This window comes from Streptomyces sp. NPDC007875 (genome assembly GCF_042868035.1).
Classification (GTDB): Bacteria; Actinomycetota; Actinomycetes; order Streptomycetales; family Streptomycetaceae; genus Streptomyces; species Streptomyces antimycoticus.
Genome location: NZ_JBIADZ010000019.1, coordinates 172,012 through 226,074, shown reverse-complemented (window position 1 = coordinate 226,074; position 54,063 = coordinate 172,012). Strand labels below are relative to the sequence as shown.

The following is a 54,063-nucleotide window of genomic DNA, read 5'->3' as shown; positions in this document are numbered from 1 at the left end:
ACGAGAACTCGGTCGCGCCACCCACCCGCCCAGCCAACGCCGCCGCCTGCCCCCGCAACGCCTCCGCACTCCGGGCCGAGAGCACCCACGGAACCGTGGTCACGTCCGAGCAGGCCGGGTCCATGGGCGCATCGTCCTCGGGCGCCTGCTCCAGGATCAGATGGGCGTTCGTACCGGAGATGCCGAACGAGGAGACCGCCGCACGGCGGGGTCGTTCCAGGTGGGGCCACTCCACCGGTTCGTTCAGCAGCCGCAGCCCGCTGTCCTCCCAGTCCACATGCGGGGTGGGGACGTCGAGGTGCAGGTTCGCGGGCAGTTGTGGGTGCCGGAGCGCCATCACCATCTTGATCACACCTGCCACACCGGCCGCCGCATGTGTATGGCCGATGTTGGACTTCAGCGAGCCCAGCAGCAGTGGCCGGTCGGCGGGGCGGTTCTGGCCGTACGTCGCGGTCAGGGCCTCGGCCTCGATCGGGTCGCCGAGTTTGGTGCCGGTGCCATGTGCCTCGAGGGCATCCACATCGCCCGGCGTCAGCTGGGCGTTGGCCAGCGCCTGGCCGATGACGCGTTCCTGGGCCACGTCGTTGGGCGCGGTGAGGCCGTTGCTGGCGCCGTCCTGGTTGATCGCCGAGCCACGGATCACCGCCAGCACCCGATGCCCGTTGCGCCGCGCCTCCGAGAGCCGCTCCAGCACCACCAGGCCGACGCCTTCGGAGAAGCCGGTGCCGTCCGCGTCGGCGGCGAAGGACTTGCACCGGCCGTCCGGGGCCAGTGCGCGCTGCCGGGAGAACTCGGTGAACATGATGGGGGTGGCGAGCGAGGTGACACCGCCCGCCAGGGCCAGGGTGCACTCCCCCTGCCGTAGCGCCTGTACCGCCAGGTGCATGGCCACCAGCGAGGCCGAGCATGCGGTGTCCACCGTCACCGCCGGCCCCTCCAGGCCAAAGGTGTAGGCCACCCGGCCCGAGATCACGCTGGTGAGTCCGCCCGTGGTGGCGTAGCCCTCGAATCCCTCGGGGATGCGCGGGGCCCGGGACAGATAGTCCTGGCTGGACACACCGGCGTAGACACCGGTGCGGGTCCCCTTGAGCGACACCGGATCGATACCGGCCCGCTCCAGGGATTCCCAGGCCATCTCCAGCACCAGTCGCTGCTGCGGGTCCATGGCGAGCGCTTCCCTGGGGCTGATGCCGAAGAAGGCCGCGTCGAACCGGTCCGCCTCGACGAATCCGCCCTGGCGGACACAGCTGGTGCCGTAGTGCTCTGGATCGGGGTGGTAGAGGTTCTCGAGGTCCCAGCCGCGGTCCGTCGGGAAGTCCCCGATCGCGTCGACACCCGAGACGAGCAGTTCCCACAGCTCCTCCGGGGAGGTGACCCCGCCGGGAAAGCGGCAGGCCATGCCGACCACGGCCACCGGCTCGTGGGAACGCTCCTCCACCTCGCGCAAACGCAGACGCGTATCGTGCAGATCGGCGGAAACGCGCTTGAGATACTCGACCAGCTTCTCTTCGTTCGCCATGAGGGTCACCCGGCCTTCAGCGATCGTCGCGCCCGGCACATTCAGGACACACCAAGCTCGTTGTCAATAAACTCAAGGACCTGATCCGCCGAGGCGGACTCCAGCCTTTGGGCCGCGCTCATTTCATCCGTCGGCTGCCGTGGCACCTGCGTGCTCGGCGGGACGATCGCGGTGGGGGTGGCGGCGGTGCCGTCGGAGGTCAGCCGTCGCACTAGGTGGTGGGCGATGCCTTCCGGGGTCGGATACCGGAAGATCAGGGCCGCGGGCAGCCGTAGACCCGTGGCGGCCGCGAGGCGATCGCGCAGTTCGACAGCGGTCAGCGACTCGAAGCCCAGCTCCTTGAAGCTGGCATCGGCGCGTACCACCTCGGCATCGGTGTGCCCCAGCACGGTGGCGGCGTGGTCGCGCACCAGGCCGAGGAGCGTGCGATACCGGTCGACGGCCGACAGCCGCGCCAGCCGGGCGGCCCAGTCGACGGACGGCACTTCGGCGGCGGCAGCGGTGCGCCGCCGTACGCTTCCGCCACCGACGCTGTCAGTGGCCACCTGGCCGGTGTTCAGGGAGCGCAGCTGATCGGCCTCGGCGGGGCGCAGCAGCAGCGCGTCGATCGTCAGCACCGGGGCGCCCACGGCGTCGGCGACGACGACCCGCAGTTCCCGCTCGCCCTCGGCGGTCTGCGGACGGGCGGTGAGCCTGACCCGTACGGCGGTGGCCTCGGCCGCCCACAGGGACACCCCGCTCGCGGTGAACGGCAGCCACATGCGCCCCTCGTCCGGCTCCGGCCCGGCATCGAGATGGCCGTTCAGCAGCGTCGGATGGAGCACCGCGTCCAGCAGGGCGGGGTGGATACCGAATCCATGGGGCTCTCCCGCGGCCTTGGGCAGTTCCACATCGGCCAGCAGATCGGCGCCGTCCCGCCATACCGCGCGCAGCCCCTGGAACGCGGCTCCGTAGGCGTATCCGGATGCGGCGATCCGTTGGTAGAACCCATCGGTGTCCACCGGCCGCGTTCCGGGCGGAGGCCACGTCCCGGGCAGCTCCCCCGCCCGGCTCTCCGGTACGGCGGGGCCGAGTACGCCCACGGCATGGCACATCCAGTCGGTGTCCCCACCCGTGCGAAGGGCGTCGTCGGGGAGGGAGTAGACCGCGATGTCGCGGCGCCCGTCCTCGGCGGACGGGCCCACCACCACCTGGACACACCGGCCGCCCGTCGCGGGCATCACCAGCGGCAGCCGCAGCGCGAGCTCCTCCACCGCGCCGCAGCCGGCCTCGTCGGCCGCCCGCAGCGCCCACTCCATCAGCACGGTTCCGGGGACCAGGGCCACGCCCGCCACCACATGGTCGGCGAGCCAGCCATGCGTCTGGGGGGAGAGACGTCCGGTCAGCACATGGCCACTGCCGTCGGCGAGCCGCACCGCGGCGCCGAGCAGCGGATGGTCCGCGGCGACCAGGCCGAGGGCGCCGGGGTCCCCGCCGGACCCGCCGGGAGCCTCCAGCCAGTAGCGCCGACGCTGGAAGGCGTACGTGGGCAGATCGACCGCACGAGGCGTGGGGTCGGCCGGGAAGGCAGCCGACCAGTCCACCTCGGCCCCGGCGATGAACGCGTGCGCGACCGACTTCGTGAGCTGGGCCAGGTCTCCGTGGTCCCGGCGCAAGGTGGGCACCGCGGCGGCGCCGCTCTCCGTGCGCTCAAAGCTCTCCCGCATCGCCATGGTGAGGACGGGGTGGGTGCTGGCCTCGATGAACACCCGGTGGCCATCGGCCAGCAACGCCTGAACCGCCTCGGCGAACCGCACCCGCTCCCGCAGATTCCGCACCCAGTAGCCCGTGTCCAACACGGAGGAATCGGCCCGGCCACCGGTCACCGTGGAGTAGAACACCACCCCGGCCCCCGACGCCCCGACCGGCTCAACTCCGTCGAGCAGTTCGGTGAGTTCCTCCGCGATCTCGTCGACCTGGGGACTGTGCGAGGCGTAGTCCACCTCGATCATGCGCGCCCGCTCGCCCGCCTCTTGGCAGGCGGTCACTGCGGCGGCCACCTGCTCCGGCGGCCCTGACACCACAGTGGACTCGGGCCCGTTCACCACCGCCACCACTACCGCGGCGGCCCGATCGCCGAGCCCGGACAGCAGTTCCCCGGCCCGCTCGTGGCCCACGCCGAGGGAGGCCATGGCCCCGCCGCCGGCCAGGCGTCGCAGAGCCCGACTGCGCAGCGCCACGACCCTCGCGCCGTCGTCCAGGGACAGCGCTCCCGCCACCACGGCGGCGGCGATCTCGCCCTGGCTGTGGCCCACCACGGCGGCGGGGCGCACACCGTACTCGGCCCACACGGCGGCCAGGGATACCATCGCCGCCCAGAGCACCGGCTGCACCACGTCCACCCGGCTCAGATCGGCGGCGCCCTCGGCCCCCCGTAGGACATCCGTGAGCGACCAGTCGACGTGGGGTGCGAGCGCTCGTTCGCACTCCGCCACCCGGGCGGCGAACACCGGGGAGGCGTCCAGCAGCCCGCCGCCCATCCCGGCCCACTGCGAGCCCTGCCCGGGGAACACCAGCACCGGACCCGCACCGCCCGTGGTGGCCGCCGTGCCCGTGTGCACCACGCCCGGGTGGGTGCTCTCGGTCGCCAACGCCTGGAGGGCGGCGTTGAGTTCGTCGCGGTCCTCACCGACCACCACCGCGCGGTACTCGAACGCCGTCCGGGTGGTGATCAGTGACCAGCCCACATCCCGGGGTGACGGCGTGTTGTCGGCGGCCATGCGGGCGGCCAGCTCCCGGGCCTGTCCTCGAAGGGCCTCGGCGTTCCGGGCGGAGAGCACCCAGGGCACCGGCCGGTCGTCCTCGTCCGTCCGCGCCCCGGCGGGTGCGGGTTCCGGCTCGGGGGCCTGCTCCACGATCAGGTGTGCGTTGGTGCCGCTGATGCCGAAGGAGGACACGCCCGCGCGGCGGGGGCGTTCGTCGCGCGGCCACTCCACCGGCCCGGTCAGCAGACGCACCGCGCCGCTGTCCCAGTTGACGTGCGGGCTGGGGGCGTCGATGTGCAAGGTGGCGGGCAGCAGTCCGTGCCGCATGGCCATCACCATCTTGATGACGCCCGCCACGCCGGCGGCGGCCTGGGTGTGGCCGATGTTGGACTTCAGCGAGCCCAGCCACAGGGGCCGGTCTCCGGTCCGCTCCTGCCCGTAGGTGGCGAGCAGGGCCTGGGCCTCGATCGGGTCGCCGAGGGTGGTTCCGGTGCCATGGGCCTCGACGGCGTCCACCTCGGACGGCGACAGCCGGGCGTCGGCGAGGGCTTGGCGGATCACCCGCTGCTGGGAGGGGCCGTTCGGCGCGGTCAGGCCGTTGGAGGCGCCGTCCTGGTTGACGGCCGAGCCCCGGATCACGGCCAGCACCCGGTGGCCCTCCCGCCGGGCGTCGGAGAGTCGTTCCAGGAGCAGCAGGCCGACGCCCTCGCCCCATCCGGTGCCGTCGGCCGCCCCCGCGAACGGCTTGCACCGGCCGTCGGGGGCCAGCCCCCGCTGGCGGGAGAAGCCGGTGAACATGCCGGGTGCGGCCATCACCGTCACCCCTCCGGCCAGGGCCAGCGCGCACTCGCCCTGCCGCAGTGCCCGCGCCGCCAGATGGACGGCCACGAGCGACGACGAACACGCCGTGTCCACCGACACCGCGGGCCCCTCCAGGCCGAAGGTGAACGCCACCCGGCCGGACACCACGCTCGGGGTGCCGCCGGTCAGCAGATGGCCGTCGAGCCCCTTGGGCGCCTCGTGCAGCCGGGGGCCGTAGTCCTGGGCCGTCACTCCGACGAACACGCCGGTCGGGCTGGACCGGAGGGAGGTGGAGCGGATGCCCGCCCGTTCGAAGGTCTCCCACGCGGTCTCCAGCAGCAGCCGCTGCTGGGGGTCGGTGGCCAGCGCCTCGCGGGGGCTGATACCGAAGAACTCCGCGTCGAATTCCGGTGCGTCGTAGAGGAAGCCGCCCTCGTGGGCGTAGCTGGTACCGGGGCGGTCCTGGTCGGGGTCGAAGAGTCCGGCCAGGTCCCAGCCGCGGTCCCGGGGGAACTCCCCGATCGCGTCGGCGCCCTCGGCCACCAGCCGCCACAGTGCCTCGGGCGAGTCGACCCCGCCCGGGAAGCGGCAGCCCATGGCGACTACCGCGATCGGTTCGCCGGTGTCGCGCGGTGTGGTGGCCATGGACGCAGTGGAGGAGCCTGTGACGGGTGTGGTGTGGGCGCGCAGATGGTCGGCGACGGCCAGTGGGGTGGGGTGGTCGAAGGTGAGCGTGGCGGTGAGGGGCAGCCCGGTGGCCGCGCCGAGCCGCTCGCTCAGTTCGGTCGCCGCGAGCGAGTCGAAGCCCAGCTCCTTGAAGGTGAGGCCGGCATCGATGGCGCCCGGTTCGGAGTGCCCGAGGACGAGGGCCACATGCGTCCGCACGGTGTCCAGCGGATCGCGGTGCCACGCCGCGTCGGCGGGCTCGGCCGACTCTCCTGTGGGCGGCGCCGGGTCCGGGGCGCGGTCCGTCTCGGTGGCGTGGGCGGCCGTCTCGGTGGCGTGGGCGGCCGTCTCGGTGGTGTGGGTGGCCGGTGCGGTGGCTTCGGGTGGGGCGCCGGGCCAGTAGCGGTCGCGCTGGAAGGCGTACGTCGGCAGGGCGATCCGCTGCCGGGGATGCCCGGCGCAGGCCCGGTCCCAGGCCACTTCGGCGCCGCGGACATACACCTGGGCCATGGCGCTGGCGAAGGTGCGCACCTCGGGACGGTCGCGGCGCAGCGCCGCCACGGCGGCCGGGCGCGCCCGCCCGGGGGCCGGTCCCGGCCGTGCGGTGAGGCATTCGCGGGTCATGGCGGTGAGCGGGGCGTCCGGTCCGAGTTCGAGGAAGGTGGTGACACCGGCGTCCAGGAGGGTGTGCACACCGTCCATGAAGCGCACCGCGTGGCGGGCGTGCCGGGCCCAGTAGTCGGGTGAGGCGAGGTCTGAGGCGGTGACGAACCCTCCCGTCACATTGGAGACGAGGGGGACGGCCGGTGCGGAGAAGGTCAACTCCGAGGCGACGGCGCACAGTTGGTCGAGCACGCCGTCCATATGCGGCGAGTGGAAGGCGTGGCTGACCTTCAGCAGCCGGGCCTTGCGGCCGCGTTCGCGCCAGACGGCGGCGGCCGTGTGGACGGCGTCGTGGTCGCCCGAAATCACCACGGACGAGGGCCCGTTGACGGCGGCGATGTCCAGCCGGTCCTCCCATCCGGCGAGCAGTCCGGCGGTCTCGTCCGCGTCAGCCTGCAGCGCGGCCATGGCCCCCTTCGCCGTGACCGACTGCATCAGCCGGCCACGGGCGGCCACCAGGGAGCAGGCGTCGGGCAGGGTGAGCGCACCGGCCACATGGGCCGCGGCGATCTCGCCGACCGAGTGGCCCATCACATGGCCGGGGGTGAGCCCCCAGGATTCGGCCAGCCGGTACAGGGCCACCTCGATGGCGAACAGCGCGGGCTGGGTGTACGAGGTCCGGTCGAGCAACGCCGTCCGCGGCGAGGGGGCTTGGGCGGACATCACCTCGTACAGCGGCTCTGCCAGCCGTGCGTCCAGACAGTCGCACACCTCGTCGAGCGCCGCGGCGAAGACCGGATAGGCGGCATACAGCTCGCGGCCCATGGCCGCTCGCTGGCTGCCCTGGCCGCTGAAGAGGAAGGCGACGCCGCCGTCCACGGCCCTGCCCCGCACCGCTCCGGCGGTCTCCGCGCCCTCGGCCAGCGCGTCCAGCCCGCTCAGCAGTTCCTCGGTGTCCTCACCGAGGAGCACGGCACGGTGGTCGAAGGCGGTCCGGGTGGTGGCCAGAGAGTGTGCGATGTCGGCTGGGGAGAGGTCGGCGTGGTCCGCGCCGATGTCGGCCGGGGAGAGATCGGCGTGGCCCGCAAGATGATCTCGCAGCCGCCCGGCCTGGGCGCGTAGCGCCGCGGGGGTCTTCGCGGAGATCGGCCAGGCCACCACAGGGGGCGCGGGGACGTCGGCCGGTGCGGACGCGGGTGCGGGCACGGGGGCGGGCGCTTCGCCGAGGACGAGATGGCAGTTGGTGCCGCCCATGCCGAAGGAGCTGACCCCGGCGAGCAGTGGCCGGTCCGGGCGGGGCCAGTCGCCGAGCCGGTCCTGGACCCGCAGTCCGAGCTCGGTCAGCGGGATCCGCGGGTTCGGGGTGCTGAAGTGGAGGCTGGCCGGGAGCAGGCGGTGCTTGATGCCGAGGGCAGTCTTGAGGAGGCCGACGATGCCCGCCGCGCCCTCGAGGTGGCCCACGTTGGTCTTGGCGGAGCCGACGAGCAGGGGTGTGCCGTCCGTCCGGGCGGTGCCGAGCGCGGCGCCGAGCGCCGCCGCTTCGACGGGGTCGCCGACGAGGGTTCCGGTGCCGTGCAGCTCGACGTACTGGACGTCGTCGGGTGCGACTCCGGCCCGCCGGTGGGCGGTGCGCACCACGTCCTCCTGGGCCGCCGGGCCGGGGGCCGTCAGTCCGTCGGTGGCGCCGTCGTTGTTGACGGCTCCCGCGTGGATGACGCAGTACACCGGGTCGCCGTCGCGCACGGCCGCGGCCAGGGGTTTGAGGAGCACCGCCGCGCCGCCCTCACCACGGACGAAGCCGTTGGCGCGGGCGTCGAAGGTGTGGCAGCGCCCGTCCGGGGAGAGCCCGCCGAACTGGGCGGCGGCGGCCGTCATGCTGTCCTCGGTGAGGATGAGGTTCACACCGCCGGCCAGTGCCAGGGTGCACTCCCCGCGCCGCAGGCTCTCGCAGGCCGTGTGGACGGCCACCAGCGAGGACGACTGTGCGGTGTCGACGGTGAGGCTCGGGCCGCGCAGACCGTATCCGTAGGAGACCCGGTTGGCGATGATGCTGCGGTGGACACCGGTCATGGCGTGCCGGGTGGCCGCGGTGGTCTCCCGGCGCAGCAGGGTGGCGTATTCGTCCCAGATGGCGCCGACGAACACACCGGTCGGGGTGTCCTTCAGTGTTCCGGGGCGGATTCCCGCGTCCTCGAACGACTCCCAGGCGAGTTCGAGCATCAGCCGCTGCTGGGGGTCCATGGCCGTCGCCTCACGGGGCGAGATGCCGAAGAAGGAGGCGTCGAAGGCGTCGACGCGGTCCAGGAAGCCGCCGTACCAGGTCGGGGCAGGCCCGTTGGGGCCGTCGGTGGCGACGGTGCCGGTCCGGCGGCGGTCCTCCGGCATGGTGGTGACGGCGTTCCCGCCCTGCCGCAGCAGCCGCCAGAAGGCTGATGGACTGGGTGCGTGCGGCAGGCGGCAGGCCATTCCCACCACGGCGATGGGCTCCGCTTGCTGAGGTGTCCGGGTGGGCGCGGCGCTATCCATCGCACCCCATATGGCGCTGGGAGAACATCTGCGTGTTCTGGGTCATGGGCGGCACTCCCGCTCCGGATTGATGATCGGTGCGAGCACGTGGCCCATCGTGGGGCGCGGCTCTAAAGCAAGACCAAATGGGCCGCGGCCGGTGACTTTAGAGACGCGTTACCGGAACCCATGACCATCGCTGAGCGGGTGAGCCCTTTATGTGCCCTTGGCCGACCCGATCTCCGAGCACACAGGAGGAGTGTCATGACATCTCCATCGGCCGTGCCGCCAGGCGGCACGGTGTCGGACTACTACAGCTCGCTGGGACCGCTTCTGCAGATGGCGTGGGACGACAACTTCCACTTCGGCTACTGGGACGGCCCGTCCGATACCCGTTCGGTCCAGGAGGCCACCGATCGCTTCACGGATCTGCTGATCGAACGGCTGCGGGTGGGGTCGGGAGACCGGGTGCTGGATGTCGGCTGCGGTATCGGGAAACCGGCGATGCGCGTGGCGACCGCCACCGGTGCCCATGTCCTGGGCATCACGATCAGCGAGCTCCAGGTCAAACAGGCGACCGAATCCGCCCGGCTGGCCGACCTGTCCCACCAGGTGGCATTCCAATACGCCGACGCCATGGCCATGCCTTTCGAGGACGCGGCTTTCAACGCCGTACTCGCATTCGAATCGATCAATCACATGGACCGCCCGACGGCGCTGCGGGAGATGGCCCGTGTGCTGGGTTCCGGGGGCCGGTTGGTGCTCACGGATGTCACCCCGCCGAGCGACGGCAGTTACCAGCCGGACGGCGATCCCGATGTGGTCACCTCGCTGACCCGGCTGGAGGACTGGCCCGGTCTGATCGGTGACGCGGGACTGGTGCTCGATGAGCTGACCGATGTCACCGAGAACACGAAGGACACCGCCAACCGGATGATCGACGGCATCCTGCGCTGCCGCCGGGAGTTCGAGGCGCAGCACGGGGTCAGCGTCCAGGAGGTACTGGACGCCGCCAAGTCGGCCCTCCCCACCGTGCCGAGCGCCGGCTGTGCGATCGTGGTGGCCCACAAGCCCTGAATCACCAACAAACCTGACGGTTATTCGACATCCCCTTCATGGGTCCCGCGGAGCCGGAATTCCTCGCTCCTCATCAAAGCGGCGCCAAGGGGCCCATGATCTCGCAAGATTCGCTTGTCCCGGCCGATGCGATCCGCGTATTCTCATTCGCGGACTGCAACACCTCAAGTGCGGGATATCCGGACTCCGATCTTCCGGACGTATTGCGAATACCCGCTCCGCACCGTCGAGGACGCCGCCTCGAGGGCGCGTATATCCGGATTCTAGGTGAGGTGGGTAGTCATAGGACTTGCTTACGATGTGGGGCACCCGCCGAAGGCGTCCGATCTTGTCCGTTCTCTGATTCCTCGGCAGGGCCCGCGATAAAAGAGGGGTGAGTAATGGCAGTCGCGAACGGCGTGCGTCAGTGGATCCGGCGGCACCGCCCGTCCCCGCGCAGAGGAGCGCGACCGGACCACTTTCCACACGCAAGCGGCTCAGCAAGCGCCCACTTCCCATCCCCTCCGGGGTCGCCGGACTCCGGGGACGTGACAATTCCCGCGCGCCACCCGGACGGCCGGGGACGGCGATCCGCGCGGACCACCAGAGCCCATCCCGCACATCCGTTCGCCTCCGGAAGCAGACGGACATCGTCCTCGAAATCGAGGAAACACCCAGAAAACACCACGGGCACTTCCGGCAAAGGCGCCGACTTTCCCATGACCGCACTCGTCGGCGACTCGGATGGGGCACATCGTGCGATATGAGATCATGGGACCTCTCCGGGTGGTAGAAGGAGAGCGGAAATTAACCATCAGGGCGCGGAAGATCGAGGTCCTGTTGACCGTTCTTCTCGTCCGCGCCGATCAGGTGGTCCCGATCGACCAGCTCATCGCGGAGATCTGGGGGGAGTACCCGCCGCGCCGGGCGATCGCCGGGCTCCATGTGTATGTCTCCCAGATCCGTAAGTTCCTGCGCCGGCCAGGCCAGAGCGAAAGCCCCGTTCTCACCCGCCCCCCGGGATATGTCCTGCGGCTGGGCCCCGATCGCCTCGACTTCCACTGCTTCGAACGACTGGTGTGCGAGGGCCGGGATCATCTCAGGGAGCGGCGCTACCAGCAGGCCACGGCCACTTTCGAAAGCGCACTCGATCTCTGGCGCGACCCGTTGCTGGATGATGTATGCCATGGGCCGATCCTCGAAGGCTTTCAGACCTGGCTGAAGGAGGCCCGGCTGGAATGCATCGAGATGCTGACGGATTCCCGGCTCATGCTCGGCCGCCATCGCGAACTGGTGAGTGATCTGTACCAGTTGACCACCGAGCATCCTTTGCGGGAGGCACTCCACCGTCAGTTGATGCTTGCGCTCTACCGCTGTGGCCGCCGGGCGGACGCATTGCATGTGTATCAAGCGGCGCGCAAGACGCTCAATGAGGAACTCGGGCTCGAACCGTGCCGGGCCCTGCAGGACATGCAGCGGGCCATCCTCACCTCGGATGACCGACTGGAACTGCATGTTCCCGCATGAGGAAGACCGCGTAAGGAGGTGGACATATGAGCGATCACGTCAGTTACCTGTCCGACGGCAGCCCGATCGAGGTCGTCCTCGAAGGCGGACCTGAAGATCTGCCCCGGGCATTCCAGACCGGGCGGTCGACCCTCAGCAGCAGGAAGCTCAAAATCCAGCATCGCGATGGATACGAGCACTTCGAACTCGTCAGCGATTCCGCTGACATCACCACAGCGATCTTTCGCTGGACCATGCGTACGAAAATCGCCGAGTAGCCTCCATGGCCCCGGAACCCCGGGATCGCCGACCGGTCGCCGCCGACTCCTGATCCCGGGGCGGGGGCCGTGGCCAGGAGGTCCGTATGCTCACCTCACGATGGCGCGGCGTCATGATCGCCGCGGTCGCGATATCGACAGCCCTTGCCGCGCTGCCCGCCGGGCCCGCGTCGGCCCGGACGTCGGCCCAGCCTTTCGGCCCGCCCGGTGCCCAGGTGGTGAACGGCCGCACGCAGCCGATGTTCTCGTATCCGGATGCCGTGCGCGAGCACCTCATGGGTCCAGACGCCCGTCGACAGTGACGGCGACGGACACAAGGACCGGGTCGCGGTGGACATCATCCGGCCCAAGGAGACCCAGCAGGGTCTCAAGGTGCCGGTCATCATGTCGGCCAGCCCCTACAACGACACTGTGGGCCGCGGGTTCGAGTCGGAGCGGAAGGGCTACGACGCCCAGGGCGCCCCGGCCAAGTTCCCGCTCTTCTACGACAATTACTTCGTGCCGCGCGGCTACGCCGTGGTCGATGTGGATGTGACAGGGACCGGCAGATCCGACGGCTGTCTGACGATCGGCGGCGCCTCCGACGTGGCGGCCGCCAAGGCGACGATCGACTGGCTGGGCGGCCGGGCCACGGCGTACGCGGCCGACGGAAGCGAGGTGAAAGCCTCCTGGTCCACCGGCAAGGTGGGCATGATCGGCCACTCGTACGAGGGCATGCTGGCCAATGCCGTGGCCGGCACCGGTGTGGAGGGGCTGGAGACCATCGTCCCGATCTCCGGGATGAGCTCGTGGTACGACTTCGCCCGCACCAACGGCGCCAAGCACTGGAATGGTTTCGCCTCCTATCTGACGACGGCGCTGGACACCGACCCACCTCAGAAGTGCCAGGCGGTGCGGGACCGGTTGCAGGCCGGCGAGGACGACGCCACCGGTAACTACAACGCCCACTGGCATGAGCGCAATTACATCGCGCAGCCGGCGCCCGAGGTGAGCAAGGTGCGCGCGAGCGTCCTCGCGGCACACGACCTCAGCGACTACAACGTCCGGATCGACCAGTTCGCGAACTGGTGGGCCCCGCTGGCCGAGCGCGATGTGCCGCGCAAGCTGTGGCTGGGCCGCTACGGGCACACCGATCCGTTCGACTGGCCCGGTCGGCGCGCGCAGTGGGTCGACACCGTGCACCGGTGGTTCGACCACTGGCTGTACGGGGTGCAGAACGGAATCATGGACGAGCCCCGGGTCGATCTGCAGACCGGCCCGACCACCTGGACGACCCAGGCCGACTGGCCCGCGCGCACCTCCTCGGTGCCCCTGCGCCCCGGGCCCGACGGCTCGCTGGCGCTGAGCCCCGCGAGCGGCACCGGGACCTTCACCGACACCAAGCTGAGCGAGGCGGATCTCACCACCGACCCATCGGCGAGCCATCCGGGCCGGCTGGCGTTCCTCACCCCTCCGCTGCGCACCGGGGTGCGGCTCTCCGGCACGCCCACCGCGGATCTGCGGGTCACTCTCGACAAACCGACGTCGAACCTCACCGCGTTGCTCGTGGACTACGGCGAGGACGAACGGATCGACTGGAACCGCAACGAGCCGCAGAACAGGATCCATGACGGTCTTCAGGGCCTGGACGAGGACTCGTGCCACGGTGAGAGCACCACTCAGGACGACGCCTGCTACCAGAAGACCGCCAATGTGACGGCGCACAAATCCGCGGAGGTGATCGCCCGCGGCTGGATGGACGCCCAGAACCGCCACTCGGTCACCACCCCCGAGCCGCTGACCCCCGGCCGGTCCTACCGGATCGCCTGGAAGACACTGCCGAACGACTACGAGATCAAGCCGGGCCATCGGCTGGGGCTGGTCCTCGGCGGCACCGACGCCGACTTCCTCTACTTCGAGGATCCGACCGGGGCGAAGGTGACGGTGGACCTGGGCGGCAGCCGTGTCACCGTACCGGTGACCGCCGCTGGCGGATTCACCAAGTTCCTTCGTCCGTAAGGGAGTTGACGGGGTCCGGGCCGCCCACCGGCGGTCCGGGCTCAGCCCTGGATCCAGGTGTGGATCACATGGGCGCCCAGGTCCGCGTACCCGTCGGCCATGCGGTGGCCACTCTCGTACCGGGCCGTGAGGTCGCGGTAGCGGATGTCCTCCCGCGCGGAGAAGCCCAGCCGGCGTAGGTCACCGGCGAGCTCCTCCGAAGTGAAAAAACTGAGGAAGGGCTCACCGGCCTCGGCGGCCCATGCCGCGCGGGCCTCGTGCACGGCGCGGTGCTCCGGTGGCAGCGTGTCCGGCGGCTCACCGTAGTCGAAGACGGCTCCGGAGCCGCCCGGCAGGCCAGCGATGAAGCCGAGTGTGTCCAGCACGGCGGTGTGCGTCAGATAGGGCACCACCCCGAGCCAGCTGAAGAACGCCGGGCCGGCCGGGTCGAAGCCCGCCGCCGTCAGCCCGTCGGCCAGGCTCCGCCGCTCGAAGTCGACCGGTGCGAAGGTCAGCGAGGGCGGTACGGGGATCTCCGCGGCGGCCAGTCGGCCGCGCTTCCACTCCTGGGTCGCGGGATGGTCCACCTCGAACACCCGCAGGCCCTCCGCCTCGTACGGATTGCGGCAGCCGAAGGTGTCCAGCCCCGCCCCCAGCGCCACCGCCTGCCGCACCCCGCGCGCCACCGCGGCCGCGACGGCGTCCTCGGCGAACCGCGCGCGGGCGGCCACGGACAGCCGCACATCCTCGCGCTCGGGCCGGAAGGCCGCCTCGAGGAGGGGATCGTCCGCGTCGGCGGCGAGGATACGGAGCGCCAGCGGATCGTGAAACACCCGGCCGCCCTCCAGCTCCTGGTGGGCCGCGCGGAACGCGGCCGCGCCGCGGGCGGTGATGCTGGGCCGGCCGATCTGCATGAAGCGTCCTCCCCCGAGGTCCCGCCGTATGTCGCGGGCGACACACCCGATGGTGTCAGCTCAGCACTCCGCGCGCATCGCTAACCGCCCATGTTCACGAGGGAGTTACACGACGGACGGCGGCTTGGGGACCGCCCGGGCCGCGGCTCCGCGCGGCCGGCGTGCATTGTCCCATCGATGGGCGCCGAACAAGGGGCAGCCGGGCCCATCGGGTACATCCGGTCGGCCGAACCGGTGAAGCTCCACATCACTCCGCAACCCCTCCGGATGTCGTGCATATAAATACGACAATCCGACAATCGGAACAAAAGGGTCCGGCATGGCCCGGACCAGTGCGGAGTGCACCGTGTCCCATCACCCACGCCATCGGACGGCGCTTCTCGCCGTCGCCCTGCTCGGCGCCGCCACCGCGTGCGGCAGCGGGACACCGGCCACCCCCAAGGCCGAGGAGAAGCCGTCGAGAACCGCCCCGGCCAGGAGCGGGGCCATGAAGGGCTTCACCCTGGTGGCCACCGGCGATCTGCTGGTGCACGCCTCGGTCATCCGGCAGGCGCAGGCGGACGCGGGCGGTGACGGCTATGACTTCCAGCGCATGATCCGGGCGGCGGCGCCCGTCGTCGCCCAGGCCGACCTGGCCATCTGCCATATGGAGACCGTCTACGGGGCCGCCCACGGACCGTTCACCGGCTATCCGACCTTCAAGACGCCTCCGCAGCTCGCCTCTGCCGTGAAGAGCCTCGGCTACGACTCCTGCTCCACCGCCTCCAACCACACCCTCGACGCCGGTCCCGAGGGGGTGGTCCGCACCCTCGACGCCATGGACAAGGCCGGGCTCAAGCACGCCGGCTCGGCCCGTTCCGCCAGGGAGAGCACCCGTCCCACGATGATGGAGGCCGGCGGCGCCAGGGTCGCCCAGCTCGCCTACGCCTACGGCACCAACGGCATCCCGGTCCCCAAGGGCAAGGCGTGGCTGGTCAACCTCATCGACCCGGCGCGGATCATCAAGGACGCCCGGGCCGCGCGACGCGCCGGGGCCGATGTGGTCGTCGTCAGCGTGCACTGGGGCACCGAATGGCAGCAGGCGCCGGACAAGCTGCAGCTCGCGCTCGCCAAGAAGCTGACCGCCTCCAAGGACGGGGGCCGCCGCGACATCGACCTGATCATCGGCACCCACGCCCATGTCCCCCAGGCGTACGAGAAGGTCAACGGCACCTGGGTGGTCTACGGCATGGGGGACCAGATCGCGGGGATCATGCCCGACAAGCGCGGTCAGATGGGCTCGGCGGCCCGCTTCACCTTCGTCCCGCCCACCGCCCGGGGCAGGGCGTGGAAGGTGAAGAAGGCGGAGTACATCCCGCACGCCGTGGACAACGATCCGATCTCCCTGGTGAACCTTCCCCGGGCCCTGGAGAAGAGCCCCGGCAACCCGGGTTACACCAGCGCCCTGAGCACCATCCAGGAGGCGGTGCTCAGCCGGGGCGCCAAGAAGGACGGCCTGACCATGGGCCGTTGACCCGGCCCGCTCCCCGTGGCGCTACCACTCGGGCTGATCCGGCCCGCCCGGCTCGTCCGGCTGCTCCGTTCGCTGCCCTGTTCGACCCAGATCCTCCGCCTGGCCCGGCGGGCCGGGCTGCCCCGTCCGCTCCGCCTCCTGCGTGTGGAAGGCCAGGTTTTCGTTCTCCACATCGACCCGGACATGGCTGTGGGCCGGCAGCGTGCCGCCGAGCAGCATCCGGGAGAGCGGATTGTCGACCTCGCGCTGGATGGTGCGGCGCAGCGGCCGGGCGCCGTATTCCGGCTGGTGTCCGTGCCGGGCCAGCCACTCGACGGCGAGCGGGGTGAACTCCACGCTGACGTCCTGGGCGCGCAACCGGCGCCGGGTCTCCTCCAGCAGCACATCGGCGATCTGCCGCAGCTGGTCGTCGGCGAGCCGGCGGAAAATGACGACCTCGTCGATGCGGTTGAGGAACTCCGGCCGGAAGTGCTCGCGCAGCGGGCGCAGCACCCGCTCCCGGCGCGCGGCCTCGTCGGCCTCGTCGCCACCGCCGCCGAAGCCCAGAGGGCCACCGCGTCCGGTGATGGCCTCCGAGCCGAGGTTGCTGGTCATCACGATGACGGTGTTCTTGAAGTCGATGGTGCGGCCCTGGGCGTCCGTCAGCCTGCCGTCCTCGAGCACCTGGAGCAGGATGTTGAAGACATCGGGGTGCCCCTTCTCCACCTCGTCCAGGAGCAGCAGTGAGTAGGGCTGGCGGCGCACCGCCTCGGTGAGCTGCCCGGCCTCCTCGTGCCCGACGTATCCGGGGGGCGCGCCGACGAGCCGGCTGACGGTGTGCTTCTCCTGGTACTCGCTCATGTCGAGGCGGACCATGCGGTCCTCGCTGCCGAAGAGCGCCTCGGCCAGTGCGCGGGCCAGTTCGGTCTTCCCGACGCCGGTGGGGCCGAGGAAGAGGAAGCTGCCGCTCGGGCGGTTGGGGTCGGCGAGTCCGGCGCGGGCGCGCAGGACCGCGTCGGCCACGGCGGCCACGGCCTCCTCCTGCCCGACGACCCGCCGATGGAGGTGTTCCTCCAGGCCCAGCAGGCGTTGGCGCTCCTCCTGGGTGAGGCTGGCGACGGGGATTCCGGTCTGCCGGGAGACGATTTCGGCGATGTCCTCGACGGTGACCTCGGCGACGCGCCCGCCGTGGTACTGCGTACCGGATGCCTCCGCGATCCGGGTGTTCAGTTCGGCGATGCGGTCCCGCAGGGAGGTGGCGCGTTCGTAGCTCTCGGACGCGACAGCCTGGTCCTTGTCCCGGGTGAGCTGCTCGACCTCCCGCTCCAGGGCGCGCAGATCGGTGCCGCGGCCGCTGGAGCGCAGCCGGACCCGGGCCCCGGCCTGGTCCATGAGGTCGATGGCCTTGTCGGGCAGGAAACGGTCGGTCAGATAGCGGTCGGAGAGCTCGACGGCGGCGAGCAGCGCCTCGTCGGTGTAGCGGACCTGGTGATGGGCCTCGTAGCGGTCCCGGAGACCGTGCAGGATGGCGACGGCGTCCGCGGGGGTGGGCTCGGGGACCATGATGGGCTGGAAGCGGCGGGCGAGCGCGGCGTCCTTCTCGATGTACTGGCGGTACTCCCGGAGCGTGGACGCGCCCATCACATGCAGTTCGCCGCGGGCCAGCGCGGGCTTGAGGAGATTGCTCGCGTCCATCTGGCCGCCCTCGGAGCCACCCCCGCCGGCGCCCACGACCGTGTGCAGCTCATCGATGAAGATGATCAACTCGTCGGAGTTGGCGCGGATCTCATCGACGATGCCGGTGACCCGCTGCTCGAAGTCGCCGCGGAAGCGGGTACCGGCCACGACGCTCGCGATGTCGAGCTGGACGACCCGGCGGCCGAGCAGGATGTCCGGCACATCGGCGTCGGCGATCCGCTGGGCGAGCCCCTCGACGACGGCCGTCTTGCCGACTCCGGCCTCGCCGATGAGGACCGGGTTGTTCTTGCCGCGCCGGGCGAGCACCTCGATGCTCTGCTCGATCTCCTCATCGCGGCCGATCACCGGGTCGATCCGCCCCTCGCGGGCCAGTTCGGTCAGATCGCGGCCGAACCGGTCGAGGTTCGGGGTCTTCCGCTGGTCCACAACGGGCCGCTGGTCGGTCGTGGGGGCGCTCGGCGTGAGGCCGCCGGTCTGGGGCGGACCGGGGGCCCGGGGTTCGAAGCGGGCGGCGTTGAGGATCTGCCCGGCGGTGGACTCGCGGTTGGCGGCGAGCGCGATCAGTACGTGTTCGGGGCCGATGTACGAGGAGCCGCGTGAGCGGGCTATCTCATGGGCGTCGAGCAACGCCCGCTTGACCGCCGGGGTGACGGCGACCGAGTTGCGCGGCGGGCCGCCTCCCGCCTCCCGGTCGATATCCGCGGCGATCCGGTCGGGGTCGGCTCCGGCGCGCGAGACCATGCTCCGGGTGGGCTCGGAGAAGAGCGCGGCCCGCAGCAGATGTTCGGTGTCGAGGTCGGTGCTGCCATGTTCGGCGGCGTAGGACGCGGCGGCCGAGACGAGATGCCGCGCGTTCTCGCTCATCAGCCGGCCGAAGTCGACATGTCGTGAATCGGGCCGCTGCCCGGCAGGCCCGGTCCCGAGGAAGCGTGCGAGGAAGTCGCCGAGTGGATCCGGCCCGAAGTCCTCGGGGCCCTGGTTCGGGCCCTCATTCCCGCTGCCCATGTGACCAGTTTAAGGGCGATTGGCGCTGATGTCCGTTCGTGGGCGGTTTCGCGGGCGGCGGGCATCGGCGACGCAGGGCTCCGGCCCAGCTCCCCGGCCGGGCCGCCTCGGCTCGCCGCCTGGTGTGGTCAGGGCTTCACCCCGTGGCGTTCGAGGACGACCAGGGCGGCGTCATCGCCCTGGTGGCCGCCTGTGTGGCAGATCAGATCGCGGTGCACTCGGTCGACGAGGTGCTGGGGGCCCGCGCCGTTCCATCCGGGGAGCCGTTCGACGAGCGGATAGAAGGTGCCCTCGCTGTTCCGCGCCTCGATGACCCCGTCGGTGTAGAGCAGCAGCTGATCGCCCTCGTCGAAGGGGAAGACCTCGCTGTGGTACCGGTCGGCCACCAGATGGCCGAGGCCCAACGGCAGTGCGGGCGCATGGCCCTCCAGGGTCTTCACGCCCGAGTCGCGCAGCGCGATCGGCGGTGGATGTCCGCAGTTGACGAGGCGGACCACCGGCTGGTCGTCGGGGATCTCCAGCACGGCGGCGGTGACGAACGACTCCCCCGCCCCGGGCGCCTTGTCGGGGGGCTCGGTCCGCTCGGCGGACAGGGCGGTGTCCAAGTGGGCCGCCAGATCGGTCAGGGGTACGGGCCAGTGGGCCATCGCACGGAAGGCACCGAGCACCAGGGAGGCGTCCGCGACGGCGGTCAGCCCGCTGCCCCGGACATCGCCGATGATCAGGCGGGTGGTGTTCGAGGTGCGCGCCGCCGCGTACAGATCGCCGCCGATCTCCGCCCCCGGCTCGGCCGCGAGGTAGACCGAGGCGATCAGCAGCGGGCCGACGCGGACGGGAAGCGGGCGCAACAGGACGCGCTGCGCCACATCGGCCACCGCCCGCACCCGGTTCAGCTCGCGCATATGCCGGTCGAGGACCGCGCGGAACAGCACGATCATCGCCGAGACCAGGGCCAGGGTGATCACCTCGGTCAGGCGGCCGGGGTGGCCGAGGAAGCCCTCATAGGCGTTCGCCACGATCTGGGCGCCGACGGCCAGGAGCCCGACACACGCGGTGAGCAGGGGGCCGGCGAACGAGGCGGTCATGGCGGGGGCCGCGATCAGCAGCGGGCTGAGCCGGACGCTCGCCGGGGCCAGCACATCGCCGAGCGTGATCAGGCCGATGACCAGCAGGGGGATCACGACCAAGACGCGGGTACGCCACCTTGGCCGGCGCAGATCCGAATGACCCTGCCACATGTGCACATCTACTGCTTACGCCTGCCCTTGCCCCCGCGCCAGCCCCGCCCCGCCCGGCAGGGCACAACGCTCCACCGGAAGGGGCCCCGGTCTCCCACGGGGCCGCGGCCTCGCCGGGGAGACCGCCGCCGCACCCGGGAGGCGGCTGTCACACTTCCGGCCGCCGTCTCGTCCTCACTCGCGGGCCGACGAGAGGATCAGGACATGGCAGAGCTGACCGATTTCGAACAACAGCGCGACCGGCTGTGGGCCGTCGCCTATCGCATCACCGGCTCGGTCGCCGACGCCGATGACGCGGTGCAGGAGACCTGGCTGCGCTGGCAGGCGCTGCCCGCGGACGAGGTCGCCGATCCTCGCGCGTATCTGACCACCGTCATCAGCCGGATCTGCTACGACCTGCTGGGTTCGGCGCGGGTGCGGCGCGAGGCGTACGTCGGCCCCTGGCTGCCCGAGCCGGTGGTGGCGGCCGGCGGTCCGGAGGACCGGGTGACGCTCGACGAGTCGGTGGGTCTGGCGCTGCTCACCGTGCTGGAGCGGCTGACCCCGGCGGAGCGGACCGCCTTCATCCTGCACGATGTCTTCTCGGTGCCGTTCCCCGAGATCGCCGAGGTCGTGGGCCGGAGTTCGGATTCCGTACGGCAGCTGGCCTCCCGGGCGCGCAAGCGGGTCCGGGAGGAGGCGCCGCGGCGCTCGGTGGACCGCGGGGAGCACCGGCGGGCCGTGGACGCGTTTCTCCAGGCGGTCCTGGGCGGTGACATGGAGGGGCTGCTGGAGATCCTGGATCCGGAGGTCGTCTGGCGTTCGGACGGTGGCGGCAAGGTGACGGCGGCCCGGGTCCCGGTGGTGGGCAACGAGAAGGTGGCCCGCTTCGCCCAGCGTCTCGCCCGGGGCTTCGACCCGGCCACGATGGTGGTGCACCGTTGCGAGGTCAACGACGCCCCGGGCCTGGTCATCGCCGACCGCACGGGCGACCAGGCCGTGGTCTTCGCCTTCTCCGTGCACCAGGGTCTGATCACCGAGATCGACGTGATCATCAACCCCGACAAGCTCCGCCATCTCGACCTGCCGAACCTGTGACCGGCATCACCGTCACATCTCGGGCCGCCATGTCGTCCTCCTCGTGAACACCACCCGAGAAGGAGGCCGCCGGTATGGAGAAGCAACAGGTCCTGGTGCTCGGCGCGGGCTATGCGGGGCTGATGGCCGCCCTGCGGCTGGCCCCGCACACCCGCGTCACCCTGGTCGATCCGAGCACCGCTTTCACCGAACGCGTCCGGCTGCACGAGCGGGCCGCCGGACGGCCCGACATCACGCACCCGCTCGACGCGCTGGCGCGGCGGGCCGGCATCGTCCACGTGGCCGCCCGCGCCACCCGCATCGACCCGGCCGCCCGGCAGGTCACCACCGACGACGGCCGCCAGATGCCGTACGACCGGCTGGTGTACGCGCTCGGCAGCCGCACCCCCGACCCCGGTGAGCGCGCCTACACCCCGGAGACGGCGGCCGAACTGCACAAGCGGCTGCTGGACGGCCCGGGCGAGTTGACGGTGGTCGGCGGGGGACTCACCGGCATCGAGCTCGCGGCCGAGATCGCCGAGTCCCACCACGCCTGGACGGTCCGGCTGATCACGGGCGACGAGGTCGGCACGGGGCTGTCGGCGAAGGGCCGCGCCCATGTCCGTTCAACGCTCACCGGGCTCGGCGTCCGGATCGAGGAGGGCCGCCGGGTGGCGGGCCCCGAGGACATCGACACCGACGCGGTGGTGTGGGCCACCGCGATGACCGCGAACACCGCCCTGGCCGAGGCCGCCGGGATCACCCTCGATCCCACCGGCGGCATCAGCGTCGACGGCGCCCTGCGCTCGGTGTCCCATCCGGAGATCTACGCGGTGGGCGACGCCGCGGCCATGACCACCCCGGCCGCCGGTGCCCTGCGCATGGCCTGTGCCACCGCACTCCCGGCCGGTTCGCACGCCGCCTCCTCGATCATCGCCGAGACGCGGGGGCGGCAGCCGGAGCCGCTGCGCTTCCGTTTTGTGGTGCAGTGCGTGAGCCTGGGCCGCCGGGACGGGCTGATCCAGTTGGTACGGGCGGACGACTCCCCGCGCGAGCGGGTGCTACGCGGTGGCCTGGCCGCACGCACCAAGGAGCGGGTCGTGCGCTCCACGGTCAGCATGCTGCGGCTGGCGGCGCGCCGCCCCGGGGCCGTGCCCCTCATCCCCGGGATGAGCTGAGGCGTCCCGCGACGCTTCGCTGATGACGCCGCAGTTCAGGCCGTGGTCTGTGGCATTGGCCAAGGCCACGGCCCGATCGTCGTCGGTGAAGGTGTCGACCACGTAGGGCAGCCGACGCATCGGCGTAGTGCAGGTAGATCTGACCGGAGTTCTTGACTTCCTCCGCTCGTACAGGAGGGGCTCCCTACAGCTCGCGCCGTAGGGGGGTTCCTGCTTCGCTGCCGACTGCCGGCCTTCCGTTCTTCAACAGGCGGCGAACGGTCAGGTCCTCGATCACGATCGCTTGGTTTTCGCGAACGAGCCGAGTGGTGAGTTTGTGCAAGTGGTCGCGTCGTCGGTCCGTGATACGGGCGTGGACGCGGGCCACGCCCAAGCGGGCCTTCTCCCGGTTCCTGGAGCCCTTGGCCTTGCGGGACGATTCCCGCTGCGCCTTGGCGAGGCGCGCGCGGTCGCGCCGCTCATGCCGGGGGTTGGCCATCTTCTCCCCGGTGGAGAGAGTGAACAGGTGGTCGAGTCCAGCGTCAACGCCGACGGCACGACCGTTGGTCGGAGGCGACTTCACGCCGGGGTCCTCGACCAGGAGGCACACGTGCCAGTGTCCGGCCGCGTCCTGGGAGACAGCACCGTAGACGGCTGCGCGCCCTCCGGCAGGGGGCGGGACCAGACGATGTCCAGCGGCTCGGTGTGCGCGACAGCTCGACTGCCTGCGCGTCGGCCGGATAGAAGCGGTACCGATACGCCCGCTTCACGCGAGAGGTCACAGTTCACAAACTGCCAGATCAACTTGTGATCGCCTGATGGCACGTCAGCCGTGGGCACCGTCCTTGCCGCGATTACGCTTTCCCCGCCTTTGCTCGACAGAGTCCGATTCCTCCCCCGCTTTGCGAGGGCTTCCTCGGAGGCTCCCGATGAGCGCGTCCGGGCCGTCGTCAACGCGCAGTCGCCGACGGGGCCACCGCACGCCGCCGGACGCCGTCACCGCCAGGACACCCAGGAGGGCCAGCGCGGCGGCGGGGGCGAGGACTGTCCACGGGGCGCGCTCGGCGTAGGGGTGGTTCTCGGCCAGCAGCCGCCCCCACTCCGGGGACGGTGGCTGCGCGCCCAGGCCGAGGAAGCCCAGCGAGGCCAGGGCGAGCGCCACGGCCGACAGGCGCAGCAGGGCGTGCCGGACGACCGGGGGCAGAACCGCGGGCAGAACGTGGCGGCGCAGCAGATGGCGGCGGGAGGCGCCCAGTGCGCGGGTGGCGGCGAGATGCGTGGCGGCGCGCTGCTGCCGCAGCAGGGCCGAGGTGTGCGCGGCCAGCGGCGCCCAGGCGACGGCGGCCACGGCGAGCACGGGAGTGTATGGGCCGCGCCCGGCCGCTCCGGCGACCAGGAGCCCGGCGAGCACGGGCGGCACCGCGTTCACGGTCTCGACGAGTCCACCGGACAGCCGGGGCACCAGGCCGAGCAGCACCCCCGCCACCAGCGCGGCGGCGCTCACCGCCACCGTGAGCGCGAGCGTGGACAGCGCGCCGTGCCCCACCCGGGCCAGCAGATCGCGGCCCAGCGCGTCGGTGCCGAACGGATGCGCCCAGGACGGAGAGGTGAGCCGGGCGGCGGTGTCCACGGCCAGCGGGTCCCGGAGGGCGCCGAGCACCACGACGGCGAGCAGGATCGTGCCGTAGAGCAGCGGAACGGAGCGGGCGGACGGCGCGGAGGGCCGGTGGAGCGAGGGCAGCGCACCGTCGCGCAGCGCGGGCCCGAGCAACAGCCGGGCCGCGAGCCGGGCGAGACCTCCGGCGGCGGCCGCGAGCAGGACGAGGACGAGGGCGCCCGCCTGAAGCATCGGCAGATCCTGGGCGATGGCCGCCTGCAGGGTGAGCCGGCCGAGCCCGGGGATGTCGAAGACCTGCTCGACGGCGACCGCCCCGCCGGTGAGCCCGACCACGAACAGCCCGATGTTCGGCAGCACTCCGGGCACGGCACGCCGCAGCGCGTGGCAGGCGATCCGCCGGGCGGGCAGCCCGCGTGCGGCGGCGGCCCGGGCCCAGGCCTCCGCGAACGCCCCGGGCAGGGCGTCGTCCAGGACCCGGCCCAGCAGGGCGCCCGCGGGGACGCCGAGGGCGAGCGAGGGCAGCACCATCCACCGCGGCCCGTACCAGCCGACCGCGGGCAGCCAGCCGAGCCGCACCCCGACCACGGCGGCCAGCACGGACGCCAGCAGGAACTCCGGCAGCGCCGCGAACAGCGCGCCGCCGCTCCCCGCACCGGCCCCGCGCCGGGCGGCCCGCCGCCGCGGCCCGAGCCACAGCGTGCGCCCGCACACCGCGCCCGCGGTGACCGCCGCGACCACCAGCGCCCCGCCCATGAGCAGCAGCGAGACGCCGAGCGACTCGGCGACCGAGGGGGCCACGGCGGTCCCCGAGATCCAGGACCGGCCCGCGTCGCCGTGGGGCAGTCCGGCGAGCCACCGGCCGAGCAGCCGCAACGGCCCGGCGTCGAGGCCGAGTTGGGAGCGCAGGGACTCCAGGAGCTCGGGGCTGGGCTCGCGGTCGGCCTCGCGCGCCTTGAGGACGGTACGGGCGGGATCGGTGCGGGACAGCCAGGGCAGTAGCCCGATGCCGCACAGCAGCACCCCCGCGAGCGCGAGGCGCCACAACGCACTCAGACCGGTGGACCGCCCGGCGCCCAGGCGGGTGAACCGCGCCGCGCTCGTCCCGGTGGACCGCCCGGCGCCCAGCCCAGTGGACCGCCCGCCCGTGCTCGTCCCGGTGGACCGCGCCCCGGCCCGCGCGCCGCTCAACGCCGCGTACCGGTGCCGACGAGCGTGCGCTCGTACGGATCGAGGATCACACCCCGTACCGAGGTGCCGACGCCGTGGATGATCCGCTGATGGACCAGCGGGACGACCCCGTCCGTGCGCAGCACGGCGGTCTGCGCGGCCAGGGCGGCGCGATGGCGCGCGGCCTCCTCGGCACGGGACCCGGCCTCGGCGACCGCGCGGTCCACGGCCTTGTCGCACACCCGGGCCAGGTTGTAGCCGCCGTCGCAGGTGAAGTCGTCGGCGAGATAGGAGACCGGGTCGCCGGTGTCGAGCATGGTGTTACGGGCGGCCACCACGGCGTCGAACTTCCCGGCCAGGGCGTCGCTTTCGAGCCGGGAGTACTCCCGCACTTCCAGCTTCACGCTGAACCCGGCCTTGCGCAGTTGCTGTTGCAGCACCTGGGCGACCTCGGGCAGCTCCGGCCGGTTGTCGTAGGTGGCGAGGGTGAGCGCGGTGTTCCCGGCGCGCTTGGCGGCGGGGCGGCCGGACGGCCGGGGGCGCTCACCCGCGGCCCAGGTGAGGGCCGGGCCGAACAGGCCGCGGCCGGTGTCCGCATGCCCCTCGTAGACGTCCTCGGCGAGGGCGGAGGCGTCGACGGCCTGGCGGGCGGCGGCGCGGACGGCGGGGTCCGCGAAGGGTCCGGAGCGGGTGTTGAGGAAAAGGGCGGTGGTGCGGGCGGTGGGCACCTCACGGACGGTGGGCTGGTCGAGGGTGGCCGCCTGGGAGACCGGGACCGCCTCGGCCATGTCCACCTCGCCGCTGCGCAGCGCGTTGGTGCGGGCCGTGCCATCGGCGATGAAGCGGACATCGAGACCGGAGGCGTGGGCGAGGCCGCCCCAGTAGTCGTCGAAGCGGTGGAGGGTGGCTCGGGTGGCACCGGCCGTCCTGGCCAGGGTGAAGGGACCGGTGGCGGTGCCGGCCGGGTCGACCGCCGCTTTCCCGTCCGTCGCGTCCGAACGCGCCTCCGCCGTACCGGACTTATCCGTACCGGCCGTCCCCGTACCGGCCTTCGTGCGGTACGCCTTGGGCGCGAGGATGGCCAGGCTCGGGCTGGACAGTCGCAGGGGCAAGGCGGAGTCGGCGGTGGCGGTGGTGGTGACCCGGACCCGCCGCTCCCCCACCGCCTCGGCGGTGAGCGTGACCCCGGTGAGCGCGGCGGGCGCGGGATCGGCGTGAGTGGCATGGGTGAGGGCGCCCGCCACCGCCGCCGGGGTGACCTCGGTGCCGTCCTGGAACCGCGCCTCGCGCAGGGTGAACACCCAGCCGCCGCCGCTCTCCCGGGTCCACGACTCGGCGAGGGCGGGCACCGGGCCGCCGTTGCCGTCCAGCCGGGTCAGCCCCTCGGTGACCCCGAGCCGGCTGAGCAAGGTGGCGTCGGCGCCATACGGAGAGAAGCGCTCGGCGGGCGGAAAGGCCATCGCGACCCGGAGGCGTCCACCGCCCGCACCGGCCCCGGCGTCGTACGGCGAACCGTCGCGGGCCGCGAAACAGCCCGCGAGCAACGGGACGAGCAGCAGCGCGGCGGCCCACCGGCGGCGGACAGAGTGCATGGGCGTGCTCCAGGGGCGGCGCGGGAACGGTGAAACACAAATACTAGATGATAATCATTTCCATCAACGTCATGGCGCCCCGGGTCCCATGGGGACCTCGAAGTGGACGATCCCCTGACCGCCCCCGGGTGCCTCCCGCTCATCGCAGACGACCTTCCCCAGCGACCGCCAGAACGGCTCGGCACCCACCACCCCCGGATCGGTGTGCAGATAGACCGCGCGATAGCCGCCGTCCGCCACGGCGAAGTCCAGCAGCGCATGCACCAGCCGCCGGGCCAGCCCATTGCGCCGATGCTCGGATCGCACATAGACCCGGCGCAGCTGGGCGGTCTCCCCCGATGGGTAACGCGCGGCCAGCCAGGGCGGGTTGGGCGGATGGGCCGGGCCCCGGGAGTCGAGCGCGGCGGTCGCCACGACCTCTCCGTCGCTCTCGTCCACCGCCACCAGCAGGGTGTGGCGCGCGCCATCCAGATACGCCGTGGCGGGATCGATGATGTCGGCGTGCCAGCGTGGCACATAGCCGGTTCCGAAGTCGCGGTAGACGGTGTCGAGCATCACACTGCGGACGGCGTCGAGGTCATCGGGGGTCGCGGTTCTGATGCGATAGCTGGGCACCTGCGCATCGTACGCAATAAGCCTATGCGCTGATGGTACTGGCAGACTGGGTCCAGACCGGAGGAGGGGCCGATGGGGCGGGGACGGCCGTCAATGCAGGAGCTGATCCAACGGCGCAGGAACGCCGGTTTCGTGGGCCGGCACCGGGAACTGCACGCGTTCCAGGACAACTTCGGGCTGTCACCGGAGGACGGGCGGCATCGCTTCGTCTTCCATGTGCACGGCCACGCGGGCGTGGGCAAGACCTGGCTGATGCACCGGCTGGAACAGACCGCCCGCCAGGAGTACGGCGCGCTCACCGCCCGCGTCGACGAGGCGGCGGGCTCCGTCCCCGAGGCCATGGCCGCGATCAGCGAGCAATTCGCCCGCCAGGGGCGGGAGCTCACGGCCTTCGACCGTCGGCTCGCCACCTATCGGCAGCGCCGCCACGAGGCGGAGTCGGTACCGGCGGAGGGCGAGCGGCCCGGGCCCAGTACCGGCAGCATGATCGCCGCGCGGGCCGGGCTCACCGGCCTCGGCCTGGTGCCGGGGGCCGGGGCACTGGCGAGCGCCGTCGACCCGGTGCCGATCGCCGAGGGCACCGACCGGCTGCGGGCGGCGCTCAGCTCGCGGTTCCGCGACCACAAGGACGTCCAGCTGGTGCTGGACCCGGTGGAGACACTGACCCCGCTGCTGGTCAGGGAGTTATCGGAGGCGGCAGCGGCGGTGCCGTGGCTGGTGCTGCTCTTCGACACCTACGAGCGCCTCGGCCCGCTGCTCGACCCCTGGCTGCGCACCCTGCTGACCAGCGAACGCCTCGGCACCCTCCCCGCCAACACCGTGCTGGTGCTGGCCGGGCAGACCCGCCCGGACCCCGGCTGCTGGGGCGACCTGGCCGATGTGGTGGCGGAGCTGCCGCTGGAGCCGTTCACCGACGCGGAGGCCCGGCAGCTGCTCAGCGCCAAGGGGATCACCGATGAGCCGGTGGTGCGGGAGGTGCTGCGGCTCTCCGGCCGGCTGCCGGTGCTGGTGTCCACCCTCGCTGAGAACCCGGGAACCAGCGGCGATCTGGACGACCCCAGCGCCACCGCCGTCGACCGGTTCCTGAAGTGGGAGCGCGATCCGGTGCGCCGCTCCGCCGCCTTGGCGGGCGCGCTGCCCCGGTGGCTGAACGAGGACGTCTTCAGGGCCGCGGTGGACGAGGACGGGGCCGAGCTGTTCGGCTGGCTGCGGTCGCTGCCGTTCATCGGCGACCGTAACGGGGCGGCCCGCTACCACGAGGTGGTCCGTGCCCCGATGCTGAGGCTTCGGCGGACCACCTCACCGCAGCGGTGGAGCGCGGCGCACACCCGGCTGGCGGAGACCTTCGCCCGGTGGCGGGAGGCGGCCGCCGGGGGGCTCGACGCGCGCGAGGGGTGGCGGCTGGACGCCTGGAGCGGACCGCGGCTGGAGGAGTGGTACCACCTGCTGTGCGCACGGCCGTCGGCGGCGCTGCCCGGGGCGCTGCGGGACGGGATCGGCGCCTGCGACGCGGGTCCGGCCGTGGCCCGGCGCTGGGCGTCCACCCTGGTCGAGGCGGGCGAAGACGCCGACTCGGACGCGGTGCGCACCTGGGGGTGGCGTCTGGTGGAAGCGCTGGCGGACGAACGGCGGCGCGGTATCGAGGCGATGGGGCTGCTGCTGGCGCGGGCCGGGCTGGACGCCGCCGACCGGGTCGCGGCACTCGTCGTACGGGGGTGGCACCGCCGGTCGGTCGAGGAGTTCGACGGGGCGCTGGAGGACTTCCGCAGGGCGATCGAGCTGGACCCCGGGAACGTACGCGCGCACTTCGGGCGTGCCGTGGTCCATCGGGCGACCGGGGACTTCACCGCGGCGATGGACGCGCTGGACGGCGTGGCGGCGCTGGAGCCGGGCTCGACCTGGGTCCAGCGGGAGCGCGGGGAGACCTGCCGCCGGGCGGGCCGGTACGAGGAGGCGCTGGCCCGGCTCGACCCGGTGGTCGCGGCCGATCCGGCGGACCATGTGGCCCTGGGCAGCCGTGGCCAGACCATGATGGCGCTCGGCCGGATCCAGGAGGCCCTGGCGGACTTCGACCGGGCCATCGAACGACACGGCGACTACACCTGGGCGCTGGTCCGGCGGGCCCGTGTCCGCAGCACTCTGGGGGACGCGGCGGGCGCGCTGGACGACCTGGACCGGGCGGAGGCACTGGAGCCGGGCGTCCCGGGAACGCTGGGCGAGCGCGGCGATATCCACCGCTTCGCGGGCCGCTACGAGGAGGCCATCGCGGAGTACGACCGGGCGCTGGCCCTCGACCCCGGCTACGCCTGGGCCCTGGGGAGCCGCGCGATGGCCAACGAGGCCCTGGGCAGACGCGCGGAGGCGCTGGCAGATCTGGACCGTGCGGTGGCGCTGAATCCCGGCTACGCCTGGGCCGTGGCGCAGCGCGAGCGTTTGCTTCTCGGCGGGGATTCACCGGAGGGCGGACGGAACGACGGACCGGTGTGACCTCCCGGCACCCGTGCTTCCGGCTCCTCTCCCTCCGTGGCCGGTCACCGCCCCTGTCGTGGCACGCGCCGGGTGATGCAGGACGACACGGCGTGGCGTACGGCGCGCAGCACGGCACGGCAGCGCGACAGATACCGGGCCGGCCGGGACCGGCGGACCGGGCCCGGTGCGGCCGACGAAGCCGGTACGGCCTCCGCCAAGGACACGTCCTCGGCGGTGGTGTCCACCGGATCGGGAGCGGCCGGATCGGCCGGGGGCGGCGACGGATCGGTGGTCCTGGCCTGCGGGGTGACGGGGCGCCGGGTGGCTTCTGCGCGCATCATCGCGCGCATGGCGGCATAGACATCGATGGGCATGCGGATACTCCTGCGGTCTCGGACGTCCAACGGCTGAGCGGGCAGGGCACACCGCATCCGGGATCCGCGCGGCAGCCGCGGAAACGGGATGACGGACGTGCCCGGGCCCGGTCAGCAGCGCAGGACGACGGACCGTGAGGAGAGCAGGCCGGCCGGGAGGTCGCCCCCGGCGGCGAACGCGCCGACGCCCGTCGCGGGGTCGGCGGGGCGACCGCGGACCGTGACGAGCACGAGGGGGCCGAGGGACGTCGAGAGGGATCGATGGGCACCGAACGAGGCCCCGTGGACCACCCGCCCGGCGTGCCGCGCCGGATGCCCGGCACCGTCCCGGGCGAAGAGCTTGGCCGACGCCGAAGAGGTGGAGCGTTCGTCCTCGGTCTCCGGAGCCGGCCGAACAGGCGCTGGGACGACGGGAGCGCCCGCGGGGGCGGACGCGGCGAGCGCCCGGGCCGAGGCGGGAGCCCCGGCGTCACCGGGCATTGACGTGGACGTGGCCGGGTTCGGAGGCCCGGCCGCGCACTGGTCCGGCCCGGTGGACGGCGAGTCGCGGACGACCCCCAGGGCCAGCACGGCATGCAGCAACGTGACCGCCAGCAGCAGAAGGACGGCGGCCGCGCACGGGCCGCCGCACACCGCGGGGCGGTTCGTGTCGCGGCCGTGCACCATGCGGCCTCCCTCGCTGATCCCCCTCAAGGGAACCGCGCACAGCGGAAGACGGCACTCCGATTACCGGGAAAAGTCTATACTTTCACCCGTGTCGGTTATCTCCTCGAACACACATATCGCCGCATTTCGAGGAGTCACCGGCCGCCGTGGTGTGATCATTCGAGCAACGTGGCCGGTGCGGCCTGCCGCCAGGAGTCCAGCAGGATATCCCGCAACTCGTCGACGTCCTCCAGCGCGGCGAGCCGCACCCGCACCCAGGCCGAACTCGCCTCATGGGCGGCCACCCAGAACTTCTCCGGCTCCGCCAGCACCAACTCCTTCCGCTCCTCCTTGGGACATCTGACGGCCATCGAGGTCTCGTCCTCGGGCAAGGTGGCGAACATCTTCCCGGCGACCCGGAAGGTGGGCATCGACCAGGCGATCTTCTCTGTGGTCTCCGGCAGCGACAGGGCGACGGCACGGACATCGTCGGAGGTGGTCATGGCCCGACCGTAGAACACCCCACCGACAAGCGTGCCCGTGCTTGAATGCCCAGGTGACGGATCTGGACGTACTCAAGGTGTTCTGCGGGCCCTACGGCCGCGGTGGCAATGAACTCGGCGTGGTGCGGGACGGCGCCGCCGTGGTGGGCGAGGCGGAGCGGCAGCGGGTCGCCGCCCGGCTGGGGTTCAGCGAGACCGTGTTCGTGGACGATCCGGAGCGCGGCGTCGTCGACATCTACACCCCGAGCGTCCGGCTGCCCTTCGCGGGCCATCCGCTGGTGGGCACCGCCTGGCTGCTGGACCTGCCCGAGCTGGTGCCGCCCGCCGGTGAGGTTCCCGCGCGCCAGGACGGCGAGTTCACCTGGATCACCGGCCGGCCCGCCTGGGCGGCCGGGCGGCGCACCCAGCAGTACGCCTCTCCGGAGGAGGTCGAGGCGCTGCCCACCCCTCCCGAGGGCGAAGGCTGGCTGTACGCCTGGGCGTGGCAGGACGAGGCCGCGGGCCGGGTGCGGGCGCGCGCGTTTCCCCGCCGCGGGGACGGGATCGTCGAGGACGAGGCCACCGGCGCCGCCGCCCTGATTCTCTCGGGCGAGCTGGGCCGCGCCCTCAACATCACCCAGGGCGTGGGGTCGCAGATCCTCACCGGTCCCCTGCCGGACGGCTCCATCGAGATCGGTGGCCGGGTCGAGCTCGCCGAGGTCCGCTCGCTGTAGCTCCTCGCGGAGACGAGTTGGCCTGGCGGCCCCTGTGGCCTGGGGGCCGCCCTGAGCTCCGGCGGCCGTCCCTAGCGGAGGTCCGGGCGGCCGCGGTCAGTCCGTACGGGCGTAGTGGATCGCGATCCGCGCCCCGAGGCGTGCGTTGTTCTTGACGAGGGCGATATTGGTCCGCAGGCTCTCGCCCTTGGTCAACTCGACGATCCGGCCCAGCAGATACGGGGTCGCGTCCTTGCCGCCGATTCCCGCCTCCGCCATCTCGGCGAGGGCCTGCTCGATGATGCCGTCGATCCGCTCGGCGGGGATCTCCTCGGCCTCGGGCACCGGATTGGCGATGCTCAGCCCCGCCGTCATGCCCAGCTCCCACTGGGCGCGCATGGTGGCGGCGATCTCCTCGGGCGAGTCGACACGCAGCGGGGAGCGGAAGCCGCTCACCCGCGAGTAGAAGGCGGGGAAGTCGTCGGTGCCGTAGGTGAGCACCGGAACGCCCAGGGTCTCCAGCTTCTCCAGGGTCAGTCCGATGTCGAGGATGCTCTTGACCCCGGCGCTGATGACGGCCACCGGGGTGGTGGCGAGCTCGGTGAGATCCGCGCTGATGTCGAAGGAGTGCTCCGCTCCCCGGTGCACGCCGCCGATGCCCCCGGTGACGAAGACCCGGATCCCGGCGAGCGCGGCGAGCCGCATGGTGGACGCCACGGTGGTGGCGCCATGGCCGCCGCGCGCGATGACATGGGCGAGGTCGCGCACGCTGACCTTGCCGACGTCGGGGCTGGTGGCGAGCAGTTCGAGAGCGGCCCGGTCCAGTCCGGCGCGTGGCGTGCCGTGGAGGACGGCGATGGTAGCGGGGACCGCCCCCTCGGCGCGGATGATCTCCTCGACCTCGGTGGCCATCTCGACGTTCTGCGGATACGGCATGCCGTGGCTGATGATCGTGGACTCCAGCGCGACCACGGGACGGCCGTCGCGCAGGGCCTCCGCGACCTCCTCGGTGAGGGTCAGCCGGGGGTGGGGCGAGGTCATGTGGTCCTCCGCAGCGGTGCGTTGAGCGCGTCCTCGATCAGACGCGGGGTCAGGTCGGGTCGTACGGTGGCGGGGGTGGCCACGGTCAGCGCGGCGGCGGCGTGGCCGTAGCGGGCGGCGTCGACCGGGTCGGCGCCACCGAGCAGGGCGTGCGCGAACGCGCCGAGCATCGCGTCCCCGGCCCCGGTGACGTCGTGCACCTCCGCCGGTGGCGCCTCCAGCGCCACCCGGCCCTCGTCGAGGGTGCTCAGCAGGGAGCCGCGCGCACCGAGCCGCACCCACACATGCCGCACGCCGCGCTCGTGGAGGAGGGCCACGGCCCCGATCAGCTCCGGATCGTCCGCGGCGGCGTCCCCGTCGAGGTCCCGGCCGGCCAGCGCGCCCAGCTCCGCCACGTTCGGCGTGACGGCGAAGACCGGCCGCCCGGTGGCGAACAGCGGGGCGAGCAGGGCCGCCTTGGGGACGCTCACCGGGTCGATCAGGGTCTGGACGCCGGTGGCGGCGGCGAGGTCCAGGACGTACGAGAGGACCCGCGGGGAGAGGTTCCCGTCCAGCACCAGCAGGCCGGCGTGGCCGATGAGCTCACGCGCGGTGTGCAGATGCTCGGGGCTCAGCGCGTCGGTGGCGGCCATGTCGGCGATGGCCACGACCAGATCGCCGTCGGAGTCCAGCACCGCCGTATAGGTGCCGGTGGGATGCGGGCCGCGGTGCACATGGTCGATGCGCACCCCGGCGGCCTGGGTCTCGCTCAGCAGCCGCTCCCCCGCCGGGTCCTGACCCACGGCGGCGATGAGATGGGTGGGGGTGCCCAGCCGGGCGAGGTTCTCGGCGACATTGCGGGCGACCCCGCCGGGGCTGGTGTGGGATCGGCCCGGATTGCTGGTGCGGTACGCGACGGATGCGAGGCTCCGCACCTTGATGTCCACATTGGCCCCGCCGATGACCACCACCGCGTGTTCCTGGCGCAGGATGTAGCCGCGCCCCAGGATGGCGCCCTTCTTGCCCAGGTTGGAGAGATGGACGTTGACCGCGGCCCGGGTGGTCCCGAGGGCGTCGGCGATGGACTGGGCCCCGGCCAGCGGGTCCCGCCGCAGCAGCGCGAGAATCTCCCGTTCCCTGCGCGTCAGCATCATACTCAGCAGAGTAAAGGACCCTTAGCCCGATAAACAGGCCACTGACACCCATGGGTTGGCCCAGGAGATCGTAAAAGAACGACGGATGACATCCTGGGAGGCCATGGCTCGCCGGACACTCTCGGCAGCAGCCCGGGAACCTGTCCGGTGACGAGGAAGAAGGCCGATGAGACTCTGCTTTCTGGTGGAGGAGCGCTATCGCCATGACGGGATGCCCCGTGAGGTGATCCGTCAGCTCTCCGCCTGGGGCCACCAGGTGGACGTGGTCCGGCCGGGCCGTTCCCTGCTGCGGATGTCCGATGCGGTGCGGGCGGGCAGCCATGACGCCTGGGTGCTCAAGACGGTGTCCGGAGGCCCCGGCCTGACGCTGCTGGAGGCCGCGTCGGCGGTCGGGCTGACCACCGTCAACGATGCCCGCGCCATCCGCGGCGTACGGGACAAGGCGCTGGCGGCCGCGATCGGCCGCAGCCGGGGGCTGCCCTTGCCGCTCACCTACGCGGCGGCCCGGCCCGAGGCGCTGGAGGAGATACCGGAGGCCGAGTTCCCGCTGGTGGTCAAGCCCGCGGACGGCAGCTCAGGGCGGGCCGTGCGACTGGTGCCGACGCCGGACCGGCTGCGGGCGCTGCGCGCCGAACTGGCCGTGGAGGGCATGCTCATCGCCCAGCCCTATGTGCCGAATTCGGGCATCGACCTCAAGGTGTACTGCGTGGACGGGGAGTTGCACGCGACCGAGCGGAGCTCACCGCTCAGCCCCGACGGGGACGCCCGCGGCCGTCGGGTACGGCTGTCCGCCGAAGTGGCGGCCATCGCCGCCGAGGTGGGTGCGGTCTACGGCCTCGATCTGTACGGGGTGGATGTGCTGCTGGGCCCGGACGGGCCGGTGGTCGTCGATGTGAACGACTTCCCCAGCTTCAAGGAGGTGCCGGACGCGGCGGCCCGGGTGGGGCGTGCGGTACTGGAGTTGGCGCGCAGGGGTGGCGCCCGTTCCGGGGCGGCGTTCGTCGGCGCCCTCACCGAGCCGGTGCTGGCTCCGGAGCCGGTCCCGGCCGTGGCCACGGGCCGGATATGAACGCGCGCCGTGGTCACGGGCCGGATATGAACGCGACGGTGAGCGGCGGCCGATGAGGATCGGTCTGATCACCGCCGACCCCGGTCATCAACTCCTCGCCGACACGGCTGAGTTGCTGACGCCCCGCCATGAGGTGGTGGCGCTCGACCCGGGCGGCCACGGGGCGGGGGCGCAGGCCCCGGCCGACCCCGGGGAGGAGCCGGCCGACGCCGGGAGACTCGCCGATGTCTATCTGCTGAAGGCCCGGACGCCGCGCGCGCTGACGCTCGCCCGGTCTCTGGAGCGGCGCGGCGCCCCGGTGGTGAACTCCGCCGCGGCCACCGCACTGTGCCAGGACCGGACGGCGATGGCCGAACTGGCGCTCCGCGCCGGTCTGCCGTTCGCCCCCACCCGTACCGTGGCCTCGCTCGCCGGGCTGACGACGGAGCGGCTGCCTCGCCCCGTCGTCGTCAAGAGCCGCCACAGCCGCCGTCATGATCTGGTGGCCCGCGTCGACGACGCCGCACGGCTGCGCGCCCTGAGCGCCGACTGGGCGGATGAGCCCGTGGTGGTGCAGGACTTCACCCCGAACGACGGCTGGGACCACAAGCTGTGGGTCATCGCGGACCGGGTGTTCGCCGCGCTGCGCCGGTCGGAGTTGGCGGCGGGCGGCCGCGGTCCGAGCCTGCCGCTCCCCCTGGACGCGCTGCCACCGGGCTGGCTGGATCCGGTGCGCCACGTCGGTTCGGTGTTCTCGCTGGAGGTCTACGGAGTGGATCTGATCGACGCGGGCGGCGGCGCCCCGCTGATCGTGGACATCAACGCCTTCCCGGGGATCCGCGGTCAGGCCGGCGCCCCCGAGGCACTGGCGGCCCTGGCACTGCGGACCGCCGAACGGGGCGGACTCACCGCGCGCCGCTCATGACCGACACGAGGGAAATACTAGGGGACTCCCGTCCTAAATAGGGGTGGTCGCAGGCCGGACCGGAGCGGCAGAGTGGTCTACTGGTCTCCGCGCGACCCGAGGCACGCGCGCGACAGCCACACGACAGCCGCCGCAGAGCGAGCGGCGCGAAAGGACATCACGTGACCGCACATCCCACCGGCACAAGCCTGTGGATCAGGCAGTTCCACCCCGCGCCGGCCGCGTCGACGCGACTCATCTGCCTGCCCCACGCCGGCGGGTCCGCCTCCTACTACTTCCCGGTCTCCAAGGCGCTCTCGCCCGCGGTCGATGTGCTCGCCGTGCAGTACCCGGGGCGCCAGGACCGGCGCAACGAGAAGTGCATAGACAACATCCCCGAGCTCGCCGACGCGCTGGTACCGGAGCTGCTGCCCTATACGGACAAGCCGGTGGCGCTTTTCGGCCACAGCATGGGCGCCACCCTCGCCTTCGAGGTCGCCCTGCGCCTGGAGCAGAAAGGCGTGGTCCCGGTGGCGCTGTTCGCCTCGGGGCGGCGCGCCCCCTCCTGCCACCGAGACGAGTCCGTCCACCTCCGCGACGACGACGGACTGATCGCCGAGGTGAAGGCGCTCGCCGGCACCGACACCCAGCTCCTGGGCGACGACGAGATCCTCCGGATGGTGCTGCCCGCGATCCGCAGCGACTACAAGGCGGCCGAGACCTACCGCTACACCTCCGGCCCGCAGCTGGCGACGCCGATCCACGCGCATGTGGGGGACGACGACCCCAAGGCGAGCGTCGAGGAGGCCCGCGCCTGGGGCGAGCACACCACCGGTGGCTTCGACCTCCAGGTCTACTCCGGCGGCCACTTCTACCTCAACGACGAGGCCCCGCGCGTCATCGCGTCCATCCGGAAGGTGCTGACCGCGCAGTCCTGAGCCCCCGCCTGGCCAGGGTCACGGGGTGGCCGCCCCGCCGACGCGCCGCCGTAGGTGGTTCGCGGAACCCGCACTCGTAGGTGCCACGGCGGCGCGGCCCCGCTCCTGGCCGGGCTCTTCCAGGCTGCCGATCCTCGCGGTTGCCGTCGAACGCCTCCAGCCGATGCCGGGCGTGGCAGCGGATACGCGCCTCCACGGCCCGGCGGAGGTTCTCCCGCGCATCGTCCGTACCGGCGACGGCGGCGGTGTTGCCCTCGATCGGCCCTCCATCGTGCCGAGCATGGTGTCGCCAACCAGGGACCGATGTGAGTTCAGTTCAATTCAGACGGGAAGCCTCGCAGGGAATCGCGGTCACACCGCGCCCAATTCCCCTGAGCCTAGCCCCAACCTGAACTCGGTTGCGAGTCGATCCCTGGGTTGCGTTTGCCTCTCCCGCGACCACCGCGTTACCTGGAATGAGGCGCAGTGAGGCACACCGTCGCGGCGAGGAGCGGCCATGATCACGCAAGAGCAGGTCGACCGGGTCCTGCGGTTGAGCGGGAACGGTCTTCCGTGTGTGTCCCTCTACGTCCCCGTGCTGCCCGAGCAGCCCGGCCGCAGCACATTCATGACCCGGGTGGCCAGTCTGCTGGACGGCATCCGGCCGCTCTCACTGGACAGCTCGCTCGATCATGCCGCGCGGCTCTCGCTCCGCGAGGACATCGTGAAGCTGGAGAAGTCGCTGGCCTTCGAGCCGCACCAGCCCGGCGGCGTCGCCGTCTTCGCCTGCAGCGGCAAGGATGTGTACGAGGAGGTGTGGCTGCCACGCCCCACCCGGGAGCGCATCGTGGTGGACTCCGATCCGTACGTCCGCCCCATGCTGGCCGTGCTGGATGAGTACGACCGCGCCTGCGCCGTCATCGTGGACCGGGGGACCGGCCAGATCTGGGAGCACTACCTCGACCAGGCCCGGCAGCTGGAGGCGATCCGCGACCGTACGCTGCGCAAGCCCGACTACGCTGCGGGGCTCGCCGAGGACAGGGTCCGCAACAAGGCCGATGAGCTGAGCAAACGCCACTTCCGGAAGCTCATCGGCGAGCTCAAGCAGCTGTTCGGGAGGCGGGCCTTCGATGTGCTCGTGGTCGGCGGGCACTCCTACGAGGTGCCGAATTTCCTTCAGTTCCTCCCGCGTGACCTGCGGGAGCGGCTGATCGGCGACTTCACCGTCGACCGTGAGACCGCGACCCCCGCGGACATCAGGAACCGGGTGCAGAAGATCGTCTCCGACCACGCCCACCAGGAACAACGGCAGCTCGTGGGCGACATCCTGGAGGCCAAGGCGGCCGGGCGGCCGCCGAGTGCCGTGGGGCTGGACGAGACGCTGTGGGCGGCGTCGCTGGCCGCGATCGGCACACTGGCGGCGGACGAGGAGGCCGCCGCCCCCGGGGTCGTCTGTGACCGGGACGGGCTTCTCGCGCGCTCGGGCCAGAGCTGTCCGCTGTGCGGCGATCCGCTGCGCGAGGTCCCCGACATCATCGACGCACTGGCCGAAACCGTCATCGACGACGGGGGCGAGATCCGCCATATCGAGCCGGAGACGGAGCTGCGCACCCATCTGACCGGGGCCCTGCTGCGCTTCGAGCTCCCGCCGCGGCCGGCCGCGGCGGGATAGCCCGCCCCGGGGCGGCCACGATGGGCGGGGCCAGCGGGGCCATTCGGCCAGGCCGCGGCGACGAGCCCGCGGGCGCGCGCAAGGGCCGCGGTGGACCCCTCCCGCAGTAACCCCGCCGCCCGCAGGCCTCCTCGTCGAGCCGGTCGGCGGCGACGACCCGGCTCACCAGTTTGATGGCGGCTGCCTCGGGCGCGGCGAGGCGCCGGTTGGTGAACAGCAGGCCAGCGCCCGGGCCCGGTCCGGCGGACCTTCGGCGGACCGGGCCCGGCAGGGGTGTGCGGGCGGCGCCGCGGGACCCAGGCGGCCCGGCAGGTCCGAGAGGTGGCCGAGCCCGGGGCGCGGGGCGGTCAGCCGTGGGGCCGGTCCGCCAGGACGGTTCGTATGTAGTCCTCGACGGTGGCGTCCAGGCCCACGTCACGCCCGGCCCGCTCGGACAACAGCCAGCGGTGTTCGAGCAGTTCGTAGTAGATCTGCGCGGTGTCGGTGGCACCGCGCAGATCCTTGGGAATGGTCCGCACGGTGGGCCGGAAGACATCGCGGACCCACCGGTGGGCGAGCACCTCCGGGCGCGCGCCGAGCGGATCGCCGGGCGCGTAGTCGTCCTGTGTGGCCATCCAGGTCTCCAGGTCGTTCAGGAGGCTGCGGGCCTGGTTCTCCTCGGCGTCCAGTCCGGTCAGCCGCAGCAACTGCCGCTGGTGGTGGCCCGCGTCGACGACCTTGGGTACGAAGGTGACGGTGTCGCCGCCGGGTGAGCGCTCGATCTGCATCTCCGCCACGTCGAACCCGAGGTCGTTCAGGCGCCGGACGCGCTGGTCGATGGCATGGCGCTGGGCGAGCGGATAGACCGACTGGCGGGTCAGCTCATGCCACAGGTCGCAGTAGCGCTCGGCGATGGCCTCGCCGAAGAGCACCGGGTCGACCGAGGGGTGCAGGGAACCGCCGGCCTCCAGGTCCATCAGCTCGCCCGCGATGTTCACCCGCGCCACCTCGACGTCGTACTCCCGCTGTCCGCTGGTGAGCTTCGGCTGGATCTGCCCGGTCTCGGCGTCGACCAGATAGGCGGCGTACGCGCCCGCGTCGCGCCGGAAGAGGGTGTTGGACAGCGAGCAGTCGCCCCAGGCGAACCCGGCCAGATGCAACCGCACCAGCAGCACGGCGAGCGCGTCGAGCAGCCGTCGGATGGTGCTCGGCCGCATGGTCGTCTGGAACATCGAGCGGTACGGCTGCGAGCCCACCAGATGGCGGGTGATCAGCGCCGGTTCCAGCGGTTCGCCGTGCTCGTCGGTGCGCCCGGTCACCACCGCGAGCGCGTCCACCGCGGGGACCGCGAGCCGGTCCAGGTCGCGCAGCAGCCCGTACTCCCGCACGGCCGCCCACTCGCCGACCTCCTTGACCGCGACGATCTCGCCGCCCGCCTGCGCGAAGCGGACGACATGGCGGGAGATGCCCCGGGGCAGCGCGACCAGGTGCTCCTCCGGCCAGTCCTCCAGCGGGATGTTCCACGGCAGATCGAGCAGCGACGCCGGATGCTCGGGCGAGGTGGCGGTGATCTGCAGCTCCATGACACCCCAGTGTGCGGCACGGATGTGTGATCAGAGCCGGCCGGGCAGTGGGGTACCCGCCGGTGCGCGCATTCCGTCGAGGACGACCGTGACACACCGTTCGACTTGGAGCCGGTCGGCCGGGATGTCCAGCACACAGGCTCCGGCGGCGGCCGCCTTGGCCAGGAACGGAATGTCCTGCCAGGACAGATCGGCGCGCAGCACGCCGTCCCGCTGCGCGCGTTCGGTCAGCCGCCGTACGCGATCGAGCAGGGTGCGGCGGGCGGCGGCCACCTGGGGCCCGCCGCGATCGTCGAGGGAGTCCGAGAGCCCCGCGTTCTCCCCCGTGCGCAGGGCGAGGCCGGTGAAGAACCGGGTGAAGGCCGGCCAGGACTCGTCCTCGCCCAGGGCCTGTTCGGCGCTGTCGGCGAGTTCGCCGAGCACGTCGAGGAGGACGGCTTCCAGCAGCTGTTCCCGCTCGGGGAAGCGACGGTAGACCGTGCCGACGCCGACACCGGCCAGCCGCGCGATCTCGTGATAGCTGACGTCGAAGCCATGGACGGCCACCGCCTGGCGTGCGGCGGCCAGGACGCGGGCGGCGTTGCGCCGCGCGTCCGCGCGCGGCGGTCTGGGGGGCCGCTGAGCGGAGGGCATGCCCGTCATGTCCCCAGCCTAGTCAGAAGTGGACAGAAGCTGTCCACCTCCGTACGCTGAACTCTAAACGGACAAGATCTGTCCATTTAGCGAGCGGCACCACGGCCGCCTACCCGACCGGCCTCTCGCCACACGTCCCAGCCGTACGACCGCACAGCCGCACGACCGAACAGGAGCCAGGGCCATGAGCCATCTCGACGGCATCACCGCGGTGATCACCGGGGGCAGTGAGGGCCTCGGCTATGCCATCGCGGACGCCTTCGCCACCGAGGGCGCCGATCTGGTGCTGCTCGCCCGGGACCAGGAGAAGCTCGACCGGGCCCGGCACACCCTGGCCGGACACGGCACCACCGTACGCACCCTCTCCGTCGACCTGGCCGACCCCGGCGCCGTGACCACCGCCGCGCGTCAGGTGCTCGCGCTCACCGAACGGGTGGACACCCTGGTCAACAACGCGGGCACGGCACACTTCAGCCCGCTCGCCCAGACCTCGGCCGAATCCTTCGACGCCATGCTCCATCTCAATGTCCGGGTGCCCTTCCTCCTCGCCCAGGCGTTGCTGCCCGCGCTCGTAGAGGGCCGCGGCAGCATCATCAACATCAGCAGCTACTGGGCGCACAAGATGGTCGCCGAGCGCCCGTCCGCGGCCTACTCCGCCACCCGCGGCGCCATCAACGCGATGACCCGGGCCCTCGCCAATGAGCTGGGCCCCTCCGGCGTCCGGGTCAACGGCATCGCTCCCGGCGCCGTACGCACCCCCACCTACGAACGGGACTTTCTCGGCCCGATGAGCGCCGAGGAGCGCGACGGCCACGACCGCCGCACCCGGGACGCCTATCCCCTGGGCCGCGTCGGTGAACCCCACGAGGTGGCCGCCGCGGCGGCCTTCCTCGCCTCCCCGCAGGCCGGCTGGACCACCGGCACCATCATGAACGTGGACGGCGGGCTGACCGTCCGCTGACGGCCCTGCCAAGAGCCCGGCGGCCGATAAAATGGCGTCCGATGCCGAGAATCCGCCACACTCCCCAGGCGACGACGGGCCTGCGTCCGCTGCCCGCCGGTGGCGGCATCGACGCTCATCGGCATGACGAGCACCAGATCGTCTACGCCGGGCGAGGGGTGCTGGCCGTCACCACCGACGCGGGCAGCTGGATCGCGCCCGCCAACCGGGCGCTGTGGATTCCGGCCGGGACCGTCCATGAGCACCGCGCGTACGGCGCCACCGACCTCCATATGGTGGGGCTGGCGGTGGCGGACAATCCGCTGCGGCTGGAGCAGCCCGCGGTCCTCGGCGTCCGCCCGCTGCTGCGCGAGCTGATCATCGAGTACACCGCGCGGCCGGCGGACGCCGGCGCCGAACGCCGCCGACTGAGGGCCGTACTGCTCGATCAGCTCCGCCACTGTGCCGAGCAGCCGGTGCATGTGCCCACCGCCGGGGACCCCCGCCTGGCCGCGGTGTGCGCCCTCCTCCACGACGACCCGGCGGACAACCGGACCCTGCGGCAGCTGGGGGCCGCGGTCGGGGTCGGGGAGCGCACCCTGACCCGGCTGTGCGCGGCGGAACTGGGGATGACCTTCCCGCAGTGGCGCACCCAGCTGCGGCTGCATCACGCCCTGCGACTGCTGGCCGAGGGCGTCCCGGTCACGGCGGTCGCCCATCGGTGCGGCTGGGCGTCCAGCAGCGCCTTCATCGATGTCTTCCGCCGGGCCTTCGGCCACACCCCCGGCGCCCATCGCGCGCTCTGACGTCCGCCCCTCGTTCAGTCCTCGGCCAGGACCACGACCGTATCGCCCTCCTCCAGGGTCAGCGGTGCGGTCTTGGACGGGTTGAGGTGGACGCCGTAGAGCGGTGGCTCATGGCTCTGCCGGGCCAGCCGGTAGCCGATGGCCGTCTCACCGCGCTGACGGGCGGCCTCGATGACGGTGGCGAAGTTGGCCTCCGCGCCGGGTATCAGATAGCTGGGCGCGGGTTTGAGGTAGATCTCGGACCCCTGTGGGTCGAAGAGGTCGGCGAAGACCGCGTACAGGTGACGGTTCTCGGTGAGCTGGGTCAGCAGAAGGCTGATCACCTTGGTGGAGACGATGAAGTCGTCGGCCTTGGTGACCTGCGCGACCTCGCGGTTGGCGTCGTCGTGCATCTCGGTGACGATCGAGTACGGATCGCCGAGCTGGATCTCGATGTCGCGCAGGTGGAGCAGGGTGACCAGGGTGCGGTCGTCGGACCGTCCGGGGTCTATCCCGTCGTCCGTCAGCACCACGATATGGCGGTAGTCGTCCAGCCCGAGTGCCTCCAGCGACGGGCGGCGGGTGGGTTCGCAGTGCTTGAAGCCGACCGTGAGGTTCTTCAGCTCGCGGTTCGCCTCCTCCCTGGGCGGGCGCGGGGCGGCGATGTCCACCACCGAGCCGGGTTTCACCAGAAGGTCGAGCTGCGCGATGATCTTCTCCGCGCGGGAGTTCCAGCCGATCAGCAGGGTCCGGTCCGGTACCGGCGGCCGGAACGCGGCCGTGGCCATCGCCGAGCGCGCGATCCGGGGCCGGGCGGCCGCCATCTTGATGAGCAGATCGTCCTCGGCGACCATCAGCAGCCGGTCCCCGCGCTCGATCACGGTGTCCATGGCGGGGTTGACCAGCGCCTCGCCGTCCGCGCGCTGCACACCTATGGGCACACCGAGCTCGAAGGCGTTCAGCGACTCCCCGTAGGTGGCGCCGGTCAGTGCGGGCGCGTGCCAGGGGTAGATCTCGTTGCCGATGAAGCTGAGCAGTTCATTGAAGACGGTGGACAGACCGGACTGGCGGTGGGACTGCACGATCAGCCCGACCGCGATGTCATCGGCGTCGATCACCAGCGCGGTGTCCCCCGCCGCCAGCCGGGCGGCCGCCAGATTCGCCGAACTCTGCACGGCGGCCACCACATTGGGCCGCGTCCCGGGCCAGGTGCGGCCGTTGAGCAGCAGCAGTGTCTTGATGACGTCGATGTCGCTGTCGTCCCCGATGGGCGACAGCACCATGATGGCCTTGGCGCTGTCCGGGCTCACCAGCTCCAGGTCGCCGCGCTGCAGCGGATTCCCGGAGCGGCAGATCACCCGGGTTTTCCCGGTGTCCGGGATGCGGCGCCGGATCTCGTCCTCCATGTCGACCTTGTCCCGGTCGGCGAGGATCACCACACATGAGCGCCGTTCGCTCTGGTTGGCCTCCGCCAGCTCCGCTATCACCGTGAAGACCTGCTCCGACCAGCCCAGCACAATGGTGTGGCCCTGCTCGATCAGCCGTGAGGTGCCCTTGCGCAACTCCTGGATCCGGGCCTCCAGCCCGGTGGTCATCACACCGATCAGCGCGCTGACGATGAAGATTCCGCCGATGGTCACCGTGAGCATGAGGACCAGGAACAGCGGCCGGCCCGTGTCCCCGCCCATCGTGCCCGGATCGAGGGTCCGCAGCAGGCTCATCCAGACGACACCGAGCCAACCGCCGTTGTCCTTGGTGTCCTTGTGGGCGAAGGCGACCACCGCCGCGGAGACCAGGGTGATCAACGCCAAGGAGGCCAGCCCCAGCCAGCCGATCAGCGCCGGGGTGCCACGGTCCATCGTCCCGTCGAACCAGTACCGCAGCCGCTCCCGCAGCCTCTTGCGCATGCCGCATTCCTCCATAGCCCATCACGCCGCCGGGCCCAACGGCCCGTGGTGAGCGGCGCTTTACGCCATGAGGGTGTCGTCTGACCCCGCTTCAGCGCCAATCGGACGCCGCCGGTGACCAGCCCAGGGTCCGTCCGGCGGGCCGTCGGCGGAGCTCGTCGGCGGCCGTCCGGGGCGGCGGGGTCAGCCGGGGATGTCGTCCCACTGGTCGAGGAGGTCCTCACCCTCGGTGTCGGCCAGCGGGAGCATCGGGTCGGTCAGGGGCTGCTCAGCCCAGATGATCTTGCCATTGGGGGTGTAGCGGGTCCCCCAGCGCAGCGCGTACTGGGCGACGAGGAAGAGCCCTCGGCCGCCTTCGTCGGTGGTGGCGGCGCGGCGCAGGTGCGGGGAGGTGCTGGAGCCGTCGGCCACCTCGCAGATGAGGGTGCGGGCGCGCAGCAACCGGACGCGGCTGGGGGCGCATCCGTAGCGGATGGCGTTGGTCATCAGCTCGCTGAGGATGAGTTCGGTGGTGAAGGCGATCTCCTCCAGCCCCCATGCGGTGAGTTGCTCGGCGGCCTCGTTGCGGATGCGGGCGACCGCGGCGGGGTCGGAGGGCAGTTCCCATTCGGCGACGTGCCCGGGGTCCAGCAGGTGGGTGCGGGCGACCAGGAGGGCGATGTCGTCGCCGGGGTGGGCGGAGGTCATGGTGTCGAAGACGGCCTGGCAGGTCTCCTCCGGTGTGCCCTCGGACAGTCCGACGAGGGTGGTGCGCAAGACGCCGAGGCCCTCGTCGAAGTCCCGGCCGCAGTCCCGGATCAGCCCGTCGGTGTACAGGGCCAGCCGGCTGCCCTCGGGCAGCTCCAGCTCGACGGTCTCGATGGGTTCGCCGCCCAGGCCCAGCGGCGGGGCGAGGGGGATGTCGGGGAAGGTCACGGTGGAGTCCGGGAGGACCACCGCCGGGCCCGGGTGGCCGGCGCCCGCCACGGTGCAGCGGCCGGAGACCGGATCGTAGATGGCGTACAGACAGCTGGCGCCGCTGATCCCCGGGGCGTCGGTGCCCGATGCGGCCTGGTCCTGGTCGAACCGGCTGGCCAGCTCGTCGAGATGGGCGATGAGCTCATCGGGCGGCAGGTCGAGGGCGGAGAAGTTGTGCACGGCGGTGCGCAGCCGGCCCATGGTGGCGGCGGCGTGCAGTCCATGGCCGACGACATCGCCGACGGCGAGGGCGACCCGGCCGCCGGGCAGGGGGATGACGTCGAACCAGTCGCCGCCGACTCCGGCCTGGGCGGGCAGATAGCGGTGGGCCACGTCCAGGGCGTCCTGGTCGGGCAGGCCCTGGGGCAGCAGGCTGCGCTGGAGGGTGGCCGCCATGGCGTGTTCGCGGGTGTAGCGGCGGGCGTTGTCGATGGCGACCGCGGCGCGGGCGACCAGTTCCTCGGTGAGCGCCACGTCGTCCTCGTCGAACGGTTCGGACTGCTCGGAGCGCCAGAAGGTGGCGATGCCCAAGGTGACGTCCCTGGCCCGCAGCGGGATGGTGATCATCGAGTGGATGCCGTACTTGACGATCTTCGTCGCCTGTTCGGGGTCCTGCTCCTGCCATCCCTCATACGCCCGCAGGTCCGCCTCGAGCACCGGCCGGCCCGCGCCGAAGCCCAGCGCCTGGGGCACGCCGCCGGCGTAGGTGATCATCTTGCCGACCCGCCACAGCGGATGGTCGGCCCGGATGCCAGAGGTGGCGGTGCGGCGCATGGCGCTGCCCGCGGGCTCGTCACCGCGCAGCACGGGGTCCACGAGGTCGACGGTGGCGAAGTCGGCGAACCACGGGACACCGAACTGGGTCAGCTCCTCGGCAGTCCGCACGATGTCGAGGGTGGTGCCGACCTTCGAGCCCGCCTCGAAGAGCAGCCTCAACCGCCGCTCCGCCACTTCGGCCTTGCCGGACAGCGCGCGCAGTTCGGTGGAGTCACGGAGCGTGGCGACGCTTCCGGACATCCCGCCGTCCCACCGGGTGGGTCGCTGGTTGACGGCGAGCAGCCGGTCCCCGGCCAGGTGCACCTCGTCGGTGGCGACCCGGCCCGAGGCGAGCAGCTCGGCGGTGCGCGGCTCGAGGCCGAGTTCGGTGATGGGGCGGCCCTCGGCGTCCCGGGGCAGATCGAGCAGCCGGCCGGCCTCGTCGTTGGCGAGGACGAGGCGGCCGTGGCTGTCGACGATCAGCACCCCTTCCCGCACGGAGTGCAGGACGGCGTCGTGGTGCTCGTACATGCGGGTCATCTGGGCGGGGCCGAGCCCTCGCGTCTGGCGCCGCAGCCGCCCGCCGACCAGCGCCGTCCCGCCGGTGGCGAGCGCGAGCGCACCGGCGGCGGAGCCGAAGACCAGCGGCAGCTGGCGCTCGACCCGGCCGCTCACATCCGCTGCGGTCATTCCGGCGCACACCACACCGGCCACGGTGCCGTTGCCCCGGGGAATCGGGACGGTGGCCTGGACCTCCCGGCCGAGGGGCCCCTGCACGGACTCGGTGACGATCTTGCCCTTCACCACGGGCCGCCAGTCGGCGACGAGTTCCTTGCCGATGAACTCCGGCCTGGGGTGGGTGTAGCGGATGCCCTTGGTGTTCGCCACGACCACGAAGTCCAGATGTGCCCGCTTACGGGTCTCCTCGGCCCGCGGCTGCAGCTGGGCGGTCGGATTCTCCGTGCCCATCGCGGACGCGATCCCCGGGGAGGTGGCGAAGGTCTGGGCCACGGCGGTCGCGCGGCGGACGGCCTCCTGCTCGCTGTCGTTACGCGCCTGGAGGATGAGCGCCGTCGTGGCCGCGGCGATGAGCAGGCCGACAAGCAGCACTTGAACAGCGAAAACCTGCCCGGCGATGCTGCGTACGCTCAAGCTGCGCATGCTCAAGAACGAACGGAAGCGCTTCCGGGAGAGAGGGTGTGGGGCAGGTCTTGACCGACCGAAAACTCCGACCACGCACCCTTCCTACCATTCATCACCCTCGGATCGTGAAGCCTGGTGGCACACGATCGGGGACCGTCCCGGTCTCCGATACACATCGGCGCGGTGCGTGACGCCTCGCCCACGCATCGCTCACCGCGACGCTCCTGGCCGAGCGCCACGGGTCATATCGGCCCCCGTACCACGGTCACACATCAAGCCGGTGGGCCACAGCCCGCATCGCCGCCCTCGCGGCGTCCAGATCCACCCGCGCCCGGTCGGCCACCAGGTAGAGAAATACACCCTGGCGGGTGCGCTGGCTGAGCGGACGGATCAGGTGGTACTCGCTGTCCAGCGTGACCAGGATGTCCTCGAGACGATCCGGGTCGTAGCCGAGCAGTTCCAGAGTGGACAGCTTGGCCCGCATGACATCCGTGTCCCCGTAGGCCACCTTCTCCAGGTCCGGACCGCGCGGGGTCTGGACGGCGCCCAGGGTGATCCGGCTCAGATAGTCCACGAGCGAGGCCGCCAGCGCGCCCTCGCACTCCATCATCTCGCGCAGTGACTCCTCGATGTCGATCATGGCCCGTCGCCCTCCCGAGACCCTGGAGATCAAGTCCGCATATTTCATCCTTGCACAGGGCCCGCAGACGCACCCCCGCTCGCGTCGGGTCCCCGGCGCCGCGTGTCCCACCCCGTGGTGGCGGGCCGCCGATCGTCCTATCCTGCGCACGCGTTGATCGACTTCGGATTGAATCGTTGTTCCCGCTGGAGGACGCATGACCGTCGGCAGCACCCCGTCCCGGGCCGTGGTGGTGGGCACCGGCTCCCGGGCCCAGATGTTCACCGAGGCGCTGGCCCGCCGCCCGCATCTGAGGGTCGCCGCGCTGTGTGATCCGAACCCGGTGCGCATCGCCCACCACCAGCGACTGCTGAAGGAGGCGGGCGAGCCGGAGGCCGCCGCCTGGAGTCCCGAGGAGTTCGAGCGGAGGCTACGCGCGGACGATATCCAGGAGGTGGTGGTGACCTGCGTGGACGCGCTGCACGACGCGTTTGTCGTGCCCGCGCTGCGAGCCGGCTGCCGGGTGGTCACCGAGAAGCCGATGACCACCGACGCGACCAAGTGCCGTCGCATCCTGGAGACGGTCCAGGAGACCGGCAACCATCTGGCGGTCGCCTTCAACTACCGCTTCAACCCGGTGCACGAGGAGGTCCACCGGCAGTTGTCCGGCGGCGCCATCGGCGAGGTGCTGTCGGTGCACTTCGAATGGCTGCTGGACACCCGGCACGGGGCCGACTACTTCCGCCGCTGGCATCGCGAGAAAGAGCACAGCGGCGGGCTGATGGTGCACAAGTCCAGTCACCACTTCGACCTGGTCAACTGGTGGCTGGGGGCCCGGCCGGCGGAGGTGTTCGGCTACGGCCGACTCGGCTTCTACGGCCGTGCGGCGGGCGAGCGCAGCGGCTACCGGCGCGAGTACGAGCGGGCGCACGGCGCCGCCGCCGCGCAGGACGACCCGTTCGCGCTGGAGCTCGCCGAGAACGACGCGCTGCGCTCGCTGTATCTGGACGCCGAGGGCGTGGACGGCTACCACCGCGACCGCAATGTGTTCGGCGACGGCATCACCATCGAGGACGACATGGCCCTCCTGGTCCGCTATGACACCGGCGCCACCATGACGTACCACCTGACCGCCTACTCCCCCTGGGAGGGCTACCGGGTGATGTTCAACGGCACCCGGGGCCGGCTGGAGCTGGAGGTCGAGGAGAGCACATGGCAGCCGTCGCTGCTGGGCACCTCCTCCGGCCGCGGCACCATCCACGGCGACCAGGCCCTGGCCAACGCGGGCGGTCCGCGGCTGGTGCTGCGGCCGCTGTGGGAGCCGCCGCGGGAGGTGGAGCTGCCGGCGTTCGACCACGCGGGACACGGCGGCGGGGACGAGCGGATGCTGGATGTGCTGTACGGCCCGGTGGATCCGGCGGCGGCCACCGGAACGGCGGCCGTGGACGCCTCGGACGCCTCACGCCTGCGGGCCACCGAGGAGGACGGGGCGCTGGCGCTGGTCACCGGGCTCGCGGCCAATCAGTCGTTCGTCAGCGGAAAGCCGGTGGCCACGGCGGATGTCGTGACGCTGTAGCCGGGGCGCCGGGTCCAATGCGGCTCATCCCGCCCGGGGTTGGGGCAGGATGAGCCGCATGGACAAAGATGCGATCGAGACACCCCGGGCGCCCCTTTTCCGGAGCGCCACCCGGCGCCGCCGAAGACGGCTGCTCGGCTCCCTCGCGGCGGCCGGTCTGCTCAGCGCATGCGGTACGCAGACCTCCTCGGGAGTCGCCGCGGTGCCCGACGAGGCCACGTCCCGCCCGTCGGGCCTCGCCGTCTCCCCGGACACCGCCGCCCCCACCGCGCCTCCGGTCTGCCCCGACTCGGGGGTACTGCTGCGGGCCGATGAGGCCAACGCGGCGATGGGGCTGCGGGAGCAGCAGATCGAGCTGGTGAACTGCGGCAGACACGTCTATACGGTGAACGGCCATCCGTCCGTCCAGGTCCTCGACGAGGACCTGGAGCCGCTGGAGGTCACGGTCGGCCATGGGGCGTCGGGCATCGCCACCGTCGACGGCTTCGAGACGGCCACCGGGCCGGTGCGGCTGAAGCCCGGTGAACGGGCGGTGATGCGTCTGCTGTGGCGGAATCTGGTGACGGACACCACGCGCCCCGCCGCCGACGGGCGCTATCTGCGGATCGCGCCGAACGGCGACGGAAGGGACGCGCAGACCGTGCCCGACCACGTCGACCTGGGTACCACCGGCAAGCTGGGCGTGAGTGCCTGGGCCCGCCCCGCCCCGGATCGTCCCTCCCCGGATCGTCCTGGCGCGGATCGCCCGGACGCCGGTTCGTGAACGCCCGCCGGTGATGCCGTAGGTCCCGCGGCCCCGTCAGCCCGGGGCACCCAGCCGCTCCTCCGGCCGGTCGGCCGGATCGAGCCCCAGTTGCTGGGCGAGCCCGGCGGCCAGGGCCTCCAGGGTCGGATGGCGCCAGACGAAGTTGCCCGCGAGCTTGATGTTCAGCCCCGTCTCCAGGCGCACCCGCAGCTCCATGGCGAGCAGCGAGTCGAACCCCAGTGACCTCAGGGGGGTCTGCGGATCGAGGGTGGCGCTGCTGAGCCGCAGCACGGCACGGATGTGGTCGGTGAGATAGGACTCCAGCGCGGTGCGGCGGGCCGGCCCCGCGGGGAGTGCGGCCAGCCGGGCGCGGATGTCGTCGGTGCTCTCCCGGGCCGCCACCGGAGTGTCGTCGCCGGGGAGGAGCGGCGCGAACAGGGCGGACCGGCGGCCGGCGGCGGGGATCCAGGTGGCCGGTTCGCCGGGGATCACACCGGTCTGCACCCGCCGATGGGCCAGCAGGGTGCCGAGCGCGCCGAGCCCCTGCTCGGTGGGGATCGTCTGATAGCCGCGGTCGGCGAAGCCGGTGGCCACTCCGGTCTCGCCCCACGGGCCCCAGTTGACCGCGAGGGTGGGCAGGCCGTGTGCCGAGCGCCACGCGGCGAAGCCGTCCAGCCAGGCGTTGGCGGCCGCGTAGGCGCCCTGTCCGGCATTGCCGAGCAGCGAGGCCATCGAGGAGTACACCGCGAACCAGTCGAGCCGGTGTCCCTCGGTGGCCCGGTGCAGCCGCCACGCCCCGGTGACCTTCGGCGCCCATACGCGGCCCAGCTGGTCCTCGCGGATGTTGGCCACGGCCGCGTCGTCGAGGACCATCGCGCTGTGGACGACACCGCTCAACGACGCCCCTTCGGCGGCGGTGGCGGCGGCCACGAGCCGGTCGGCCGTGCCCGGGAGGCTGATGTCGCCGGTGACGACGGTGATCCTGGTGCCGGCGGCGGAGAGTTCGGCGAGCGTCCGCGCGGCGGCGCCGGCCGGTGCGGTACGCCCGCTCAGCACCAGGTGGCCCGCGCCCTGCCGGGCCAGCCAGCACGCGGTGGCGAGCCCGAGACCGCGCAGGCCGCCGGTGACGATGTACGTACCGCCCTCGCGTACCGTCAGCGGTCCGTCGGGCAGGACGGCGTCGAGCTCGCCCTCCTGCGGGATGGTCAGCACCAGTTTGCCGATGTGCCGGGCACCGGCCATCCGCCGGAACGCGTCGGTGACCTCCGCCAGCGGATAGGTGGTGCAGCGCAGCGGCTTGAGACGGCCCTCGGCGATCGCGGCGAGCACCTCGCGCAGCATTGCGGCGTACACCTGCGGGCGGGCCAGTTGCAGCTCCCTCAGGTCCACGGTGGAGAAGGTGATGTTGTGGCGCAGCGGGGAGAGCCCGAGCGGGGCGTCGGAGAGGATGTCGCGGACGCCGAGTTCGACGAAGCGGCCGAAGGGGCGCAGACACTCCAGCCCGGCCCGGATGGCCGATCCGGCGAGGGAGTTGAGCACGACGTCGACGCCCTCGCCTCCGGTGGCCTCCTTGACCTCGTCGCGGAAGTCCAGCGACCGGGAGTCCATCACACGGGCGATGCCCATGGCCCGCAGGAAGCGCCGCTTCTCCTCGCTGCCCGCCGTGGCCAGCACCTCGGCGCCCAGCAGCCGGGCGACCGCGATGGCGGCGAGCCCGGTGCCGCCGGTGGCCGAGTGGATCAGTACCCGCTCCCCCGCGGCCACCTGGCCGACATGGCGCAGCGCGTACCAGGCGGTGAGGAACGCGATCGGCAGCCCGGCGGCGGTGTCCGGGGCGAGGCCCTCGGGGAGGGGTGCGGTGCGGTCGGCCGGGACGACGGTGAACGATCCGAAGGCGCCACCGTGCACATCGGCCGCCACCACCCGGTCACCGGCGCGGAGATGGCCGACACCGGGCCCCACCGCGCTCACCTCGCCCGCGCATTCGAAGCCGAGCCGGTAGCGGATGTTCTCGTCGCCGGGGAGCAGGCCCATGGCGGTGAGGACGTCGCGGAAGTTCAGGCCCGCGGCGAGCACCCGCAGCTCCACCTCACCGGGCCCGGGCCGGCGGCGGGGGGTGGTGGTGAGCTCCAGGCTGTCGAGGTCGCCGAGGCGGCCGGCGCGCAGCCGGAAGCCGTCGGTGCCGCAGCGCACGGTGCGGGCCGAGGCGGTGGTGCGCTCGGTGTCGGTGAGGGGCGCGTAGTCCAGCTCGGCGGTGTAGCGGGCGCTGTCGCGCAGCGCGATCTCCTCCTCGGGACCGTCGGCGAGGAGTTCGGCGGCGAGGGTTTCCGCGAGCTCGTCGGGGGCGGCCGGATCGGTGTCCACCAAGGTGGCCCGCAGCTCGGGGTGTTCCAGGGCGAGCACCCGCACGAGTCCGCGGAGCGGGCTCTGTCCGGGGTCGGCCAGGTCCCCGGGGGTCACGGTGCGGGCGCCGCAGGTGGCGGCGTAGAGGCGGGGCGGGTCGGGGAAGCGGGCGGTGAGCGCCTGGGCGGCGGCGAGCACCCGGCGGGTGCGGCGCAGCCCGTCCTCCGCGCCGCCGTCGGCGGGGCGCGGGCCGCACAGCAGCACCACGGCGCGCGGCGGTTCTCCGGGACGGGTGAGCCGGGTGGTGAGGGCGTCACGGAAGGCGTCGAGCCCCTGGTCGGCCAGGGGTGCCTCCCATACCCGGGCGGTGGCGCCGGCGTTGCGCAGGGCGGCGGCCACCGGGCGGGCGGTGCCGTCCGCCTCTCCGACGATCAGCCAGCGTCCCGGCCGCCGGGTGGCCGCGGGCCGGGTGGCGCGCCGCCAGCCGACCTCGAGGAACCACTGGTCGGCCTCGGCCGTGCGGTCCGCGGCGCTGTGGACGATCCGCAGCCCGTCGACGGCCAGCACCGGCCGGCCGTCCGCGTCGAGCAGGCGGACGTGCCCGATCGTGGCCCCGGGGGTGGTCTCGGCGAGGCGGGCATGGCAGTACACGGCGGCCTCGGGGTCGCCGAGGACGCGTACGCTCTGCATCCGCGCGGGCAGCAGCAGCCGCCGGTCGTCCTCGTCGAGCAGCCCGGCGACGAGGAGTTGGGCGCACAGATCGACGAGGACGGGGTGGATGCGCAGGCCGTGTCCGGGGGCGCGGGCGTCCTCGGGGATCCGTACCCGGGCCCAGAAGCTGTTGCCGTGGCGGGAGGCGGACACCTCGGTGATGCCCTGGAAGGCCGGTCCGTGTGCCACGCCCCGGGCCCGCAGATTGGCGTAGAGGGCGTCGGCCTCGACGGGCAGCGGATGGCGCAGGGCGAGGGTCCGGACGGAGGCGGCGCGCGGGCGCTGCGGTGCGGCGAGTCCGCGGAGCACCGCGGTGGCCTGCCGCACCCAGGCGCCGTCCTCGTCGCGTCCGAAGATCTCGCATTCGGCGCGGTCGGCGGCGGCGAGGGTCACCGTGGTGGAGAGGTCGGTGCGGTCGGCGAGCCGCAGCAGTTCGCGGAAGTGCAGATCGGTGACCTCGACCTCCTCGGGCTCGGCGCCGAACACCTCGCAGGCAGCGGTGAGGGCGAGGGCGTAGGAGGCCGCGCCGGGCAGGACGGGGGCGTCGTGCACCCGGTGGTCGGCGAGCCAGGGCAGGGCCGCGGTGCCGGTGCGGGCGCGCCAGGAGTGGCGGACGGGTTCGCCGGGCATCTCCAGGTGCGCGCCGGGCAGCGCACCGGCCGGGCTCGCGCCGGGCGGGTCGTCGGAGGGCGCGGAGAGCGGGGCGTCGGCCCAGTGGCGGGTGCGGTCGAAGGTGATGGGTGGTACGTCGGCGAGGGCGGCGTCCGCGTACAGCACCGAC

Annotated in this window: 37 protein-coding genes and 1 pseudogene (1 of these 38 only partly in view); 18 read left to right on the top strand and 20 right to left on the bottom strand. The window is 72.2% G+C overall.

What is annotated here, in order from left to right:
• The coding region (locus tag ACFYOY_RS32955) for a type I polyketide synthase (RefSeq protein WP_388591148.1) at positions 1-1,519 on the bottom strand (1,519 nt) is incomplete at its 3' end.
• 41 nt (positions 1,520-1,560) lie between these two features.
• Positions 1,561-8,859, bottom strand: coding sequence for a type I polyketide synthase (locus ACFYOY_RS32950; RefSeq protein WP_388591146.1), 7,299 nt, complete (start codon positions 8,857-8,859; stop codon positions 1,561-1,563).
• Between the two features lie 243 nt (positions 8,860-9,102).
• Between ACFYOY_RS32950 and ACFYOY_RS32945 the strand changes: the two genes are divergently transcribed.
• The 5 genes from ACFYOY_RS32945 (at position 9,103) to ACFYOY_RS32925 (ending at position 13,676) form a co-directional block, all read left to right on the top strand.
• Positions 9,103-9,915: a methyltransferase domain-containing protein gene (locus ACFYOY_RS32945; protein WP_351892729.1), complete on the top strand. Its 813-nt coding sequence runs from the start codon at positions 9,103-9,105 to the stop codon at positions 9,913-9,915.
• Between the two features lie 735 nt (positions 9,916-10,650).
• On the top strand, positions 10,651-11,421 hold the full coding sequence (locus ACFYOY_RS32940) for an AfsR/SARP family transcriptional regulator (protein ID WP_043239098.1): 771 nt from the start codon (positions 10,651-10,653) through the stop codon (positions 11,419-11,421).
• A 26-nt stretch (positions 11,422-11,447) separates the two neighbouring features.
• Positions 11,448-11,678, top strand: a complete 231-nt coding sequence (locus tag ACFYOY_RS32935) for a DUF5988 family protein (RefSeq protein ID WP_351892719.1) — start codon at positions 11,448-11,450, stop codon at positions 11,676-11,678.
• 86 nt (positions 11,679-11,764) lie between these two features.
• The gene (locus ACFYOY_RS32930; RefSeq protein ID WP_388591143.1) at positions 11,765-11,980 is read left to right on the top strand and encodes a hypothetical protein; all 216 of its coding nucleotides are present in this window, start codon (positions 11,765-11,767) and stop codon (positions 11,978-11,980) included.
• Entirely contained in the window at positions 11,934-13,676 is a 1,743-nt protein-coding gene (locus ACFYOY_RS32925; RefSeq protein ID WP_388591141.1) for a CocE/NonD family hydrolase, read from the top strand. The genes ACFYOY_RS32930 and ACFYOY_RS32925 overlap by 47 nt, the downstream gene beginning before the upstream one ends.
• Positions 13,677-13,717: 41 nt before the next feature.
• On the opposite strand, the gene ACFYOY_RS32920 is transcribed toward ACFYOY_RS32925, so the two are convergent.
• Positions 13,718-14,569, bottom strand: a complete 852-nt coding sequence (locus ACFYOY_RS32920) for a class I SAM-dependent methyltransferase (RefSeq protein WP_388591139.1) — start codon at positions 14,567-14,569, stop codon at positions 13,718-13,720.
• A gap of 319 nt (positions 14,570-14,888) precedes the next feature.
• On the opposite strand from ACFYOY_RS32920, the gene ACFYOY_RS32915 reads away from it, so the two are divergent.
• Positions 14,889-16,082: a CapA family protein gene (locus tag ACFYOY_RS32915; protein WP_388591137.1), complete on the top strand. Its 1,194-nt coding sequence runs from the start codon at positions 14,889-14,891 to the stop codon at positions 16,080-16,082.
• Positions 16,083-16,103: 21 nt separating this feature from the next.
• On the opposite strand, the gene ACFYOY_RS32910 is transcribed toward ACFYOY_RS32915, so the two are convergent.
• Entirely contained in the window at positions 16,104-18,764 is a 2,661-nt protein-coding gene (locus tag ACFYOY_RS32910; RefSeq protein ID WP_351892694.1) for an ATP-dependent Clp protease ATP-binding subunit, read from the bottom strand.
• A 128-nt stretch (positions 18,765-18,892) separates the two neighbouring features.
• Positions 18,893-20,002 carry a PP2C family protein-serine/threonine phosphatase gene (locus ACFYOY_RS32905; protein ID WP_388591161.1) on the bottom strand — a complete coding sequence of 370 codons (1,110 nt, stop codon included), beginning with the start codon at positions 20,000-20,002 and terminating at the stop codon, positions 18,893-18,895.
• 204 nt (positions 20,003-20,206) lie between these two features.
• Between ACFYOY_RS32905 and sigJ the strand changes: the two genes are divergently transcribed.
• Positions 20,207-21,079: an RNA polymerase sigma factor SigJ gene (gene sigJ, locus ACFYOY_RS32900; RefSeq protein ID WP_351892689.1), complete on the top strand. Its 873-nt coding sequence runs from the start codon at positions 20,207-20,209 to the stop codon at positions 21,077-21,079.
• 74 nt (positions 21,080-21,153) lie between these two features.
• On the top strand, positions 21,154-22,236 hold the full coding sequence (locus tag ACFYOY_RS32895; protein ID WP_351892682.1) for an FAD-dependent oxidoreductase: 1,083 nt from the start codon (positions 21,154-21,156) through the stop codon (positions 22,234-22,236).
• Here the strand turns inward: ACFYOY_RS32895 and ACFYOY_RS32890 are convergent.
• From ACFYOY_RS32890 to ACFYOY_RS32875, 4 genes and pseudogenes are all read right to left on the bottom strand, one after another.
• A pseudogene (locus ACFYOY_RS32890) lies at positions 22,120-22,920 on the bottom strand (RNA-guided endonuclease TnpB family protein); the annotation flags it as partial. The gene ACFYOY_RS32895 and the pseudogene ACFYOY_RS32890 overlap by 117 nt on opposite strands.
• A 121-nt stretch (positions 22,921-23,041) precedes the next feature.
• Positions 23,042-24,910 carry an ABC transporter permease subunit gene (locus tag ACFYOY_RS32885; RefSeq protein WP_388591159.1) on the bottom strand — a complete coding sequence of 623 codons (1,869 nt, stop codon included), beginning with the start codon at positions 24,908-24,910 and terminating at the stop codon, positions 23,042-23,044.
• 107 nt (positions 24,911-25,017) lie between these two features.
• Positions 25,018-26,592, bottom strand: a complete 1,575-nt coding sequence (locus tag ACFYOY_RS32880; protein ID WP_388591134.1) for an ABC transporter substrate-binding protein — start codon at positions 26,590-26,592, stop codon at positions 25,018-25,020.
• Between the two features lie 69 nt (positions 26,593-26,661).
• On the bottom strand, positions 26,662-27,147 hold the full coding sequence (locus ACFYOY_RS32875) for a GNAT family N-acetyltransferase (RefSeq protein ID WP_388591157.1): 486 nt from the start codon (positions 27,145-27,147) through the stop codon (positions 26,662-26,664).
• A gap of 153 nt (positions 27,148-27,300) precedes the next feature.
• On the opposite strand from ACFYOY_RS32875, the gene ACFYOY_RS32870 reads away from it, so the two are divergent.
• Positions 27,301-29,694: a tetratricopeptide repeat protein gene (locus tag ACFYOY_RS32870; protein WP_388591132.1), complete on the top strand. Its 2,394-nt coding sequence runs from the start codon at positions 27,301-27,303 to the stop codon at positions 29,692-29,694.
• Positions 29,695-29,738: 44 nt separating this feature from the next.
• Here the strand turns inward: ACFYOY_RS32870 and ACFYOY_RS32865 are convergent, their stop codons facing one another.
• The 3 genes from ACFYOY_RS32865 to ACFYOY_RS32855 form a co-directional block, all read right to left on the bottom strand.
• Positions 29,739-30,050, bottom strand: a complete 312-nt coding sequence (locus ACFYOY_RS32865) for a hypothetical protein (RefSeq protein WP_351892659.1) — start codon at positions 30,048-30,050, stop codon at positions 29,739-29,741.
• A 111-nt stretch (positions 30,051-30,161) separates the two neighbouring features.
• Complete coding sequence (locus tag ACFYOY_RS32860; RefSeq protein ID WP_351892653.1) at positions 30,162-30,716, bottom strand: hypothetical protein; 555 nt, start codon at positions 30,714-30,716, stop codon at positions 30,162-30,164.
• A 155-nt stretch (positions 30,717-30,871) separates the two neighbouring features.
• Positions 30,872-31,198: an MmcQ/YjbR family DNA-binding protein gene (locus ACFYOY_RS32855; RefSeq protein WP_059144654.1), complete on the bottom strand. Its 327-nt coding sequence runs from the start codon at positions 31,196-31,198 to the stop codon at positions 30,872-30,874.
• Between the two features lie 53 nt (positions 31,199-31,251).
• On the opposite strand from ACFYOY_RS32855, the gene ACFYOY_RS32850 reads away from it, so the two are divergent.
• Positions 31,252-31,911, top strand: coding sequence for a PhzF family phenazine biosynthesis protein (locus ACFYOY_RS32850; RefSeq protein ID WP_351892643.1), 660 nt, complete (start codon positions 31,252-31,254; stop codon positions 31,909-31,911).
• Between the two features lie 96 nt (positions 31,912-32,007).
• Here ACFYOY_RS32850 and ACFYOY_RS32845 read toward each other — a convergent pair whose 3' ends face one another.
• Positions 32,008-32,931, bottom strand: a complete 924-nt coding sequence (locus ACFYOY_RS32845) for a pseudouridine-5'-phosphate glycosidase (protein WP_351892636.1) — start codon at positions 32,929-32,931, stop codon at positions 32,008-32,010.
• On the bottom strand, positions 32,928-34,064 hold the full coding sequence (locus ACFYOY_RS32840; RefSeq protein WP_351892629.1) for a PfkB family carbohydrate kinase: 1,137 nt from the start codon (positions 34,062-34,064) through the stop codon (positions 32,928-32,930). The genes ACFYOY_RS32845 and ACFYOY_RS32840 overlap by 4 nt, the downstream gene beginning before the upstream one ends.
• A 166-nt stretch (positions 34,065-34,230) precedes the next feature.
• Between ACFYOY_RS32840 and ACFYOY_RS32835 the strand changes: the two genes are divergently transcribed.
• From ACFYOY_RS32835 to ACFYOY_RS32820, 4 genes are all read left to right on the top strand, one after another.
• Positions 34,231-35,133, top strand: a complete 903-nt coding sequence (locus ACFYOY_RS32835) for a RimK family alpha-L-glutamate ligase (protein ID WP_388591128.1) — start codon at positions 34,231-34,233, stop codon at positions 35,131-35,133.
• 52 nt (positions 35,134-35,185) lie between these two features.
• Positions 35,186-36,037, top strand: coding sequence for a RimK family alpha-L-glutamate ligase (locus ACFYOY_RS32830; RefSeq protein ID WP_388591126.1), 852 nt, complete (start codon positions 35,186-35,188; stop codon positions 36,035-36,037).
• Positions 36,038-36,198: 161 nt separating this feature from the next.
• Complete coding sequence (locus ACFYOY_RS32825) at positions 36,199-36,954, top strand: alpha/beta fold hydrolase (protein WP_351892616.1); 756 nt, start codon at positions 36,199-36,201, stop codon at positions 36,952-36,954.
• A gap of 496 nt (positions 36,955-37,450) precedes the next feature.
• Positions 37,451-38,605, top strand: a complete 1,155-nt coding sequence (locus ACFYOY_RS32820; RefSeq protein WP_388591124.1) for a hypothetical protein — start codon at positions 37,451-37,453, stop codon at positions 38,603-38,605.
• 347 nt (positions 38,606-38,952) lie between these two features.
• On the opposite strand, the gene ACFYOY_RS32815 is transcribed toward ACFYOY_RS32820, so the two are convergent.
• Both ACFYOY_RS32815 and ACFYOY_RS32810 read right to left on the bottom strand, forming a co-directional pair.
• Positions 38,953-40,167 carry a DUF4032 domain-containing protein gene (locus tag ACFYOY_RS32815; protein WP_351892606.1) on the bottom strand — a complete coding sequence of 405 codons (1,215 nt, stop codon included), beginning with the start codon at positions 40,165-40,167 and terminating at the stop codon, positions 38,953-38,955.
• 30 nt (positions 40,168-40,197) lie between these two features.
• Positions 40,198-40,809 carry a TetR/AcrR family transcriptional regulator gene (locus tag ACFYOY_RS32810; RefSeq protein WP_388591121.1) on the bottom strand — a complete coding sequence of 204 codons (612 nt, stop codon included), beginning with the start codon at positions 40,807-40,809 and terminating at the stop codon, positions 40,198-40,200.
• Positions 40,810-40,984: 175 nt separating this feature from the next.
• Between ACFYOY_RS32810 and ACFYOY_RS32805 the strand changes: the two genes are divergently transcribed.
• Together ACFYOY_RS32805 and ACFYOY_RS32800 are read left to right on the top strand one after the other, a co-directional pair.
• Positions 40,985-41,761 carry an SDR family NAD(P)-dependent oxidoreductase gene (locus tag ACFYOY_RS32805; protein ID WP_388591119.1) on the top strand — a complete coding sequence of 259 codons (777 nt, stop codon included), beginning with the start codon at positions 40,985-40,987 and terminating at the stop codon, positions 41,759-41,761.
• Between the two features lie 41 nt (positions 41,762-41,802).
• Positions 41,803-42,546, top strand: a complete 744-nt coding sequence (locus tag ACFYOY_RS32800) for an AraC family transcriptional regulator (protein ID WP_388591117.1) — start codon at positions 41,803-41,805, stop codon at positions 42,544-42,546.
• Positions 42,547-42,560: 14 nt separating this feature from the next.
• On the opposite strand, the gene ACFYOY_RS32795 is transcribed toward ACFYOY_RS32800, so the two are convergent.
• The 3 genes from ACFYOY_RS32795 to ACFYOY_RS32785 form a co-directional block, all read right to left on the bottom strand.
• Positions 42,561-44,432 carry a potassium transporter TrkA gene (locus ACFYOY_RS32795; RefSeq protein WP_351892591.1) on the bottom strand — a complete coding sequence of 624 codons (1,872 nt, stop codon included), beginning with the start codon at positions 44,430-44,432 and terminating at the stop codon, positions 42,561-42,563.
• Positions 44,433-44,615: 183 nt separating this feature from the next.
• A complete protein-coding gene (locus ACFYOY_RS32790; RefSeq protein WP_388591115.1) occupies positions 44,616-47,306 on the bottom strand; it encodes a SpoIIE family protein phosphatase in 2,691 nt (896 codons plus the stop codon).
• A gap of 247 nt (positions 47,307-47,553) precedes the next feature.
• On the bottom strand, positions 47,554-47,928 hold the full coding sequence (locus ACFYOY_RS32785) for a hypothetical protein (protein ID WP_351892580.1): 375 nt from the start codon (positions 47,926-47,928) through the stop codon (positions 47,554-47,556).
• A 196-nt stretch (positions 47,929-48,124) separates the two neighbouring features.
• Between ACFYOY_RS32785 and ACFYOY_RS32780 the strand changes: the two genes are divergently transcribed.
• Both ACFYOY_RS32780 and ACFYOY_RS32775 read left to right on the top strand, forming a co-directional pair.
• On the top strand, positions 48,125-49,483 hold the full coding sequence (locus ACFYOY_RS32780; protein WP_351892574.1) for a Gfo/Idh/MocA family oxidoreductase: 1,359 nt from the start codon (positions 48,125-48,127) through the stop codon (positions 49,481-49,483).
• Positions 49,484-49,541: 58 nt separating this feature from the next.
• Positions 49,542-50,246 carry a DUF4232 domain-containing protein gene (locus ACFYOY_RS32775; RefSeq protein WP_351892568.1) on the top strand — a complete coding sequence of 235 codons (705 nt, stop codon included), beginning with the start codon at positions 49,542-49,544 and terminating at the stop codon, positions 50,244-50,246.
• Positions 50,247-50,282: 36 nt separating this feature from the next.
• On the opposite strand, the gene ACFYOY_RS32770 is transcribed toward ACFYOY_RS32775, so the two are convergent.
• Positions 50,283-54,063: the 3' portion of an SDR family NAD(P)-dependent oxidoreductase gene (locus ACFYOY_RS32770; protein ID WP_388591112.1), read on the bottom strand. It continues 2,600 nt past the right edge of the window; the window shows 3,781 of its 6,381 coding nt (coding positions 2,601-6,381); its start codon lies off the right edge, out of view — the gene reads right to left on this strand; it ends in the stop codon at positions 50,283-50,285.

Coding starts and splice junctions, on each gene's coding strand:
- ACFYOY_RS32840 (WP_351892629.1), bottom strand. CDS start 34,064: ATGATGCTGACGCGCAGGGAACGGGAGATTCTCGCGCTGCTGCGGCGG.
- ACFYOY_RS32775 (WP_351892568.1), top strand. CDS start 49,542: ATGGACAAAGATGCGATCGAGACACCCCGGGCGCCCCTTTTCCGGAGC.
- sigJ (WP_351892689.1), top strand. CDS start 20,207: ATGGCAGAGCTGACCGATTTCGAACAACAGCGCGACCGGCTGTGGGCC.
- ACFYOY_RS32870 (WP_388591132.1), top strand. CDS start 27,301: ATGCAGGAGCTGATCCAACGGCGCAGGAACGCCGGTTTCGTGGGCCGG.
- ACFYOY_RS32930 (WP_388591143.1), top strand. CDS start 11,765: ATGCTCACCTCACGATGGCGCGGCGTCATGATCGCCGCGGTCGCGATA.
- ACFYOY_RS32805 (WP_388591119.1), top strand. CDS start 40,985: ATGAGCCATCTCGACGGCATCACCGCGGTGATCACCGGGGGCAGTGAG.
- ACFYOY_RS32830 (WP_388591126.1), top strand. CDS start 35,186: ATGAGGATCGGTCTGATCACCGCCGACCCCGGTCATCAACTCCTCGCC.
- ACFYOY_RS32895 (WP_351892682.1), top strand. CDS start 21,154: ATGGAGAAGCAACAGGTCCTGGTGCTCGGCGCGGGCTATGCGGGGCTG.
- ACFYOY_RS32865 (WP_351892659.1), bottom strand. CDS start 30,050: ATGCCCATCGATGTCTATGCCGCCATGCGCGCGATGATGCGCGCAGAA.
- ACFYOY_RS32835 (WP_388591128.1), top strand. CDS start 34,231: ATGAGACTCTGCTTTCTGGTGGAGGAGCGCTATCGCCATGACGGGATG.
- ACFYOY_RS32855 (WP_059144654.1), bottom strand. CDS start 31,198: ATGACCACCTCCGACGATGTCCGTGCCGTCGCCCTGTCGCTGCCGGAG.
- ACFYOY_RS32795 (WP_351892591.1), bottom strand. CDS start 44,432: ATGCGCAAGAGGCTGCGGGAGCGGCTGCGGTACTGGTTCGACGGGACG.
- ACFYOY_RS32790 (WP_388591115.1), bottom strand. CDS start 47,306: ATGCGCAGCTTGAGCGTACGCAGCATCGCCGGGCAGGTTTTCGCTGTT.
- ACFYOY_RS32920 (WP_388591139.1), bottom strand. CDS start 14,569: ATGCAGATCGGCCGGCCCAGCATCACCGCCCGCGGCGCGGCCGCGTTC.
- ACFYOY_RS32880 (WP_388591134.1), bottom strand. CDS start 26,592: ATGCACTCTGTCCGCCGCCGGTGGGCCGCCGCGCTGCTGCTCGTCCCG.
- ACFYOY_RS32950 (WP_388591146.1), bottom strand. CDS start 8,859: ATGGATAGCGCCGCGCCCACCCGGACACCTCAGCAAGCGGAGCCCATC.
- ACFYOY_RS32925 (WP_388591141.1), top strand. CDS start 11,934: ATGCCGTGCGCGAGCACCTCATGGGTCCAGACGCCCGTCGACAGTGAC.
- ACFYOY_RS32785 (WP_351892580.1), bottom strand. CDS start 47,928: ATGATCGACATCGAGGAGTCACTGCGCGAGATGATGGAGTGCGAGGGC.
- ACFYOY_RS32845 (WP_351892636.1), bottom strand. CDS start 32,931: ATGACCTCGCCCCACCCCCGGCTGACCCTCACCGAGGAGGTCGCGGAG.
- ACFYOY_RS32910 (WP_351892694.1), bottom strand. CDS start 18,764: ATGGGCAGCGGGAATGAGGGCCCGAACCAGGGCCCCGAGGACTTCGGG.
- ACFYOY_RS32905 (WP_388591161.1), bottom strand. CDS start 20,002: ATGTGGCAGGGTCATTCGGATCTGCGCCGGCCAAGGTGGCGTACCCGC.
- ACFYOY_RS32780 (WP_351892574.1), top strand. CDS start 48,125: ATGACCGTCGGCAGCACCCCGTCCCGGGCCGTGGTGGTGGGCACCGGC.
- ACFYOY_RS32935 (WP_351892719.1), top strand. CDS start 11,448: ATGAGCGATCACGTCAGTTACCTGTCCGACGGCAGCCCGATCGAGGTC.
- ACFYOY_RS32915 (WP_388591137.1), top strand. CDS start 14,889: ATGGCCCGGACCAGTGCGGAGTGCACCGTGTCCCATCACCCACGCCAT.
- ACFYOY_RS32945 (WP_351892729.1), top strand. CDS start 9,103: ATGACATCTCCATCGGCCGTGCCGCCAGGCGGCACGGTGTCGGACTAC.
- ACFYOY_RS32820 (WP_388591124.1), top strand. CDS start 37,451: ATGATCACGCAAGAGCAGGTCGACCGGGTCCTGCGGTTGAGCGGGAAC.
- ACFYOY_RS32815 (WP_351892606.1), bottom strand. CDS start 40,167: ATGGAGCTGCAGATCACCGCCACCTCGCCCGAGCATCCGGCGTCGCTG.
- ACFYOY_RS32875 (WP_388591157.1), bottom strand. CDS start 27,147: ATGCTCGACACCGTCTACCGCGACTTCGGAACCGGCTATGTGCCACGC.
- ACFYOY_RS32800 (WP_388591117.1), top strand. CDS start 41,803: ATGCCGAGAATCCGCCACACTCCCCAGGCGACGACGGGCCTGCGTCCG.
- ACFYOY_RS32810 (WP_388591121.1), bottom strand. CDS start 40,809: ATGACGGGCATGCCCTCCGCTCAGCGGCCCCCCAGACCGCCGCGCGCG.
- ACFYOY_RS32860 (WP_351892653.1), bottom strand. CDS start 30,716: ATGGTGCACGGCCGCGACACGAACCGCCCCGCGGTGTGCGGCGGCCCG.